Below are 52255 nucleotides of genomic sequence, written 5' to 3'. Positions count from 1 at the left end.
TCACACCGCCGGCACCCTGTCGTCAAACGGCGTCAGTCTGCATGGCCACCGCCACCCGGACAGCCACGGCGGCGACACTGGAACCCCGAAATGAGCGACTACCTCGGCCTCAACCCGCACACCGGCCGCGCCATCGGCGACGGCGACCACATCCGCCAGTGCATCGGCCGCATCCTGACCACGCCGCTAGGTTCGCGCGTCGAGCGCCGACGCGTGGGCTCGCTGCTGCCGGAGCTGATCGACCAGCCGCTAAACGGCAAAACCCGCATGCAAGCCATGGCCGCCAGCGTCATGGCGCTGGCCGAGCAAGAGCCGCGCATCGAGCTGACCCGCGTCATGCTGGAAGTGGGCGCCGGCGAGCAAGCCGGCGCGCTGGCGATATCGGTGCACGGCCGGCGGCGCGGCAGCGGCCAGCCGCTGGAACACGTCATCGCGCTGAGGGGCTGACATGAGCGCTATCAATCTGTCCGCCCTGCCGCCGCCGGATGTTGTCGAGACACTGGATTTTGAAGCCGTCCTGGCCGACATCTGTGCCACCCTGCTGCGCATCGCGCCGGCCGACATGCGCGCCGGTATCGCCGCCGCGCTGAAAAGCGAGCTGGAGCCTATCCAGATGCTGGCCCAGGTCGCCGCCTATCGCGAATTGCTGCTGCGCCAGCGGGTCAACGAAGCCGCCCGCGCCACGATGCTGGCGTATGCCGAGAAAACCGATCTGGATAATCGGGCCGCCGATTACGGCGTCACCCGCCTGTTGGTCCGCCCGGCCGATCCAAACGCCATCCCGCCCGTGGAAGCGGAATATGAAAAAGACGAGCGGCTGCGCTACCGCTGCCAGATGGCGATGGAAGGGCTGGCCGCTGCCGGCCCGCGCGGCGCGTACCGGTTCCATGCATTGAGCGCGTCCGCCGATGTGGCGGATGTCGCTATCGAGACCCCGGCCGGCGGGCGGGTCCGGGTGTGGGTGCTGGCGCAAGCGGGCCGCGCCGGCCAGCCGCTGCTGGACACCGTCGCCGCGGCACTCAATGCCGAAACCATTCGCCCGCTGTGCGACACCGTGGAGGTGGCGGCCGCGACCCCGCTGGCGTTCTCCATTCAGGCATCCATCGTCTATCAGCCGGGCGGCGAGGCTGTCAGCGGCGGACTGGAGGGCGCGCGCGCCAGGCTGACCAAGATGTTGGCCGATCGCCGCGCCATAGGCGGCAGCGTGCCGCGCTCCGCCATAGACGCCGCGCTGCATGTGTCGGGCGTTGACCGCGTCGCCATTATCTCGCCGGCGTCGGACGTGTTGTGCGCGCCAGGGCAATACCCGGACTGCACCGCGGCGGAGGTGTTCGCATCATGAGTCGCCACTTGTTGCCGCCCAACGTCACGCCGCTGGAGCAGGCGCTGGCCGACGTCATGGCGCCGACGGTGGACCCGTCTGTCATCGCCACGATTGCCGACAGCGCGCGCTGTCCCGCCGCTCTGCTGCCCTGGCTGGCCTGGGAGCGCAGCGTCGAGCAATTCGACGCCGCACGCACCGAGGAGCAGCAGCGCGCGCTGATTCGTTCGTCGCTGGTGGTGCATCGCCAGAAGGGGGCGATTTCCGCTGTTCGCCAAGTGTTCCGCGACCTGGGCCTGGGCGAGGTTCAGATCGATGAAGGAACGGGCGGCTATTGCTATGACGGCGCAGTGGCATTTGATGGGTTTGTCAGCTACGGCGACCCGGAAGGCTGGGCCGAATACCGCGTTCGCATCGACAAGTTATTGAGCGTTGCACAAGCCGCCGCGGCTCGCGCGCTACTGGCGGATGTTGCGCCGGCGCGTTGCGTGCTGTGGGGGCTCGACTTTTCGGGGGCGGAGCTGATTTACAACGATATGGCCGCATTCGACGGCAAATACACCTATGGAGTGGCCTGATGGCGAATCTCGCAGATCCAAAAGCGCCGGGATTCCCGGCTGTCTATCAACTGGAGCTGACCGACAGGGTCAAGGCCGGCGCCGGCGGCATCGCCAACCGCCAGGCCGAGCAGTTGGTCGAGCGCACCGCGTTCCTTAAAAAACAGATCGACGACATCGTATCCGGCGCCCTGGTGGCCGAATACGCCGACCGTCTCAAGACCCCGCGCAACATCGGCATGACAGGCGATGGCAACTGGGCGGTGACGTTTGACGGCAACGGCAACGTCTCAGGCGCGCTGACGCTGGCAAACAGCGGAGTCACTGCCGGCAGCTATGGCATCGTGTCTGTCGACGCGAAAGGCCGCGTCACCGCAGGCCGGCAGATGAACGCCGGCGACGTGCCGGCGCTGGATTGGTCAAAGATCAATACCGGCAAGCCGACCACGCTGGACGGCTACGGCATCGCCGATGCTGTACCGCTAGATAGCGCCGGCCGCGCAACTGCAAATTCGTTCCGAGCGGAAAAAGGCTTGCCGTCAGGTGACAATGCGTCTGTCGGGTTCGCGTTTGGGCCAGATGGCGATACTGGCATGTTTACAGACGCCTCAGGCACCAATGCCAAGACCGGCAGCAAAACAATCAATCTACGGGTCGACTCTAAAGATGTGCTGATCGCAGACGTAACGGGCGGATTGTGGGCTCAGGGTTATGGCTGGCTGCATGAGAAATTCGCCATAAAAGCGACGACACTGGCCGGCTATGGCATCACCGACGCCCAGCCTTCCAGCCCGGATCTGACCGCGCTGGCCAATCTGAAAGGCGCGCCCGGCCTCTACGTCAACACAGGCCAAGGTTCGGCCGTTGTGCGCACGCTGGCCGCCGGCCAGGGCATCACCGTTAGCAACGGCGACGGCAAAGCGGGCAATCCCACCGTAGCCCTGGGTAATAGCGGCGTGGCCGCCGGCAGTTACGGCATCGTCACTGTCGATGCAATGGGCCGCGTCACCGCCGGCCGGCAGCTGGGCGCCGGCGACGTGCCGGCGCTGGACTGGAACAAGATCACGTCTGGCAAGCCGACCACGCTGGACGGTTACGGCATCACCGACGCCCAGCTGGCCAGCCCGGACCTGACTGCACTGGCCAATCTGAAGGGCTCGCCAGGCCTCTACGTCAACACCGGGCTAGGATCGGCCGTTGTGCGCGCGCTGGCCGCCGGCCAGGGCGTCACCGTCAGCAACGGCGACGGCAAGGCCGGCAATCCCACCGTGGCCCTGGGCAACAGCGGCGTGGCGGCTGGCAGTTACGGCGTCGTCACCGTTGACGCCATGGGCCGCGTCACCGCCGGACGGCAAATGGGCGCCGGCGACGTGCCGCCGCATGACTGGAGCAAGATCGCCACCGGCAAGCCCAGCACGCTGGCCGGTTATGGCATCACCGATGCATATACTGCGCCGGAGGTGGACGAGAAAATTAACGGCTTTAGTCCGCAGCTGAATGCTTCATTCAAAGCGGCGGGCACTCTAAATCAATACGTGCCTGTTGTTTTCAATCTGAATAATGCGGGTATGCCATTAATTATTCAGCGCCCCGATGTGCATGTTGATCGAAAATGGCTGGCGCACGGCTATGTCATGATCCGAGGCATTGGGTATGGCTTTGGCGCTGGCGGGAATGGCATTTTTGCGGATGTTGCAACTAGCGGCTGGGTGAATGCGGATAATGGCGGCGAGCGGGTTAGTTTTGTCGGCCAGATTCAAGATGCTTGGGACTCAAGTCGAATTGTGGTTTGGCTGCGTGGCGGGACGACATATTTAAGCAACCTCGCCCCCGATAGTAACGCCACCTCTTTTACTAACGGCAATAAGCAAAAATTTGACGCGATTCCCATCGCCGCCCCGTGTGGGTTGCCAAAAGGGCAGTATCAAACATTTGACCAGAGCAGCCCGATTACTGCGTCATCGCCGAGGCTGAGGCCAACTCCGGCGGGGCAACTCGTTGTTACATTCTCAGAATCACCGCCTGACGGCGCGCTGGTTTGCAACGGTGCGGCAATTTCTCGCGCAGCATATTCAGCCCTGTTTGACGCAATCGGAACCCGGTATGGTGCTGGCGATGGTAAATCCACATTTAACGTGCCGAATATCCCGGACGGGTGGGCGCTGCTGTCTGCTGGCGGCAGCGCGGTCGGCTCTGTGACCGCCGGCGACATCAAATCACACTCTCACACTGCAACCGCCGTGGCGGATCAGCAGGGCAATCATTCCCACAGTGTTAATGATCCGGGGCATAGCCATGGAGTAGACGTCAACGCGTTCGGCATTAACGGGGGTGGGGTCGGGGCGGGTATTTGCCGGCCGGGCTATGGCGGGCCGCTGCCCATTACAACGGCTGGAGCCGGAACCGGCATCAGCGTCGCCGCTGCAGGCGGACATAGCCATAACGTCGGCGTCACCGTCCAAGCGGCGGGCAGCAATAACAACTATGCGGCAGGTATGCGACTGCTGATCTGCATCACGTATTGAAAGGAGCGGATAGGTATGGACGACGTGCAACCTGAAGGTCAGCCCAGCTTCCAGCTGGTCAGTGGCTTCCACCCCGATACTCGGCAATACATCGGCCAAGTGCCGGCGTGGATGAGTCCGCTTGAGCGCTGTTATCCGTTGCCGGCCTGCGCCACCCACTTGCCTGCGCCGGACGGACCAGCGCCGGAGCGCCACGCCTGGCGACTCAAAGATACGCGCGACGCGTGGGAGTGCGTGCCGGACTACCGGCGAATTCAGCTGTACAGCACGGAAAGCGGTCAGCTGCTGCCGGCGCTAGCGTTTGGCGAAGCGCCGCCCCAGGGCAGCACTGAATTGCTGCCGCCGTGGCCGGGTGAGCATCAATCTCGGGGCTGGGACGCTATCGCGCAGCGGTGGGTAATTCGTCCCGACTGGCGCGGCGTTCCGCTGTGGCGGACGGTAGATGCTATGCCGGTCTCGGCTGCGTTGGGACAAACGCCTGCGGATTTGCATGCCACCGAGCTGGCGCCGCCCCGTTTCCCTGTCTGGACGGGGGATCATTGGGAAATTGACGAGGCAGCCAGGGCTGCGGCAGAGCGTCCTGCGGTGTTTGCGGATCAGAAGGGGCAGGCTCAGACCGGGGGCGAATAAGTTGGCCGCTCGCGCCAGAATTGGAATGACAAAGCCCCGCTGCTGCGGGGCTTGTTCATTGGGGTAGACGCTACGCCGCCAGGCCGATCCGGTTGACCTCGTACCGGATCGCCGCCGCGGCAGATGCGGAGATGAACCCGATTGACGGGTCATCGTGATGGCTGGCCAGCGTATGGCCCAGCGAGTTCAAACAGACATAGAGGTTTTCCAGCGTTTCGCGCGGAGATTGGCCGATCAGGGGATTCAATTCGATTGCGTCGGTGCGGGTGCGGGTGTTCATATTTTTTAGCCTTATATGCGGTGCGGATAAAATTCAATCCGGGTGCAATGTTGCTACCAAATGTAAACGAGGCAAATTGGCTTAATCGCCAATGCGCTGCATAAGATCCGGCAGGAAAATATGCGCAACCAGTAGCCTGCTATCAGTTTTTTCATCTGTACCGATACGCTTAACGCCAAGTTTTTCAAGGGAATTTTCAATATGAGCCCGCACGGTGCGCGGAGTTATCCCCAATTTCTGCGAAATGCTTTTGTGGGACAGGCCGCCGGCGATAAGTAGAACTACTGACGCCTCGCGGTCACTCAACTGTCCCAAATGCCGGGCCGTGGACTGCTCCCGCAGTTCCGCCCGCCCCAGCAGCGCGCGCAGATCGTCAGCCAGGCCGGCGCGCAGATGCCATGGCAGATCTTGTTTTGCAATTTTGGCGATCATGTCTAACACCGTCAGCATATCGCCCCCGTCAGCCTCGGCCAGGAATTGCTGGACGAGGGCGGCGGCGGGAAATGGCATGCTGAAGGCTACGTATAAATACGGACAATTCCATGCTAGGTTGTGGCGTTGCCTGATACAACAAGCACAACGGGACTTAACAAAATAGCTGCGGCAGCATGTCCGGGAACTCACTTGGAGACCGAGACATGCAGGATTTCCATCACGGCGTGCGGGTTGTCGAAATCAACAACGGCACCCGCCCCATTCGTACCATCTCCACCGCCATCATCGGCATGGTCTGCACCGCGGACGATGCCGATGCCGAGGCGTTCCCTCTCGACACGCCGGTATTGCTCACCGACGTGGATGCGGCCATCGGCAAAGCCGGCAGCAAAGGCACGCTGAAGCAAAGCCTCACCGCCATTTCCGCCAACGCCCGCCCGCTGGTGGTGGTGGTGCGCGTCAAGACCGGCAAGGACGATGCCGAACAAACCGGGCTCACAATCGGCACCACCACGGCCGCGGGGCGGTACACCGGCCTGCAGGCGCTGCTGACCGCCCAGCAGCGGCTGAGCGTGAAGCCGCGCATCCTGGTCGCGCCGGGTCTGGATAGCCTGCCCGTCGCCACCGCCCTGGCCAGCCTGGCCGCCAAGCTGCGCGCGTTCGCCTATGTCGGCGCCGCGGGCTGCAAGACCCGCGAGGAAGTGGCAGCCTACCGCCAGAACTTCGGCCAGCGCGAGCTGATGGTCATCTGGCCGCAGTTCATCGCGTGGGATAGCGCCGCCGGCGCTAGCGTCGTGGTCCCGGCCACCGCCTACGCCGCGGGCCTGCGCGCCGCGCTGGACGAGTCGGTGGGCTGGCACAAGACCTTGTCGAACGTCGTTGTGCAGGGCGTCACCGGCATCAGCGCGGATGTGTTCTGGGATCTGCAAAACCCCGCCACCGACGCCGGCTATCTCAATGAAAAGGGCGTCACTACCCTGATCCGCCGCGACGGCTTCCGCTTCTGGGGCAACCGCACTTGCTCGGATGATCCACTGTTCGCGTTCGAGAGCGCCACCCGCACCGCCCAGGTGCTGGCCGATACCATGGCCGAGGCCCATATGTGGGCGATGGACAAGCCGCTGACGCCGGTGTTGGCGCGCGAGATTCTGGATGGTCTCAACGCCAAGGGGCGCAGCCTGGTGAAGGAAGGGTATCTGCTGGGCTACGGCGCCTGGCTCCCGGCGGACTTGAACGGCAAGGACACGCTCAAGGACGGCCAGCTGAAGATTGCTTACAAGTACACGCCGGTCCCGCCGCTGGAAAACCTGCAATTCCGCCAGTCCATCACCGATGAATTCCTGATCGACTTCGCCGCCCAGGTCGCCGCTTAACAACAGGAGCCCGATATGTCCGCACTGCCGCGCACCCTGCGCAAATTCAACCTATTCATCGATGGCGTCGGCTTCGCGGCCGAGTGCCTGGAAGTCAAGCTGCCGAAGATCGCCATGAAAACCGAGGAATACTCGGGCGCCGGCATGATCGGATCGGTCGCATTGCTCAAAGCAATCGAAAAGCTGGAGATGGAGCACACCTACAACGGCCCCATCCCGGAAATCATCGCCACCTTCGGCGCGGAAAAGCACGATGCCACCCGCCTGCGCTGGATGGGCAGCTACTCCAACGAGGCCACCGGCCAGGCCCACGCCGTGGAAATCACCGTCGGCGGCCGTAACAACGAGCTGGATCAAGGCGACGCCAAGGCCGGCGAAAACGGCTCGTTCAAGGTGAAGACCGACATCACCTATTACCGCCAGGTCATGGACGGCAAAGAGCTGCTTGAAATCGACATCGTCAACGACGTGTTCCGCGTCATGGGCGTGGATCGTCTGGAGCAACACCGCCGCAACGTCGGCATGTTCTAACCCATACCCGCCCGCCGCCCGGCGGGCTCTCCCCTACTACAGGAAACCATCATGAGCAAAACCACCAACGAAAACGCCATCGCGCTGGAAGCCCCGATCAAGCGCGGCGAGACCCTGATCGAATCCATCGAGCTGCGCCGCCCCGGCGCTGGCGAGCTGCGCGGCCTGAAGCTGGCCGACGTGCTGCAACTGGACGTAGACGCCGCCATCAAGCTGCTGCCGCGCATCACCTCGCCGGCGCTGATCGCCGAGGAGGTGGCGCGGATGGACCCGGCCGACCTGCTGGAATGCGCGTCCAAGGTGGCTGGTTTTTTGTTGAAGAAATCGGCGCTGGAGGACAGCCAATCCCCGGCAGCGTAGACGACGCCATCGCCGATATCGCCACCATTTTTCATTGGCCGCCCAGCGCATTTGCCGGCATGTCCCTGACCGAGCTGGCGGACTGGCGCGAAGCGGCCCGCCTCCGATCAGGTAACGCCGACAATGAGTAAGCTGAAGCTGGAAGTGATTCTGGCGGCCGTGGACAAAATGACCCGGCCGCTCAAGCAAGCCATGGCCGGCAACAAGGAGCTGGCGCGCGCCGTGAAGGAAAGCCGCGACCAGCTCAAGCAGCTGCAGGCCACGCAAGGCAGCATCGACGCCTTCCGCAAACTCACCAAGGAAAGCAAGGACACCGGCCAGGCGCTGCAAGGCGCCAAGCAACGGCTGGAGGATGTCCGCCGGCAGATGGAGCAGGCCGGCGGCGCCAGCATCAAACTATCCCGTGAGTACGGCAACGCCGAGCGCGCCGTCGAAAAGCTCACCCTCGCCCACCGCAAGCGCCTTGACGCCGCCCGCGCCGCCGCCGGCGCGCTGCAGCGCGACGGCATCGACACCCGCCAGTTATCCGCAGCGGAAACCACCCTCGCCGCCCGCATTCAGGAAACTAACCGCGCGCTGGAATCGCGCCAGGGCAGGCTTGACGCCGTCGCCCGACGCCAGCGCCTGCTCAACGAATCCCAGCAACGTTACAGCCACCAGTTGGAAATGCGCGACAAGCTGGCCGGCGGCAGCGCCGTCACCGTCGCCACCGGGGCCGCCATTGGCGCGCCGGCATTCAAGATGGCTGCCGACTTCAGCAGTTTTGAAAACGCCATGCTGGGCGTCGCGCGCCAGGTGGACGGCGCCCGCGACGATAACGGCAAGCTGACCGCCACCTATTACGAAATGGGCGACGCCATCAAGGCGATGGCGACGCAGATCCCCATGGCCACCGCCGACATTGCGGCGCTGGTGGAAGGCGGTGCGCGGATGGGCGTAAAGGGCAAGGAAAATCTGCTGGAGTTCGCCCGCGTGGCGGCGCTGGCGGCGACGGCGTTTGACCTGCCGGCGGACCGGCTATCCGAGGACATGGGCAAGATCGCCAACGTCTACAAAGTGCCGATCAAGAACATCAGCGAGTTGGGCGATGTCATCAACTACTTGGACGACAACGCTCAATCCAAGGGCGCCGACATCATCGAGGTAATGAAGCGCGTTGCCGGCAACGTCGGCAGCATGGACTACAAGCAGGCGGCGGCCCTGGGCAGTACTTTTCTATCACTGGGCGCGTCGGCAGAAGTGGCCGGCACGGCCACCATCGCCATGGTTCGAGAGTTGCAAATTGCCGCAAAGCAACCCAAGCGTTTCCAGCGCGGGCTAAAAGAGTTGGGTCTCAACGCCAAGCAGATCGAAGCGCAGATGGCGAACGATACGACGGGCACCATTCTCAAGGTAATGGAAGCTGTCAAGAAGCTGCCCAAGGTCAAGCAAATGGGCGTGATGGTGGATCTGTTCGGCAAGGAATATGGCGACGACGCCGCCAAGCTGGCCGACAACCTGGACGAGTACCGCAAGCAGCTGAATCTGGTCAACGATGCCAAGGCCAAGGGCAGCATGCAGCGCGAAGGCGACGCCAGCAAGGACACCTTGACGGCGCAGTGGCAATTGACCAAAAACCGGCTGTTCAACCAGTCGTCAGAAATGGGCAAGGCGCTGCGCCAGCCGTTGATGGATCTGATGAAGGGCGCGGCGGATGTGCTGCAGGGCATATACCGCTGGACCAAGGCCAACCCGGAGCTGGCGGCAACGCTGGTCAAGACCGCCGCGGCCGTGTCCGTGGTGCTGGCCGTGGCCGGAACGTTGGGCCTGGCCATCGCCGCCGTCCTCGGCCCTATCGCCCTGGCCCGCCTCAGCCTGTCTACCCTGGGCATCCGCGCCGGCGGCGTGGTGGAAAAGCTGGTCGATCTGCGCAAGACCAGCGCCAGCGCCGGCCTGTCGCTGGGCAGCCGGCTGTCTGCCGGCGCGGCCGCAGCCAAGCGCGCCGGGCAGAGCCTGGCCCAAACCTGGGCGGCATCCAGCCCGCGCGAGCCGTTGAAGCGGCTGGGGGAATGGGTCAAGGGGCTGAAAACCACGCTGCCGGCCGCCATCCGCGCCGCCAGCGCGCGCAGCGTGGAACTGGCGCGCAGCCTGGGCGCCGGCATGGTCGGCAAGCTCACTGCCGGCAAGGACGCAGTCAAGCGCTACACCGTCGAGCTGTGGCGCGCGGTCGCCGCCCAGCTGGCGCTGGCGCGCGCCGGCGCGCAGTCCAAGTTCGGCGCGGTGACGCAGTACGTCAAAACCCGCGGCGTGAAGGGCATGGCGCTGGATGGGCTGAAAGGCGGCGGCCGGCTGCTGAAGGGCGGCATTGTCGGCGCGGCCTCGGGCGTCGTCAGCGCCATCATGGGCATTGGCCAGGCGCTGCTGTTCGTCGCCCGCCTGGCCATGGCCAACCCCATCGGCCTGATCATCGGTTTGGCCGCCATGCTGATCATCAAGTATTGGGAACCGATCAAAGCCTGGTTCAGCGGCTTCTGGCAGGGGCTGAAAGAAGGGCTCGCGCCGCTGGGGGCAATCTTCAGCCAGGTGTTCGCCGCTATCGGCCCGGCCCTGGAGCCGCTGCGCCCGGTGTGGGATTGGCTGGTCGGCGCGTTCAAAAGCGCATGGGAATGGGTGTCCAACCTGCTGGGGCCAGTGAACGCCAGCAAGGAAAGCCTGGACGCCGCCGCCAAGAGCGGCAAGGGCTTCGGCCAGTGGCTGGCAAGCCTGATCGTCATCGGCGCGGAGCTGGCCGCCAAGTTCATCACCGTGGGCCTGGACATCATGTCCGGCATCGTGTCCGGCATCAAAAAGGGCATCGTGTGGGTCAAGGATGCAATCCTGGGCGTCGGTGACATGTTGCCGGAATGGCTGCGCAAGAAACTGGACATCCATTCCCCGTCCCGCGTGTTCGCCACCATTGGCGGCTTCACCATGGCCGGCCTGGAGCAGGGTATCGACAAGGGCCAGGCCGGGCCTCTGGCCAGCCTGCGCGAAACCGCCAAGCGGCTGACGGCCGCCGGCGCCGGCATCGCGCTGACCGCCGGCCCGGCGCTGGCCGGTCAGCTGGACACGCGCCCGCCGCTGTCCGCCCGCGCGCCGACCGCGGCGGCGCTGCCGCCGATCAACATCACAATCAACGCAGCGCCGGGCATGAACGAGCAGCAGCTCGCCGCCCTGGTACAGCGCCAGGTGGCTCAGGAGCTGGCCAAGGCCACCAGCCAGGCGTCCGCCGCGCGCCGTTCCCGCTTTGGAGATCTCGACTAATGCTAGGCATGCCGATGATGGCCCTGGGCCTGTTCGTGTTCGTGCTGGACACCCTTCCCTATCAGGATTTCAAACAGAAATACGCCTGGCGCTGGCCGAGCAATAGCCGCGTCGGCCGCCGGCCGGCGTATCAGTTCCTCGGCCCGGACGAAGAGTCCATCACCCTGTCCGGCCGGCTGATGCCGGAGCTGACCGGCGGCGAAAACGCGCTGACGCTGATGCGGTTGATGGCCGATCAGGGCCGCGCCTGGCCGCTGATCGAGGGCACCGGCACCATCTACGGCTATTTCGTGGTGGAGTCGCTGGACATCAGCCGGCAGGAGTTTTTCAGCGATGGCGCCGCCCGCTGCATCGATTTCACCCTGTCGCTGAAGCGCGTGGATGACAATCTGCTGGATCTGCTGGGCACGCTCACCCGCGACATCCTGGAGCTGGCCGCATGAGCTTGATCGACAGCGCCACCGACACTCTGGGCGGCATATCAGACATGCTGGGCGGCGTGGCGGACAGGATCGCCGGCGAGATCGCCCAGCCGCGGCAGCCCGCCTGCCGCCTGGTGCTGGCCGGCCAAGACATCACCCGCAACATTCTGCCGCGGCTGATCAGCCTCACGCTGACCGATAACCGGGGATTCGAGGCCGACCAGCTGGATGTCGTGCTGGACGACGCCGATGGCCGGCTGGACATCCCGGAACGCGGCGTCACCGTCACCCTGGCGCTGGGCTGGACCGGCGGCGCGCTGGTGGATAAGGGTTCGTACGTCGTGGACGAGGTGGAGCATACCGGTACGCCGGACACGCTCACCCTGCGCGCCCGCGCCACCGATCTGCGCGCCGGCATCGCCACCAAGCGCGAGAAAAGCTGGCACAAAACCACGGTCGGCGGCATCGTCTCGGCCATCGCCAAGGCCAACGGCCTGACGCCGGCCATTCCCGCCTGGCTGGCCGCCAAACCCATCGACCACATCGACCAGACCAGCGAGAGCGACGCCAATCTGCTCACCCGGCTGGCCGAGCGCTACGACGCCGTCGCCACCGTCAAGCATGGGCGGCTGCTGTTCTGCAAAGCCGGCGACGCCGAAACCGTCACCGGCAAGCCCTTCCCGTCCTGCCTGATCACCCGCGCCGCCGGCGACAATCACCGCTTCCGGGTGGCCGACCGCGACGCCTACACCGCCGTCAAGGCATACTGGCATGACGTGAGCGGCGCGAAAAAGGGCGAGGTCATCGTCGACAAGAACACCCGGTTTGAACGCCGCGCCACCGTTACCAAGCTGGGCCGCAAGTCCAAGCGCACAAAGCTGACCGCCATTCAGCAAAAAGGCATCGAGCCCAGCAGTGAAAACATCAAAGTCTTGCGCCATGTCTACGTCAGCGAGGCCACTGCCACCCAGGGCGCAAAGGCGGCCTGGCAGAAGCTGCAGCGCGGCGTCGCAGAATTCAGCATCACCCTGGCTGAGGGCCGGCCGGAGCTGTTTCCGGAACTGCCCGCCCAGGTGCAAGGGTTCAAGCCCATCATCGACGCCACCGGCTGGGTGCTGAAGAAGGTAACGCACCAGCTGGGCGATGGTGGCTATACCACTTCGCTGGAGTTAGAAGCTAGGCTGGAGGATGTGGCGACATAAAGTGTGCAATTACACAACTTACTTTGCTCGCCGCTGCCGGCTCACACCACGCGCCACACCATTAACAAAGGCTATTTAACCCAACTTACTGACTTGATATGTTCTCATGAAATTTTTTATTATTCTGGGGCTAGCATCAAATGCATGAGTGATTGCGAGGACGGAATAGACATTGCACGTTCTACACTCATAGCAGCCGTCTTTTCATCTGAGCTATCGCCGCTCCTGCCCTTTATTACGATTTCATTTTTAATGTCATGCACTACAGCTTCACATACACGCATGCCAGTCCACCATGCTTTGTCTGCAAGAGCCGCGCTTAAATTATTTTGCTGCTCATCATTAAGAGAGAGTCTACCTTGTAGTCTTATGCTCGAGATTTCACTGTTGATTTTATTCAGAAAATCCTTTTTACATTTCGGCATTTCGGATTGGGCGGTAATTTGGCCCATCGCAAAGCTTCGTAGCGTTGCAATACTATCTTCATTTAGAGTTGATAGACTTTTCAGCGTTTTTTGCATGACCTCACAAGCTGCATCGGACAGCCCAGTTAATTCAGGCTGGGCAATATCATTCGAATACGCTTTGGCAGCCAACCGTGTGGTTAGCTCTTTAACCGCAGCGCTATCGCTATCCTGGCCAGATAGAGCCGACACCATATCGGCGACTTCCGCGCCTGTGGCGAGCCCATTTAAATAGGCAAGGCCAAAACCCAATACTTTAATTTGAATAGCGGGTACGCTTTGGAGCGCTGCTGCGGTACCTCCAACGATGATGCTTCCAACTCCTATGACGCGAGACTTATGGCTAGCAGTATCTTTGATTGCCTCACTCAATTCGTGGACACTTTCTGGCGAAGTTGTGGCTACTGCATATACAGTCTTTGCTGAGCCAATTAAAAAGTTCGCACCATCACTACACGCAGCAAGCGCTGTTGCCTTTGCATCATCCCTTGTGATCTCATCTTGACCGGTGGCGACTTTCATCATACCGACTCCCACCTCGGCACCAAAGAGAATGCTGCCCATTCTCTCTTGAATTTTTTCCAGTGGCACCGTTGGGTTTTCGAACATTTCGAAAGCAATTCCCATCAACGTTTCGCCCTTATGCTCAATCCCCCTCAAGGCATCCTGAACCACATTCGCATCGTCAGGTACAGAAATATTCCTCTTCACATCATTAAAAATATCATCGCCAGACTTTAGGAAAGGCTGCTGAGGCGCATTGGTAGCACTTTGGACTTTTGGCATATCTTCGTGTTTAAAGACAGTACCGGCACCCGCGCCCAAAATATATGGCCCCGCTTTCTTCGCACCTGCTTTTGCAGCGGCTCTTACCGCACCTCCTATAGTACGCCCAATCATAATCATTCACTCCGATTGTTTTTAATTCTGATTCATTTTTTCATGGAAAGAATGGTAATAAAAATCACATAAAATTCCAATTTTTCTTGCATCATTAAAATAAGCACTGGCTTGAATATTGCTGCTTATTGATTAAACATTTCCTTGAGTCGCAACCAAAACAACCGTATTATTTCAGCCAGATTGCTTGGATTATCCAAGCAGGAAGTATCTATTAAGGCTTTTAGCTGGTAGCCATGCTCGCCCGGCCCAATCGTCAACTGATTGGTTTCAACAAATGGCATTGGATTCAACAATACCCTCAATACCGATTGCGCATTTTGCATCAGCCAATTTTCATCTGTATTTTCCAAATTCGACCATAGCCACAATCTGTCATTTGCTACCGTGATCATCACATCTTGTGTATCCATAATCTTGATGGCGATAGTGCTATGATGGTCAAAATCATTCAATTTTTCTTCTGGCACATCCAGCATGGATAATGCAGAACGTACTGTTTCAGCCATATTGACTGTTACATTGGCAGAAAATGAGAGTGTATTGGTAAAGCGCATGCATGCTCCTTTTAAAAATGATGTAACACAGCATATTTACGATAGCTGTGCACTGAGGAGTCAACTAATCCATTTTTTGGCATTGATTCTAAGATGGGTGGCAAATAAAAGCTTTCAAAAAACGCTCATATTCTGCCCCTCTCACTTTGCCGTGGCTTTGTTGCACAGATCCGCCTACGCCAGGTAAAGCAGCTGGCTGTCCGCTTTGGCGTCAGCCCGGCAACGTTCATTGACTGACCGACAGCGAGGCATCGCAATGCTGTACCCGATTGCCATTGAGCCCGGCGACGACACACACGCCTTCGGCGTTATCGTGCCGGACCTGCCAGGTTGCTACTCCGCCGGCGACACACTGGAAGAAGCCATGCGAAACGTCCGCGAGGCGATAGACTTTCATCTGGAGTGGATCAGCCAGGAAGGGAGATGTGTCCCGGCTGCGAGCCAAATGCAAGAGCATGCCGACAAGCCGGAGTTCCAGGGCTTTGTATGGGCAGTGGTCAAGGTGGACGGTGCCAGCGGCAAGAGCCAGGCCACCATCCCGCACGCCGTCATGCAGGCAGTGGTGAACGGCGCAACGCCGGTCAAGGCCTGGCGCGAATACTTGAACTTCAGTCAGGCCGACGTCGCGGGCCGGCTGGGCGTCAGCCAGTCCGCCTATAGCCGGCAGGAAGACAGCGACAAGCTGCGCAAGAGCAGCCTGGAGAAGATCGCCGGTGCCCTGAGCCTGACGCTGGAGCAGCTGGACTTCTAATCCACCGCGGCGGTGGATAACCCTGTGCGCAACTGCCGCCAGGGCAAAAAAAAGCGCCTCTTGCTGGAGGCGCTTTTTCTTTAGGGAACGCTGTAGGTAGCTTGTAGTAGCAACAACGGTTCGCGGTAAACATTGGACTACGTAAGCTTAGCCCAACCATACGTCTCTATGGGTTCTCAATAATTAATTGATCATTGGGTATCTCAAGTTTTTTCATTTTCTTTTCATTTAAAAATGAAACAACAGTTGTCTTTCCAAAGCCTTTAAACAACACAGCTACTCCATCAAAAACCGTATATCCTTCAGGCCCAACTACTTTCTTTGATATTAAAGACACTGGGAGTAGCGATGAATATGGCTTCCTAACATAAATCACAGGACTTTCAATCCTTACATTTGCAGCCCTCATCGCAGCATCAAGCAACTGGCCGGATACACCGCCTGCAAACAAAGGGAGAAAATATATAATCAGAATATTTAAATTCTGCACTCTCTTAAGAGAGTCATAATCGCCAATCTTTGAAATACTTTCCTTTTCTTCCGTATAAACCAGCGCCCCATTTATTTTTTCTATTTTCTTTATTTTTTCAGAATTTGAAATATAGCAAGAGTAAAAAAAATATAGAGCAATAGACAAGAGTGGCAAGCTCCAATAAAGAGTAGATTCTTTTCTTCCCAAGCCATATATAATCAAAACTGAAAATAGTGCATAAATCACTGAAACCCATGCAAAAGGTGCAAAATCATGCACAGGTACTATTTTTTTCTTTTTAAAAAGATTAACAAACCAAATAATAGATTTGAAAAAAGGGCGAGTAACAGGTGACGTAGCGATGCCCAGCGATACTAAACTGGCAATGAAGAACGTGTAAATAACTCCAAAGTATGCCGCTGCCACCAGAAACAACAACCCATCTCCAATAGACAAATCTTGAGGGAAGTGATTTATCTTTAAAGAATACAAAATAACGCAAGCTCCGCCAATAAAAATACCAAGCTTTGAAGCAAGAGTTACTATCTTAGTTACTGAATCAACATATTTTTCAACAGAAGAAAAAAACATATTAATATCCGCAGAGATATCCAATTAAGAAATGACTCGCATGAGAATAACACATTACTCACAATACAAGCAGGAATTAAATTTCAAGCAATTAAATACCGGCATGGATACAACTATAAAAACTTAAAATCATCATCTGGCAACTCACCCGTCTGTAGCAAAGCATCAAGTGCCTCAGTGTTCAAAATCCAGACTCCCCTCTCTCTTGCCTGCTCCACTTTAGAAGGCCCAGCGTTCGGCCCGCCACAAAGGTATGACAAAGACTGCGTAACTGACTTAACAACCGTCATGCCGTTACTACTTGCCAACGCTTCAAGCCGATCTCTCTCGATTTGACTGTATCCAGTGAATAGAATTTGAGGGCCCCTATGTGAAACCCTCTTTGGTTTTGGTGGTGGTGGAGCCTCTGAATCGGGATCTGCCAACATTACTTTGCTATTGCCATAGTATTCAACTACTCGATCTTTACGGAAAGTACGAAGCCCTGCAGAGGTGGTAGCGATAAGATAACGGCCTTGCTCTTTCCAGTTGCTCAGCTCATATTTCTCTTCTACCCCATCAGCCTTTCGGTATAGAAATGACAGGTTAATTACGGCTGGACTGCTACTGGCTTGCTTACCGTCTTCATCTTGGGAGCCTCCGTGATCCAATTCAGCTGCCGCACGCATCTTGGCAATACGTACTGCTGACTCATTCTGGATGGGATTAAGTCTTGAAAGATTGCCATCTTGCAACGTTTTTACCAGCATATGTTGCTGACAGCGGAAGTATCCAGCTAGGCGATTGCCATCAAACCGTTTCATGACAACCACACCATGAAAACCTTTCATGGCTGATTCGACTTGCAGTGTCACCCCATAATCATGGCGGTTCATCACATCACCATCTGAAAAAGCATAATTCGGTACTTCAGTCTGAGTCCAGTATGGCGCTACCACAGTGGGAGTATTTAAATCTAGTGCAGAATAAAACCATCGACCAAGTAGGAATGACCATCCTTCGATGTATCCTTCTGCATCAATAGAAGGAGGGGGAACCTCTACTCTTCTTGTCCTCCAAAGGGGCTCAATAGCCGGCAAGGCTCCAGTCTTCAAGAAGGATATAAATGCATCCGTGCTTTGCACGATAACAGAATGATCTTTCTCTGCCTGATGGCCTTTCTCAAATTTCCGCGTTTTTAACTTGTTGATTTTTGTGCGCTCAGGAGAGAGCGAAGAAGGGCAAAAATAATAGGTTAGATTTTTTGTTGCCCCAACGCGCAAAAGGAAACCGGGTTTGCAACTTCTGGGGTTTGGTTTGCCTTGCCCAGAATAGATGGCGAAACCTGCATTCCGCACTTGGGAAAGCAGTTCTTGATATGCCTCGGGGTTTGTATCTTCAGCGAGGCCATCAATTTGAATCTCTATCAAGCGCTGCTGTGCTGAAGGCAATGGCGGTGCGACAACAAAGGGACTGGATAGCAAGCCCTCACCTCCACTGAGGTATGTAGCTGCATCCTTACGGAAGAACATTTCCTCGCCATCATGCACGCCGGAAAAGTAGTAGCCGAACTCACGCCACTGGGGAAGCGAGAAGCGCATCTGAATGCCAGGTGCGACGGGGTAAAGAAATTCGAGGACTTCGCGAGATCTATTCATGGGGCATCACCAGAAAATTTCCGGCAATTTTATGCCCCGCTTAGTGAGTCACAAACGTAAATGCATCACAAAGAGTGGGAAAAATAGCGATGCCTGTACTTTATGACAGGTCATTCGCCGTATAGCTTTCAACGAATGCAGTAGCACCGGCCAGCCAAGCACGACGAGTTTTGTCATCAAGTTGATTGAGACGGGCCAGCAAGCTGCTGTCTTCGCTGGAGAGGGTGGACTCCCCTTTGATACCTGTCACAACGTACAGAATGTCAAATCCAACAGAATGAAGCCTAGCAAGGGCTTCGGCATTGGGAGAGCGGTCCCTTTCCCAAGTCTGATATGTGGAAAACCCAACATCAGCGGCCTTTGCGGCATCCGATTGAGTTAAGCCAAGTCTTATGCGCTCATCACGCAAGCGTGTCCCGATATTCACAATAGTAGGCTTTTTGGTTGTCATTCCCATGATAGTAGTTATCATGACGCCATGACTCACTATGGTAGGCATAGTAACTCAAATGACACACATTCCGAAGCGTAAACGTCGTTCCTCTGGCCCTGCCAGGGTTGCCAGGGGTTCCGCAACGGTGCGAGTGCAGATGTATCTGACCGTAGAAGAGAGTCGGAAGCTCAATGACATTTGCCAAGAGCTCAACGTCTCCAGAAGCAATCAATCAGGAGCTTTCTTTCGTGTCGGTCTAGACAATTTCAGATCGCAGTTCAACAGCCCGACAGAAGATACCTCAAACGAATTGGGCTCATAACCACCGAACCAGCCGCCACTTGGTGGAAAGGAGCAGCAAATGGACAGACTGAGAACCGCATTTCAGACGATGTGCAAGGCCATGCCGGGCCGCTGGGCCGCCATGGCAGCGGCAATGGGCCTGACAAAGGACGGTCTGGAAAACCGCGTGTATGAGCGCAAGGGCCAGTCGGTTAGCGTGCATGAGGCATGGCAGATGCAGGAATTCAGCGGCATCCCGGCATTCGCGGAGGCGGTGGCGGCGGATAGCGGCGGCGTGTTCGTGCCGCTGCCGAACATCGACAAGGTAGACGATGCGGAAATCCAGCGCGTCTACATGGAGCTGGTGGACGAAGTGGGCCGCCTAGCTCGCGAGTGGCGCGAAGCCACCCGTGACGGGGAAGTCGACAAGCGGGAGCGCCAGCGCCTGGAGGCTATTCGCGATGCCATTTGCGCCAAGGTGACGCAGATGAACCACCTTACTTTTCAAGTGTTCTGCCGGAGCTAATCACCATGGCCTTTATCTGCCCGCATTGCAAGCAAGTCGCCTACACCCGCACTAGCCGCTATTTGTCCGACCTGACCCAGGAGGAGTACTTCCAGTGCTCCAACATCGCCTGCGGCCATAATTTCACCTCCTTCCGCACCGTGCGCGAAACGCTCAGCCCGTCGGCGCTGCCGCAAGCTGGCATCTACATTCCGATGGCGACCAAGCAGCGGCTTGCCGAAGTGCAGCTCCTGATTCGCAGCCAGAAAACCGGTATGGAAAACCAGCTTGAACTGCCCGGCCTGACCGCCTAAGCCCTACCCCTCCCCCTCTCATTGAAAAATCGCACCGCGCAGTGCGAGGGGGCTTTTTACGCCCAAAAAACGCAGCACCACCAAGGAGAACGCCATGCACCAGTCTGCCCAAGTCCAACGCCAGGCCACCGCGCCGCGCATCCGCAAGATGCGCTACGTGCGCTTTGCCAGCGGCTGCGGCTGCTACTCCTGCGGCCATCTGCCGGCCGAGCGCCGCCGCAACCGCGCCGCCGCCCTCTCCGGCCTGGTGCTGGTTCTGGTGATCATCGCCCAATTCATCCCGCTGCACTGATCGGAAAGGCCAAGCCATGGAAGCCCGCCGCCCCCACTCCATGAATCGAGATATCGCGCTCCAGATGGTGCGCGGCATTGCCGCCAACGCAGAGGCAGCAAAAAGTGCCGCAGTTTTGCCGCCCTCGGCCTTGCCGGTGGATGAGCGCCGCTTCCCCGCGCAAGGCGTGCCGCTGGTGGCGGTGGATGTGCTGCAGGCCAAGGTATTGGGAGGCGTGCGTAAGGACGCGCTGGCTGACATTCAGGACGCAATCAAGTCGATGGCGGCAACGGAGCGCGCAGTAAATCAGCTCATCACATTGCACGGCTTGGAGTTCCGCGCTTTGTCGCTGCCTCAGGCTGGGATGCTGTGGCATGCCATCGAAACCATGCTGGCGGAAAGCCGCGTGGCCAAGGCCAGGCTGGAGCGCGGCGGGCTGCCGCAGAGCGTCGAGCTTGAGAGGCAAGCGCCCAAGGCAGAGGCGGAGGAGCGCGCGGCATGACTTGGCAAACCCGCCTCCCGCTGCTGGACCGCTTCCCGCGCCACCTGGGCCGAGCCATCGGCCGCGAGTGGCGCCGGCGGCGCGGCCGGCCGCTCGACATCCTGCCCTGGCAAGATGACGCGCGTCAGCAGGAAGCGGACGCCTGGCTACGCGACCTGACCGGGATCATGCCGCGCAACGCGCTGCCGCTGGGCGCGTGCGAAATGGAGCTGGTGGAGTTTGCGAAACAGCGCGCCTTCGAGGCTGACCAGCTGATCGGCCGCGGCTCAACCTTGGAGCAGCTGCAGCAATATTGCGCCTCATTCGGCGTGCAGCCGCCGAACGGCAAGACCATTGAGGGCATCATGCGCCGGGTGGCGTGCGATCTGTGGTGGCGCCGCGCGCTGCGCAGGACCAATGCCCGTTACAGCGAACAGCTGTCCATCGGCCTGGGCCTGGTGCATCGCCGCCATGGTCTGTACGCCAGCCACGACGCCGTCACCCGCCGCCGCGAGCAGAAGCGCCGCAATCGCGGCTTGCTGGAGGCGATGGCCGCCATCAACGAGTTGGGCCAGGAGTACACGCTGCAGCAGCTGGCGGAGCTGAGCGTAAGCAATCCCACTATTCGCCGCGCCGAGCTGATGGTCCGCATTGCCGGCTTCGAGCATATCGCCGTGGGCCTGGAGTACGCCGGCGAGTTCATCACCATCACCGCCCCCAGCAAATACCACCCGCGCCACGCCAAGAGCGGCAAGCGCAACGCCAAATTCTGCGGCGCAACGCCGATTGATACCCGCAACTACCTGGGTCGGGTGTGGTCACGCATTACCGCCGCCATGGCCCGCGCCGGCATCGCGCCGTTTGGCTTCCGCGTGGCGGAACCGCACCACGACGGCACGCCGCACATGCACGCGCTGCTGTTCATGGCCAAGGACAAGGTCAAGCAATTCCGCGCCATCGTCGCCCGCTACGCCGTGCGCGAAGACCGCGCCGAGCTGGGGCTGAACTACCTGCAGACCAAGGGCGAAGCGAAGGCCGCCGCGCGCCAACTGCGCGCCGCCGGCGCCAAGGGCAAGTTGGCCGACATCGCCGCCAAGATCGGCAACGAGGCGGATTTCTGGAGCCAGCCGCCGCGCTGGGTGTGGAAGGGCATCCGGGCGCGTGTGGCGTTCGAGGCCATCGACTGGAAGCGCGGCACGGCCGCCGGCTACATCGCCAAGTACATCGCGAAAAACGTGGATGGAGCCAAGCACAACGGCGACAGTGTGGGCGTTGACTTGGAGGCGCTGGACCACGCCGGCCAGGCTGGCCAGGACGACGGCGCCAGCGTGGACCAATCCGCCGCTACTGATGCCACCGTTACAGCCATCCGCGTGGATGCATGGGCCAGTCATTGGGGCATCCGCCAGTTCCAGCAGGTGGGCGGGCCGCCGGTGGGCGTGTGGCGCGAGCTGCGCCGCTGGGACTATCAAGCCGCCGACGCCGAGGACGTGCTGATGCATGCCGCCATCGCCGCCGACACCGGCAATTGGGGCCGCTTCGTTCACCTGATGGGCGGCCACGCCATCAAGCGCGCCGCCATGCCGCTGGGCGTGGCCCGTGACAGCGTGCCGGCGGAGAACCGCTACGGCGAGGATGGCCAGCCCCAGGTGCGCGGCGTGGTGGAGCGCGACAGCGGCCAATTCGCACAAACGCGCGTTCACGAATGGCGCATCGGCCGCAAAGCAGACGATGTTCAGGGCGGCAGCGCCGCCCCTTGGACTCGTGTCAATAACTCTACGTTTTTGGAAGTGCCGCCGTCGGAGCTTCGCCCGGAGTGGGAATTCAGCCCGATAGACCGCGTGCTGGCCGAGAGCGCCGACGACGACAGCGAGCTGTTGACCGTCGAGCAGCTGGCCGCGCGCCGGGAATACGAGGCGAACCAACGCTATCTGCGCCTGTTCCCGGAGTTCGTCCACCAGTGGGCGCAGCAGGGCATCGAAGCCCACGAACTCGCCGCCGAGCGCCAGCGCGAAGCCAGCCTGGCCAAGGTGCGCGAACACAAGGCAAACAGTCGGCTGGCCGCAAACATCGGCATGACGCACCGCGCCGGCATCGCCGTGATTTCCGATATCCGCGCCCAGGCAGAGGCCGCCCGCGCCGAACGCGCCGCGCGCCCTGCCCGCTCCAACAGCGCCGAGCGCTGGGGCGGCCCAGGTATCGCCGTTTCCCAGCAGCTCGCCCAGGCCACCGCCAGGGCGCGGCAATGGATCAACCAAGCAAGCCGCGCGTGAGCGGCGAGGAGGAAGCATGAATGGACAAGACCGAACCGAACTTTTAACGGAATTGCTTTCGGATCTTGAGGAGGTAAAAGCCGAACGCACCAGCTGCGCAGTGGTTGTTTGCAGATTTCTGATGGAAGGCGAATTAGAGCTGGCCCGCCGTGCGCTGACCAAGCACTTTGAACCTGCGGAACAGCGGTATAGCGAGCTGGTAGCGCGAATGACCAAGCTGACTTTGAAGAAAAATACCAACGAACAGGAGCAACCGCGATGAACACCGCCGCAATCGAAGTGCAAACCAACCTCTACACCCGACTGATGATGGCCGCCACCGGCCGCTATCGCGCCGAGCTGGACGCCGTGAACAGCCAGCTGCGCAACATCGAGCGCGCCGAGCGCATGGCCCGCCGCCTGTGCGACGTCGAGCTGAGCGCAAGCGCCGAGACGCCGGATAACAGCTATATCCCCTACGTCGTCCTGCGCCTGTCCATCGAGCTGATGCGATTCCAGCACCACGCCTTGGCGCTGGCCAGCGGCGCGCTGGAGCGCCAGCTCATCCCGAACGGCCGCGACGCCCAGGGCCGCGACCGCTTCCAGATCCTGGCCGCCGAAGGCGAAGGCATCAACCTGGAACTGGTGGTGGAAGCCATCTGATCAACCCGCCGCACCGCGGCCATAGGCGAGCGGCCAGCCCATCCGACCAATTGGGCGCCGTCCTCTGAAAACCGGCCAGGCCGCTCGCCTATGGCCGCCAGCAACAGCGAGAACAACATGAGAACGAAATCCGAAATTGCACCGAAGAAAGAAAAGCCGGCCCGCCCCTGGGACGGCAAAGGCCCAATCAAGGGGGACCGCTACTTGCGCCGCGATGTGGTGCTGGAGCGCATAGGAGTCACCAAGACGACCCTTTACACTTGGATAGGAGCTGGCGACTTCCCCCCTTCCATCGCTCTTGGCGGTGGCTCTGTGGGCTTTTTGGAATCGCATTTAGAGATATGGATTGCCTGGCGCTTTACTTGCGCCGGTCTGAGCGAGGATGCAGCATAGTACTAAGACTCTATTTTAGCCCCTGCGGCCACCCGAGACTTGAGCGCAGGAGTAACAAAAGCCATCCGTTTGGATGGCTTTTTTCATCACCTACCCCAACATTTCGTACCTCTTACGTCACAAAAACAAAGGGGGTACAAGTGGGGTACGCTAAAATCGAAAAATGATAATTCTTTATTTATCAGCAAGATGCAATAAAATTCAACACACTGCTGACGCAGGAAGAACTGGTGACTGGCCTCGCCGCCGACCAGCAAGGCTGATTCCCAAACGGCGGCGCAAGCCGCCGTTTTCACGACCAGTCCGGTTTCAGCACCATCAGGAAATACACCGCCAGCATCGCGCAAAAGGCCGGATAGCCCAGGCACTCCCAGATCCGGGCGAAACGCCAGTAGCGCATCGGCAGGGTTTGGCCGGCCTCCGCCGCGTCGCGGGCCATTCCCGCCATCCGTATCGGCAGCCACACCACCGGCAACCAGCACGCGCCGGCGAACAGAAACAAGCCGATCGCCCAAGCCAGCCAGGACATGGACAGCGGCCAGCCGGCCCGCTGCGCCAGCCATAGCCCTGACAAAGGCTGGAAAACCACTGCCGGCGTGGTGAACCACCAATCAGCCCGCACCACCAGCCTCGCCACTTCGGCCTGCGCCGCCACCTTGCCGCCGCGATTGGCGAAGAACATGTAGAAAGCCGAGCCGAAACCGGCGCCCACCATCAGCGTGGCCGACAGGATATGCAAGGTTTTGACGATCAGATAAACATTCATGGTGTTTCTTCCCGATTTGCGCCCAGCCACAGCAACATCGCCAGAATGGGCAGGTTTTTCACCAGCGGCGCGAACGGATGCAGCCAGTTCTCCGGCAAGGCAACCGCCACCACCGCGCTGTAAAACAGCACCACCAAGGCCTGCAGCCGCCATGCCCAGGCGCCGGGCCGCCAGGCTATCCATGCCGCGAACGACACATCCAGCGCGCAGGATGCGAGAAACAACGGCCCCTGCGCAGCCTGCGGCAGCCCCAGCCGCGCCAGCATGGCGATCGACTCGTTCCAGGCCGTCAGCGGCGGCTGCACGCCGCTCCACAGCCACAAAGCGGCCAACGACAGTTCCACCATCCGTCGCGTGACTTTCATATCGCCTCCCCGAACTGCCTGAACGACAACGGCGAGCGGCCGAGCAGCGCGGCGAAAGCGGCCGGGTCGGCGGTCGAGCCTTGGCGCAGCATGCGCAGGCTATCTCGGTCCAGCAGACTGCCCGGCATGCGGCCGCTGCAAGAGGCCAGGCCATCTGCCAGCCAGACGGGCAGAGCATGGACCCGCGCTATCGGCCCCATGCCCTGCAGGCTGCGCAGCCGTCGCAGATAATCGGCCAGCGTCGTCTCCTCCGCGCCGACGAAATCCACCGCGCCGCGCATCCTGCCATCGATCAGCCGATGCAAGCCTTCTGCCACGTCAACCGCCGCCACCGGCTGGATCGGTTGCCGGCCGCCATCGGGCAAAAACCAGCGCGGCAGCCGCGCCAAGCGCATCAGCAGGCGGCTGCTGGCGCCGTCCGCGCCATACACCAGCGAAGGCCGGGCGACAACGGCATCCAGCCCGCCATCCAGCAGCGCCGCATCGCCCCTGCCTTTGCTGGCCAGAAACAGCGTGGCGGCATCCGGCGCGGCGCCCAAGGCAGACAACTGCACCCAGCGCCGGACGCCGTGTTTTTTCGCCAGCCCGGCCAGACGCAGCGGACCGTGATGGTGAACCGCCTCCAATCCGCCGGAGCGCCCTTGCCGAAATACCCCAGCCAGATTGGCGACCGCCTCCGTCCCGTCAAGCCAGACGGCCCAATCCCGATCCGGGCGCGCCAGGTCCAATTCGGCGCGGGACGGCGTCAGCAACTGATGGCCAGCGCCGATCAGCCTTGCAGCCAGCTGCCGGCCTATGAATCCGCTGGCGCCCAACAGCAGTATTCTCATTGCGGGACTCCAGCAATCAGCGCAGGCTTTGCCCCTTCAGGCCGGCTGAACGCCACCTGGCGCCACACCAGCCGCGCCAGCACCAATAGCTGCCCCACCACGCCTATCAGTGCCCATTTCAAGGTTTCTCGAATATCCAGCCACAGGGACGCCGACGCCTGTTCTGGCGCCAGCAGCAACACCGTCAACAATGGCGTGGCCAAAACCAGCAACAGAAAAGTCCGGCTCCAGAACTGCGCGCCCTCGCCGCTCTCGCACAGGGCTAGCGTGACTTGCCGCAAAGGATCAGCCAGCAAAAACCAGCACAGCAAGCTGCACAGCGCCGGCACCAGAATCATGATGATGACGAATCCACTCATGGCGACATCCTTTATTTCTGAAAATTCTGTCAAAACAGAAATTAATGGTCAAAAAAAAACGCTCATACCTCTGCCAAGCATCGGCAAAAACCTTTATTGCTTGCCGCTTCGCCAGCTCACCGCCCGGCTCACTCACCTGCCTCCGTCTTGCTCCGGCCCAGCAGCTTCTGGATGCCGGCCCCCATCTTGAGCACCTTGCTCAGCGTGGATGTGGACAAGCGCAGCATTTCGCGCGTCCAGGCGGTCAAGGTATCCATGAACTGCCAGGTATTCTTGATCCGTTGCTGAGCCAATGGGCTTTCCAGGGAGAAGTCAGGGCTATCCATGCATTCGCGCAACACCTGCAAGGTAGGCTCGATCTCGCGCCGCTGGCGTTCTGCGACGATGATGCGGAACAACTCCCACACGTCGCCGGAGGTTTCGAAGTGGTCGCGCCGGTCGCCCAGCACATGGACATTGCGTATCAGTTGCCAGCCTTGCAGTTCTTTCAGGCTGTTGCTGACATTGGAGCGAGCGACATTCAGCGTCTCCGCCAGCTCCTCAGCGCACATCGCGCGGCCGCTGATGAACAGCAGCGCGTGAATCTGAGCCACGGTGCGATTGACGCCCCAGCGGGTGCCCATTTCGCCCCAGTGCAGTACGAATCGTTGGCTTACAGGTGTCAGTTCCATGACTAGCAAGATATTGATTTCCGAAATTTCTGTCAATAGAGAAATTCACAACCCTAAAAAGGCATGGCTGCCGCCATGCCCTGTCCGCTACCTGGCAAGCGCCGGCGGTTTCGGCGACGCGGCCAGAGGCTCTCTGAGCAGGCGCATCTTCAGGTTGGCCAGGTAATCGGCCCTGCATTGCCGCAAGATGTAATCGCGGTAGTTCTTCTGCTTCAGATCCTGCCAGGCTTGCAGGCGTGCTTGCCGCGAACGCTCCTCCGCTTCCAGCGCCATGCTCTCGTCCACCGGCAAGCTGGCGTCTGTCAGCAATGTGTAGCCGTATCGCTCCATATAGGAGCGGCAGGCGGTTTCGATGATCTCGATTTCGCGCATCGACAGTTGCTGCCTGAACTTGTCGGCATGGGCGATGATGGGCGGGAAGTGATTGGACGACCACAACGCCGAGCGCTGAGCGATCTGCGCCGCTTCGGCCGAGCCGCGGATATCCAGCATCTGCGGCATGAAGGCGATGCCGAAGAAATCGCACACCTGGCGCAGCGTCATCTGCTGGTCGGTCAGGAAGTCCTCGTAGCGTATGGTCAACACCTTGTCCGGATATTCGGCCAACAGCCTGTCGGCCGCCTGGTAGGCCGCCAGCCAGGTCCGCACATTGAGGATGGTGTCGAAATCGTGGATGATGGCGCGGTTGATCGACGCCACCTGGGCGCGCGGATCGCGCACGACGTTGAGAAAGCGCATTTGCGGCAGCAGCTCCAGCAGCTCGGCGGCGTAATGGACGCTGTCCAGCGACTTGTCCATCACCACGCGGGCTTGATGGCGCTCGCCCACCCGCAGCAGCAGCTCCCAGACCACCTTGTGCACGCTGCGCGTCTGGCCGGACAACACTTCGAAGATCTCCACCGGATCAAACACCACGTCCGGCCACTTCACCATGCTGACCGCTTGCAGGCCCACCACGTCCACCACCAGCTGGAAGTAATTGCGGTCATCGGACAAATCGCCGTACAAAGGCAGCAGCGGCATGAAATCGACGATGTGCAATGGGTAGGGCGAATAGAAATCCGAGTTGAAATTGAGCCGCAGCCGCAATGCGTGGCTGCCGCAGCGCCTCAACGGAATCATCAGCGCCGGCAGCGGCCGATCTCTGTCAGATATGATAGTCATGGCCGACCTCCCCCATCGCCGCCGGGCTGCAACAATGCAGCGCCATACCGAACAACTGGCTCACGCATTCATCCACGCTCAGCGCGCTGGTGTCCAACGCCAATGCCGGCTGCTCCGGCGCTTCGTAAGGCGCGGAGACGCCGGTAAAATGCGCGATCTGCCCGGAACGCGCCTTGGCATACAGCCCCTTGCAATCGCGGCCCTCGCACACCGCCAGCGGCGTGCTGATGTAAACCTCGGCGAAGCGGCGCTCGCCGACAATGTCGCGCGCCATTTCGCGGTCGCTGCGCAGCGGAGAGATGCAGGAGCAGATCACGATCAGGCCGGCGTCGTTCATCAGCCGCGCCACCTCGGCCGCCCGACGCAGGTTTTCCCGGCGGTCCTCCTCGGTAAAACCCAGGTTGCGGTTGATGCCGTGGCGCAGATTGTCCCCGTCCAGCACCACCGCGGAGAAACCGCCGCCCACCAGCCTCGCCTCCAGATCGTAGGCGATGGTGGATTTGCCCGCGCCGCTCAGCCCGGTCAGCCAGATAGTCATCGACGCATGGCCAAACAAGCGCTGCCGGTCCACCAGGCGGATCCGTCCGCCGGTGCGAAAAACATTGGCGGGCACGCCCGCCTGAATGGAAACCTCTCCCATCTGCTGCCTCCCTCGGTGATCGCGCGCGCTCCACGAGAGGACTCGATCCCACGATAATCACATATCGGATAATGTGGTCATAGCGCCTAACCGAGGTGGGAATCCAGTACAAAGCACTGGCCTAGTATTTGCACGGATAATTCAGTGCATATTCAAGATCAGCCAGTCATTCCATTTAATTAGCTTGCAGATTCCTGCAGCCATCCCGCTCAATAGCCGGCTTGCCCTCTCGCTGGCCAAGGCGAGGCAAAACTGGAAACAGCTCCAGAAGCTGAATGCGCGTGAGGCACCCAAACATTCTGAAGCTATTTTCATCGCCGCGGCGCTTAGAATTTGATGCCCGCGCTGATCATCGCCAGGCTGCGGTCCTGCAGCGTGTTGTAATCGCCGCCCGCCGTCTTCAGATACAGCAACTCGAACTGATAACGCTTCCGGTATTCCGCCTGCAGCCGCCACAACGCGCTGCGCCTGCCTTCCATGAACTGGCCATCGTGCGAATAGCCTTTGACGTCATAGGCCAGGGCCAGCGATGGCATCAGATCCAGGCCGGGCAGCGCGCCGTAATAGCGCTCCTCCAGCTTGGCGCGCCATCCCCAGGCGTTGGCGGTGACGAAACCATCCAGCGCGCAGCTTGGCCCCGTGCCGTTACAGGAGGGCGCGGCCGCGCTGGGGGCCTGGCCGAAGCCCACTCGGCCGTAACGCATCACGTAGGCGTCCGGCAAGCCGGACAGATGCTTGATGCCGGCTTCGGCCGACAGCTTGGCATCGCCGCCCAGCAACCGTCCCAGCGCTTTGGACGCGCCCAGCGTGAGCTGGCTGCTGCCGAAGGTATCGTAACCGCGCGCCAGATAGCCGGCCGGCGTGGCGGCCAGGTAGCCCAGCGGCCCGCTTCCGGCCAGCACCCCATACAGAAAATCGGAGCCGTTCCATGCCACCGGCTGGTTGGGGCGATAGGTAAGCTCGCTGTACACCCCGGTGCCGTCCGGCAAGCGGGTGCGGAAATTGACGCCATACATGTGGATATTGTCCGGATAGGCGCGCAGGAACTGGCCGGCGATCCCGGTGGGAGCCGCCCTGCCCTGATTCGCCGCCGCCGGCAGAAACACGCCGGGGCCGGTGCGTATCATCTGGTTGAAGCTCATCATGCTGGCCTGGTTGGAGTAGAACAGCCCCAGCAAGCCGATATTGTCGAACAGGTAGCTTAGGCTGAAACCAAACTGCCCGCCGTACGGCTTGTCGTCCGCCGCCCGCTGGATATAGTCCAGCGGGTTGGCCAGCGACTGCTGGTCGGTGGTGACGACATTGCGCCGGAACAGCTTGCTCAGCAGCGTGCCGTTCAAGGTCAGCGCATTGCAGCCCGGCTGGGCGTAATCGCTGCCGGAGTAGAAGGTTCCGCAAGCGGGATAGGCGTTGGGCTCGAATTTGAACTGGTAATAGCCGTCCACAGTCAGTTTGGACGTGGCCTTCAGCTTTGCGTAAAACGCCGGCGCGGGGATGTTGACCATTTCCGGGATGGTGCCGGAGCGGCCCAGCGCGTTGAAATCCATCGCATTCACCTGCTGGATGCCGCCCAGAATGGTGGTGGGCGTGATCCATGGGATCACCTGCTGCCCCAGCCTCAACAGCAGGGAGGCGTCGCCCAGGCTGTAATCGCCATACACGTAGGCGTCATCCAGCGCCACGCCGCTGAAGCGGCCCAGCTGGGTGAATTTGTCGTCGCTCAGCGCCGCGCCGGGCGCATAGCCGTTGGGCGAGTGCCCATGCGGCACCCCGTGGTGGATCAGGCCGTAGTCATGCCAGGCCTTGGCGCTGACGAACGCTCCGCCATCGCCCTTGCGCAGATCGCCTTGCGCGTATCCCTGCCAGGATTCGGATATCAGATCGCCGCGCCGGTAGTTGAGATCGCCGTCGTTCAACGTATCCATCGCATTGGCGTGGTTGGTAAAAACATCGTTGGGATTCTCTGTCCGGTAGACGTTTCCTATCGCCATCGCGCCCTTGGTCTCCAGCGTCCAGCTGCCCAGATCGAAACGGTATCCGTCTCCCAGGCCTGAAGGCAGCGTGCTGACCGTGATCTCGCCAGCGTGGCCGGCGCCGGCCAGCAGCATCAACAACAGCGACTCGCATCCGTGCATCCGCTTCATCTTATTGTCTCCTCGCGCTTATTGTCGCCGCGGCGCCGCCCCCCGGCGCCGCGCGGTCTCGCTAACGCAAATACGTTTCGGCAAGCCGCGCCCAGTAGCTGGCGCCAAGGCTGAGGATTTCGTCGTTGAAGTCATAGCCGGGGTTGTGGATCATGCAGCCGCCCTTGCTGCCGACGCCGTTACCCAACACCACATAGCAGCCGGGCACTTTCTCCAGCATCCAGGAAAAATCGTCGCCCCCCATCGCGCCGGCCGGCAGCGGCACGATGGCCTGCGGACCGACCATCGCCTCCGCCACTTCGCGCGCGAAGCGCGTTTCCTCTGGCGTATTGACCAGCACCCGGGTCACTGGCATCCATTCGATCTCGGCCGTCACCCCGAAGCTTTGCGCCTGCAGGCCGACCAGCTCCCGCAGCCGGCTTTCTATCTGCTGCTGGATCGCCGGGTTGTAAGTGCGCACCGTCAGCTCCAGCCGGGCGCAATCGGGAATCACATTGCTGGCGCTGCCCGCCTGCGCCGAGCCGATGGATACCACCGCGGGCTGATCCGGCGGCAGGTTGCGGGACACGATGGTCTGCAGCGACAGAATGATGGAGGCCATCGCCACGATGGGGTCGACGCAGGTGTGCGGCATGCCGCCGTGGCCGCCCTTGCCGGTCAGCTTGATGGTGACGATGTCGGCCGACGCCGCCAGCACTCCCGGCTGGACGATGAAGCTGCCCACCGGCAGCGTGGGCCCATTGTGCAGCGCGAACACCGCGTCGCAGGGAAAGCGCTCGAACAGCCCTTCGGCCATCATTCGCGCGGCGCCGCCCTGCCCTTCCTCAGCCGGCTGGAAAATCAGATTCAGCGTGCCGTCGAACTGCCGGGTCTCGGCCAGGTGGCGCGCCGCCGCCAGCAGAATGGCGGTATGGCCATCGTGACCGCAGGCGTGCATCTTGCCGGGCAGCTTGCTGGCGTACGGCAGGCCGGTGTCCTCGTGTATCGGCAGCGCGTCCATATCGGCGCGTATGCCCAGCCGGCGCTCGCCCGCGCCGCAGCGCAGCTGGCCGACCACGCCGGTGCCGCCGACGCCGGCGGTCACCTCGTAACCCCAGGCGCGCAGCGACTCCGCCACCAGCTTGCTGGTGGCCACCTCTTCGAAACCCAGTTCCGGATGCGCGTGGATGCTGTGCCGGATGGCGATGAACTGCTCTTCGCGTTGTTTGATCGCGGGGATGACCCCTGGCAGATTGGACATGTGTCGACTCCGTTTCCATGAGGTGGAGAAAACGGCGTCGGGCGAGGACAATCCTGGCGGGGCGCCGCTTTGACCTCAGTCTATGAAGGACGCGCCAAGGGATAAGGAGCTAGAACCGCCAATAAACAGGCAGATATCGCCAGCCCTTGGAAAGAGCCGCCTTGACGAATATCAAGGCGCTGGAAAAGCAAAAAGCATAGACATGACAAACATGACATGCGTTTGAACTTGATTTTACGAGCTGGTTTCGCCAAGGTTAAAGCGGATATCGCCAAGGCTGACCGACATGAACGCCTGCATAGACCTGCTTTGCCTGCCGAATTGCCTCAGCGGGACGCTGTTTTCCGCCATAGACGTGCTGCATGCGGCCAACAAACTGTGGCATCTTCACCACCCCAGGCGAAAAACGCCGCCGTTCAGCTGGCGGCTGCTCGACAGCGACGGCGAGGAGCTGCCTCTTCCTGCCTGGCTGCCGGCCTCTCCCGCCCGCCCGGCAGCCGCGCGCTGCGCGCTGCTGGTGCCCGGGCTGGACATGGACAGCGTGCCGCAATTGAAGCAGCAGCTGGATCGGGCCGACAAGGCGCTGCGGCTGATCGCCCTGCGCCATGCCGCCGGCGATGTCATCGCCACCAATTACAACGGCGCCGCGCTGCTGGCCCGCGCCGGCATCCTGGATGGCCGCAACGCCACCATCACCTGGCTGATCGCCGGCTGGTTCTCCAGCAGCCACCCAAGGGTGAAGCTGCTGATGGACAGGCCGGTCACGCAGGACGGCGGCGTGTTCTGCAGCGGCGCGCCGGCGGCGGCTACCGAGCTGGTGCTGGAACTGGTCCGCCATTTTGCCGGAGACGAACTGGCGCAGCGCTGTACCAACGGACTGTTGTACCTGCCGGCGCGTTTCGAGCAATCGGCGCAGACGCTGTCCGCGTTGAGCACGCCCACTCGGGACAGCGTGGTGTTCAAGGCGCGGCGCTGGCTGGAACAACACGTGGCCGAGCCCTACAGCCTGGGCAGGGTGGCTGAGGCCGCGGCGGTCAGCAGCCGCACCTTGTTGCGCCATTTCCGCGAGGTGGCCGACATGACGCCGCTGGACTACCTGCAGCAGCTGCGGGTGGAGCGCGCCAAACTGCTGCTGGAAGTCACCATGCTAGATCTGCCCGGCATCGTCGAGCAATGCGGCTACGACGATCCCTGCGCCTTCCGCCGCCTGTTCCGCCGCCTGACCGGACTGACGCCCGCCGCCTATCGCCGCGCCTACGCGCTGCGGGCTTCGCGGCGCAGGTGGCGCGCCGACGACGCGATGCCGCAGCCCGAGAGCCAGGCCTGCCAGGCTCGCGTCTGACCTCCCCGGGAAGCCCGTCCCCCAGGGCTTCCCATGCCACCCAGCTCAGGATCAAGGCGTCACGTGCATATAAGGCGTGGTGGTCAGCGTGGCCGAAATCGCGCAGCCGCCAGCCAAGGGCGCGGCCGACAGCGAGATCGTGGTCTCGCTGCCGCTGTCGGCTATCTGCCCGCCGACCAGGCTCGGACCGCACTGCCCGCCCAGAATGGGGGTGTTGACGTTGACCATCACCTGGTCGATCGTCAGTTGGCTGAGCGAGGTCACCTTGCCCACCCATGGCGCGGCCGCCGTGGCGCTGGCCTTGATCATCCTGCACACTGGAATACCCTTGAAGGCGGCGCTGGTGATCAGGATGTTGCCGGCGCCGTCCACCGTGCCGCTGAACACCGCGATGCAGTCGACATCCACGCCCGACTTGCTGACCACCGCCGGCCCCACCGCGGAGAACGGGATCGCCGCCCCTCCCGCCCCCGGCGGCGTAATGGTCGCCGCGCCGGCGGTGACAGACGCGCCCATGGCCAACGCGCACGCGCCAGCCGCCAGAATCCTGTTATGCATCTTGCTCATCGCGTAATCCAATCTTGTTTTGGTTTATGACGCGGCCCGCCTCTGCGAGCCGTCGCCGCAGCTTAAAATGACGAAAGCATCATCTTTTTTGATCGAGATCAGCCGCGCCTCGCCTTCGCGCGCGGGCCTGGTTCTAAGGATGGAAGCGGCGGATGGCTTGACATCCGGGCTGGACAATAGTCATGCTGCGGACATGAAAACCTTCCAATGCCATCGCCACCATCACGCCCTGTCCAAGGACGCCGCGTCGGTGCGCGCAGGCCGGGAGGGAAACGGTGGCTGATCCGTTCCACCCATCAGCCACCGCACAGACCGGCGCCGCAAGGCGCCTTTTTTATTTCCCGCGCGCTCCGCGCGAATCCTGAAAGGAAAGCATCATGACCATGATCCGAGGCACCCGCATCGTCAGCGGCCGCGAGGCCGCCATTCTTCGCCAGCTGGAAAACCGTTTCCGGAGCTGGCTTCATTGACGCTGGCGCGGAAGAAGCCATTCTTCCCGCTTTATGGGGGCAAGACACTTTCGTCGCCAAGGCCGGCGGCAGCGAAATACTCGAGCAGATGTGGGCTTTTCCGGACCGCAAAGGCCGTGCCTGCTGCCTGATACCGGAAGCCACCGCGCTGTTTCAGGAAAGAAGCCGGGCGTTTTTGAACGGCAGACGCGAGGCCGGATTTTTCTATGCCGCGCGCTGCTATCGCTACGAGCGGCCGCAAGCCGGCCGCTATCGGGAATTCACCCAGCTGGGCTATGAGTATCTGGGGCCTGATCCCGCCGCCGCGTTTGAGCGCAGCCTGACGCTGTGCCGCGGCTTTCTGGACAGCCTGGGTCTGCGCTACGAGCTGGACGGCATGGCCAAGCGCGGGCTCAGCTACTATCTGAACGGGGAAGGATTCGAGATGCGCGCGCCGGAGCTGGGCGCGCAGAAACAGCTCGCAGGCGGCGGCGCCTATCGGGAGGGCACCGGTTTCGGCATTGGACTGGAGAGGCTGGCGCTCGCGCTGGAAGCGCAAGGCATGCAGCCATGACGGCGTGAAAAAGGCCGGGCGCATGCCCGGCCTTGGCAAGGACGATCAGCCGCCGGTGCCGCCCACGGTCAGGCCGCCGTCTATGCGCAGCGTGGGCTGGCCAACGCCTACCGGCACGCTCTGGCCCTCCTTGCCGCACACGCCCACGCCCTGGTCCAGCGCCAAGTCGTTGCCTATCATCGACACGTAGTTCAACACCTCGGGGCCGCTGCCGATCAGCGTGGCGCCCTTGACCGGGTAGGTCAGCTTGCCGTTCTCGATGCGCCAGGCCTCCGACGCCGAGAACACGAACTTGCCGCTGGTGATGTCCACCTGCCCGCCGCCGAAATTCACCGCGTACAGGCCATCCTTGACCGAAGCGATGATTTCCTGCGGATCGCGCTCGCCGGCCAGCATATAGGTGTTGGTCATCCGCGGCATCGGGATGCTGGCATAGGATTCGCGGCGGCCGTTCCCAGTGGGCGCCACCTGCATCAGGCGCGAATTCATCGCGTCCTGCATATAGCCTTTGAGAATGCCGTCCTCGATCAGCACGGTGCGCTGAGTGGCGTTGCCCTCGTCGTCGATGGCCAGCGCGCCGCGGCGGCCGCCCATCACGCCGTCGTCCACCACCGTCACGCCCGGCGCGGCCACGCGTTCGCCCATCTTGCCGGAGAACGCCGAAGTGCCCTTGCGGTTGAAATCGCCCTCCAGGCCGTGGCCGATCGCCTCGTGCAGCAGCACGCCCGGCCAGCCCGGCCCCAGCACCACGGTCATCTGGCCGGCCGGCGCCGGACGGGAGTCCAGGTTCACCAGCGCCTGCTTGACCGCCTCGCGCACGTAGCGCTCCACCACGGCGTCGTCGAAATAGGCCAGATCGAAGCGGCCGCCGCCGCCGGCCGAGCCCTGCTCGCGCCGGCCGTTCTGTTCAGCGATCACCGACACCGACATCCGCACCAGCGGGCGCACGTCGGCGGCCCTCACGCCGTCATGGCGGGCGACGTAGACCACGTCGTATTCCATCGCCAAACCGGCCATCACCTGGATCACCCGCGGATCGATCGCCTTGGCCAGCTTTTCCACCTTTTCCAGCAACGCCACCTTGGCGGCGGCCTCCAGGCTGTGACAGGGGTCGATGGATGGATACAGCGACTTCGGCTTGCGCTTCTCCACCGCGCCGGCGCTGCCGTCGCCGCCGGCGTTGCCGATCGCGCGCACCGCCTCGGCCGCGCGGGTGAGCGCGTCCTGGTTGATCGCGTCGGAATAGGCGAAGGCGGTCTTGTCCCCGGCGACGGCGCGCACGCCGACGCCCTGGTCGATGCTGAAGCTGCCGGACTTGACGATGCCCTCCTCCAGGTGCCAGCCCTCATTGCGGGTGTACTGGAAGTAAAGATCGGCGTAGTCGATGGCGTGGTGGCGCATGTGCGCCAGCGTGCGCTCGAGCGCGGCCTCGTCCAGGCCGTAGGGTTTGAGCAGCAGTTCGTCTGCGGCGGTGAAAGCGTCTTGCATAGCGTTCTTTCAGCGTATGGCCCGGTGCGCCAGAGCCGGCAGGCGGCCCCGCACCGAGTGTATCAATTCGGGATCGATCTCGGCGGTGACCACCCCTTCGCCGTCCGACAGCTCGGCGAGGATGCGCCCCCACGGGTCAATGATCATCGAGTGGCCGTGCGTCCGTCGGCCGTTTTCATGCTCTCCGCCCTGGGCGGAGGCGATCAGGTAACACTGGTTTTCTATCGCCCGAGCCCGCAGCAGCGGCTCCCAGTGCGCTTCGCCGGTGGTGGCAGTGAACGCCGCCGGCAGGATCAACAGGTCGAACGGCGCCAGCATCCGGAACAGCTCCGGGAAGCGCAGGTCGTAGCAGATGCCGAAGGCGATGTCCGCCAGCGGCGTCTCCGCCTTGGTCGGCGTCGCGCCCGGACGTATGGTGTTGGACTCGCAGTAACTCTCGCCCTGGCCGGTGAAGCCGAACAGGTGGATCTTGTCGTAGCGCGCCGCTACCTCTCCCTGTGGATTGTAGAGCAGGCTGCTGTTAAGCACCTTGCCCTCATCCTCGCAAAGCAGCGGCACGGTGCCGCCCAGCAGCCACAGGCCATGGCGGCGCGCCATTTCCGACAACGCCTGCTGGATGGGGCCGTTGCCGAACGGTTCACGCAAGGCTACCTTGTCGGTCTCCTTCTCGCCCATCAGGCAAAAGTACTCCGGCAGCACCGCCAGGCTGGCGCCGCGCGCGGCGGCTTCGGCCAGCAGTTGATCGGCGCGGGCCAGGTTGGCTTCCAGGCCGCAGCCGGACACCATCTGCACGGTGGCGGCGACAAACTTTTGTTTCATGGTTTTTTCCCCTTGATCTGGACCGGATCGCCAACGTTCACCCGCTTCACCTGGGGATCCTGCAGCGAACCGCTCACCTCGTATTCAAGCGACAGTATCTTACCCACCGGGTCCTGCAAAACCTTCTGCGCGGCCAGGGTGGCGATGCCCACCACGGGATTGAGCAAGGCCGCGCCGGCCGCCAGCGCCACGCTCTCGGCCACGTGCGGCACCACCTTCACCTTCAGCGCCTGCGTTTCGCTGGCCAGGTCCACGCTGCCGGCGATATTGACCTCGGCGGACGGGCTCTTCATTTCCACCTTGTCGGAACGGAACACGCCGTCGCGCACGCTGGCCTTCCCCTGCAGAGTATCAAAGGCGAAGCCGTCGCTGAAGACATCGGTGAAATCCAGCCGTATCCGTCGCGGCAGCGATTGCAGGCTCAGCGCGCCCAATAGCCGCGCCGCGCCCGGGTCCACCTTGGCGAAGCGGCCGTTCTTGAAGTCCAGCTCCATCTGTCCGGACAAGTGGGCCGCGTCCAGATCGCTCAAGCCGCCCGGCCAGCTCAGTTGTCCCGCCAGCCGGCCCTGGCCATTGCGGAACACATCGCCCTGGCCAAAGCGGGCCAGCAGTTTGCCGGCATTGCTCACATCCAGCGAAAAGCGGCTGTCGACGCGCCCCGCGCCCTGCTCGTCCACCTGCATGCTGCCGGTCAGCGTGCCCTCAGGCGCGGCCAGCTTCAACGGGTCCATCCTCCACACGCTGCCGTCGCGGCGTGCCATCATGTCCAGTTGGCCGATGCTGCGGTTCTGCAGCAGCAGCTCTCCTATGTGCACCTTCATCGCCGGCAACTGCTGCTTCAGCGACGACGGCGCGGCCCCGCTTTCGGCGCGCAGCGGCCAATTCAACGCCAGCCGGCTCAGGTCGGCATGCAACTGGCCGCCGCCTTCCGCCAAGTAATCCACCTCGCCCACCGCTTCGCGCGAGCGCAATTGCGCGTTCCATTGCCCGCCCTGTCCGCGATGGGACACCCGGGCGCTGACCTGATGCAAGGTGAAACCGGCGGCGGACAGCTCCGGCGTATCCACATCGACCGTCAATGCCCCCCCCGCTTGCGCGCCGCTCTTGCCGCCCGCGTCCAGCTTGGCGGCCCACGGCAGCCAATCGTCCAGATTGATACGCGGCTGCAGCAGCCTCAGCGCCAGTCCGCTGGCGGGAAACTCTCCGGGCTGGCGCCCTATACCCAGCGCTCCGGCCTGCAACTCGCCGTCCCCGCCCAGGCGCAAGCGCCCGGTCAGCAAATCAGCCAGCTGAAATTCCAGCCGCATGGCGCCGGGGAAGCGCGCCGGCGCCGGTTTCAGCTGCAGTTGCAATGGCAGCGCCGCCGCCGCCGTCTTGCCGAAGGGCTTGGGCGCGTCCAGCGACAGTCCCTGCAGGCTGGACGTCAATTGCAGGCTCTCCAGTCCATCTCGAACCACGAACTGCCCGTCGAAGCGGGAACGGCCGCCGGCCAGCGGCGCGAGAGACGACAGATACTGCTGCAGCACCGCTCGGTTATCGGCGTCGCCGGCAATCTCGAAACGCATGCGCTTGTCGGCGCCGGTATGCGCCGCCAGTCGGAACGGACCGCCGAAAGCCTTCAGCTGCAAGCCCTTGCTGTCCACACCGCGTTCGGTGAAAGTCAGCCGCCCCTGCGCCGCGTCAAGCTCCGGCAGCGGCAAACCACCCAGCTTCAGCGAATTGCGCTGGAAATCCAGATCGCCACGCACGCGGGCGGAGTCGCTTCCGGCCAAGGGCACGTCCAGTTTCAGTTTCAACGCCGCCGGACCGCTGGCGCGAATGCGGCCGGTGAAGCCCCCCAGCCAGCCGTCCACCGGGCTCTTGGTGGTAAAGGCCAGCATGCGATCCAGCCGGTCCTCCACCGTACCCTCTATCTTCAGCCACGGCACATCCGCGCCCAGCTGGTCTATCGCCGCCGTCACCTCGCGCAGCGGCACGCCCACCGTCGTCGCGCTCTGCGCCAGCACCTGCATGCTCTCATTGTGGAAACGCAACTTGGCGTCGATATCGTCTATCGCCGGCCATCCTGGCTGGTACAGCAGCCTAGCCTTCTCGATATCCGCTTCTACCAGGAACTCTCCGCCCTTGCCACCGGCGAAAGGAAACTTGTCCAGATCGCCTGACAACTTCATCTTCAGATTGCGCGCCACGCCATCCTGCAAGCCTTGGCGCAGCCAGTGGGTCGTATGCTCCCCGACATGGTGGGGCAGATAGGCGGCGATCCGGGCCGCCTTGACCTGCTCGATGCCGGCGCTCAGGTCCACGCTGCCCGAACCTTCCCCTGCATGGTGGTAGCTGCCGCTCAACTCGCCGCTCAGATCCGCGTTGGCGAAGGTCACCTTGTGGAAATCGATGTCCAGCCGGCCTTGCTTCTGCTTCCACTCCACATCGGCGGACAGGCGGTCGAAAGGCAGAATCTGGGCGAATACCGCCGGATAATTGACTTCGGCCTTGCCGGTATCCAGCGCCAGCCGGCCGCCGGCTTCGCTGAACTCGATGCGCCCGGACACGCCGGACACGCCCGGCAAATCCGCGAACGGTTGCCAGCCCAGCGCCTCAAAACGGGTCTTTACCTTGAAACTGGAGGGCGCCTCGGCCGCGCCCTGCCAGGCCAGCGTCACATCATGCAGCGCGCCACGCGGCGAAAAGCGCGCGAACAGCGGGTTGGCGTCCACGCCCAACGCGTGGATCAGGGGCGTCAGATGGCCGACGTCGACATTGTCCAGCGTCAGCTCGCCGCCGCCTTTCACGCCAGGCTGCCACTGCCCCTTAATCGACGATTTGTCGAAAGCGAGCCCGGTGGCGCTGGCAAGGGTCAGGTCGCTGGCGACGATCTTGTAGCTGCCGCCGGACTGCCGGTCCAGCTGCAGCTTGCCCTGCAATTGCGGCAGCACCAACTCGCGCGCGCTAGGCGGCGTGTAGGCGGCATTGCGCACGCTGACGTCGGCCTGCAGGCTGCTGACGCTGCCATCGGAAAACGACATCTCCAGCGTGCCGTCGCCTTCGCCCCGGTGCAACACGCCCAGCTCCCGCATGTAACGCGACCAGACATCGGCGCGGGCGCCGTTGAGCGCCACCTTGACCGAACCCGACCACCGCTCCCAGCCGTTGATGTCGTCGCCGCGCCAGCTGGCGCTCAGCTGGAAGCCCTTGCCCAGCGTGGCCGCCGGCACGCCGGACAATTGCAGCCGGTGCCCCAGCAGATGGCGGTCCAGCATCAGCTGGCCGCGTTGCAGGTCCAGCCGCGGCAGGCCCAGCCTTTCATCCTGCCAGCTCAGCCGGGCGTTCAGGATTTCCAGCGATGGCTGGCGCAGCAGCCAGTTGCCCAGCGCATTGTCGCGGGACGGGCCGCTGGTGAGATCGAAACCATTCAGATAGATGACGCCGTCGGCGCCCCGCCGCAACTCCACCGACGGGCCATCCACCCGCATCGCCAGCCTCGGCTCCCAGGTCCACAGCGAGGTCCAGGACGGCTGCACCGTCACGCGGCTCAGCGTCAGCGCCTGGCCGGACACCGGATTGGCGATGGAGACGCCGGACAATTCGAACTGGGGAGCCACGTCCTGCCAGTGGCCGCTCAGGCGGCTGATGCTGACGCGGTGGCCGAGCGCGCCGGACAGGCTCTGCTCCAGCCGCGGGCGGTATTGATCGAGATTGGGCAGCAACCAGAACGTGAAGGCCGCGAACGCGGCGGACACCAGCGCGCAGGCCGTGAACAGCGACACGGCCAGCACCAGCAGGCTGCGCTTGACGACGCGCAGGACGTGGATATGGGACAACGGCGACGAGGGCTTTTTCAACTATGGCAAACCGTTACAATGGCGTTAGGAAAAACACGGCGCGAAACCGGCCGCAGCCGCCCCCGGCGCGGTGAGCCGCGCCAAGCCGTCCGGAGCTATTATGCCAGCAAACACGAGCGCTGCCATTGCCCGCAGTTGCGAGTTTTCCCAATATTTGCATCGCCTTCTGGCCGCGCGGCCGGAAGAGCGGAGCCGACTGGAGCAATGCCTTCGCCATCCCTTTGCCATTGAGGATATGCAGGCATTCGCAGACTGGCCGGCGCTGGATGCGCCCGAGGCGCTGGCGCCGGCCCTGCGCCGCCTGCGGCAAGCGGTGATGGCTCGGCTGATCTGCCGCGACCTGGAAGGCCTGGCCACGCTGGACGAAGTGGTCTCCACCGTCAGCCGGCTGGCGGAGTTCGCCATCCGCCAGGCGCTGGCCTGCGCCGCCGCGTCGTTGCCGCAATACGGCCGGCCCATCGGCGAGGACAGCGGCGAGCCGCAGCAATTGATCGTGGTCGGCATGGGCAAACTGGGCGGCGGCGAGCTCAACGCCAGCTCCGACATCGACCTGATCTTCATTTACCCGGAAGGCGGCGAAACCGACGGCGCCCGCAAGATCAGCAACCACGAGTATTTCACCCAGGTGGGCAAGCGGCTGATCGCGCTGCTCAACGACGCCACCGCCGACGGCCAGGTGTTCCGCGTCGACATGCGGCTGCGCCCCTACGGCGATTCCGGCCCGCTGGTGATGAGTTTCGCCGCCCTGGAGAATTACCTGCTCTCCCAGGGCCGGGAATGGGAGCGCTACGCCTGGATCAAGGCCAAGGCCATCACCGGCGACGCCGACGGACTGGCGCAGCTGGTCCGCCCCTTCGTCTACCGCAAGTATCTGGACTACAACGCCTACGGCGCGATGCGCGAACTGCACGCGCAGATCCGCCGCGAGGTGGCGCGGCGCGACATGGCCGACAACATCAAGCTGGGGCCCGGCGGCATCCGCGAGGCCGAGTTCATCGCCCAGGTATTCCAGCTGATACGCGGCGGCCGCGACCGCACGCTGCAGCTGCGCGGCACACGCGCCACGCTGGACAGGCTGGCGGCGCTGCGGCTGCTGGAGCCGGCCGCGGTGGCAGAGCTGCAGGAAGCCTACGCCTTCCTGCGCAATCTGGAGCACCGGCTGCAGTACCTGGACGACCAGCAGACTCAAACCCTGCCGGAGGCGCCGGAAACGCGCCGAAAGATCGCCGCCAGCATGGGCCACGCCGATTGGCCCGCCTTCATGGCCGCGCTGGACGAGATCAGGCGCAAGGTCAGCCGCCACTTCGAGCAGGTCTTCATCTTGCCCAGCGAAGACAGCGCCGACCATCCGCTGTCCGAACTGTGGCTGGACGTGGCCGAGCAGAATCCCGAAGCCCGGCTGGCCGGCCTCGGCTACGCCGATCCCGCCTCCGCCGCCCGCCAGCTCACCGGGCTGGCCCAGAGCCAGCGTTACCTGCAGATGCCGCTGGCCGGCCGCAAGAAGCTGGACGCGCTGATGCCGGCGCTGATCGAGGTGGCCGCGCGCTTTCCCAACGCCGACGATACGCTGTCCCGCATCATCGGCCTGATGGAGGCGATCAGCCGCCGCGCCTCCTATCTGGCGCTGCTGACCGAATATCCGCAAACGCTGCAGCGGCTGGCCTCGCTGTACTCGTCCAGCGCCTGGGTGTCCGCCTACCTCAGCCGCCACCCCATCTTGCTGGACGAACTGCTGGACGCGCGCGTGCTCTACGCCGCGCCGGAATGGCCGCAGCTCTCGGCCCAGCTGGAAGCGCAGCTCGCCCACGCCGACGGCGACGTCGAAGCCAAGATGGACGCGCTGCGCCATTTCCAGCACGCGCAGACCTTCCGGCTGGTGGCGCAGGACCTGGCCGGCATGTGGACGCTGGAGGCGCTGTCGGACGAATTGTCGCGGCTGGCCGACCTGGTGCTGGACGCCGCCCTGCGCCACGCCTGGCGCGACATCCCCTCGCGCCACTGCGAAACGCCGCGCTTCGCGGTGATAGGCTACGGCAAGCTGGGCGGCAAGGAGCTGGGCTACGCGTCCGATCTGGACATCATCTTCCTGTACGACGACGCGCACCCGGACGCCCCCGACCTGTACTCGCGGCTGGCGCGCAAGTTGTCCACCTGGCTGACCAGCGCCACCGCCGCCGGCGTGCTGTACGACATCGACCTGCGGCTGCGGCCCAACGGCGCCAGCGGCCTGTTGGTCAGCTCGATCTCCGCCTTCCGCCAATATCAGGAAAACCAGGCCTGGGCATGGGAGCACCAGGCGCTGACCCGCGCCCGTTTCGTCGCCGGCGACGCCGGCATCGGCGCGCAGTTCGAAGCCGAGCGCCACGCCATCCTCACCCTGGAACGCGATCCGGCCAAGCTGCGCGGCGAGGTGCTGGCGATGCGCCAGCGCATGCTGGATTCCCACCCGGCCCACGACGGCGACGTCAAGAACGCCCGCGGCGGCATCATCGACATCGAATTCATCGTCCAGTACCTGATTCTGGCCCACGCCAAGACCCTGCCCGCCCTCACCGGCAACACCGGCAACATCGCGCTGCTGGCGGTGGCGGCCGACGCCGGGCTGATAGACCGGCAGCTGGCCGAAGACGCGCGCGCCGCCTACCGGCTGTATCGCCGGCTGCAGCACGCCGCGCGCCTCAACGACAAGAAAGCGGTGGATGTCGACGAACCGCTGCGGGTGGCTTATGCGCGGGGCCGAGAGCTCTGGAGACAGGTTTTCGAGCAAGCGCTCGATTTTTCCTGATCCCGGGTTCACAAGTCCGCGGGCCGCGGTATACACTGGTCCATCAACACGGCTGCGGGCGCCCCGGCGCGACCCGCCGCCACACCAAGCACAACACAGGAGAAGACCGAGATGTCGATGGCTGATCGCGACGGATATATCTGGTATGACGGCAAACTGGTGGACTGGCGCGACGCCACCACTCACGTGCTGACCCACACCCTGCACTACGGCATGGGCGTGTTCGAAGGCGTGCGCGCCTATGAAACCCCGAAAGGCCCGGCGATCTTCCGTCTGCAGGACCATACCGAACGCCTGTTCCGCTCCGCCAAGATCCTGGGCATGGCCCTGCCGTTCAGCCCGGAACAGATCAGCCAGGCGCATCTGGACGTGGTCAAAGCCAACGACCTGAAGTCCTGCTATTTCCGTCCGATGGCCTTCTACGGCTCCGGCAAGCTGGGCGTGGCGCCGATGAAGAACGACGTGCAGGTGATCGTCGCCGCCTGGCCGTGGGGCGCCTACCTGGGCGAGGAAGGCCTGGAAAAAGGCATCCGCGTGAAGACCAGCTCCTTCACCCGCCACCACGTCAACATCACCATGTGCAAAGCCAAGGCCAACGGCAACTACATGAACTCCATCCTGGCCAACAACGAAGCCACCGCCGACGGCTACGACGAGGCGCTGCTGCTGGACGTTGACGGTTTCGTCGCCGAAGGCTCCGGCGAAAACATCTTCATCGTCCGCAAGGGCAAGCTTTATACTCCGGACCTGACCAGCGCGCTGGAAGGCATCACCCGCGACACCGTGGTGCAGATCGCCAAGGAAATGGGCCTGGAACTGATCGAGAAGCGCATCACCCGCGACGAAGTCTACAGCGCCGACGAAGCCTTCTTCACCGGCACCGCAGCCGAAGTGACCCCGATCCGCGAACTGGACCGCCGCCCGATCGGCGCCGGCAGCCGCGGCCCGATCACCGCCGAAATCCAGAAGCGCTACTTCAACATCGTCAAGGGCCTGGACGCCGAACACGAACACTGGCTCACATACGTGAAATAAAACGGGTAATATCCGCACTGCGCGCCAGCAGCGACCGGTCACAGCCGGCCTGCTGGCACATGCATTTCGGACACCCGCTTGCCGCAACAAGGAATGACCATGGCAGAACAGAAAGAAAATACCGAACGCTATATCGAAGTCACCCAGCACGACCTGCCGCTGCACTGCCCGATGCCGGACATGAAGGCATGGAACTCGCACCCGCGCGTCTATCTGCCGGTGCACAAGACCGGCGAAGCCCTCTGTCCGTACTGCGGCACCCAGTACAAGCTGGTCGGCCCCGTCGGCCACCATCACTGAGCCCGCAGCCGGCCTCGATGGCAAAGGGTGTGGCCAGGGCCACACCTTTTTTGCTTGCCGCCGCCAAACCCAAGCCGCGCTGAACCGGACAGGCGGCTTGGGTTTGGAACCGGAAATACCGCATGAAGAAGAAAATCCTGGTCATCGGCCCCTCCTGGGTCGGTGACAGCGTAATGGCCCAGCCGCTGTACCGCCGCCTGCATCAGCGCCATCCCGGGCTGGAGCTGCATGTGTTCGCGCCGGCCTGGACCTTGCCGCTGCTGGCGCGGATGCCGGAAGTGGCCCAGTCCCATCTCAACCCCTTCGGCCACGGCGCGCTGCGTCTGGTCGAACGCTGGAAAGTGGCCCGCCACCTGGCGCGCGAGCGCTTCGACCAGGTCATCGTGCTGCCCAACTCGCTGAAATCGGCGTTGATTCCGTTGTTCGCCGGCGTCCCGCTGCGCACAGGCTTTCTCGGCGAATCGCGCTACGGCCTGCTCAACGACGCCCGCGAACTGGACGAGCAAGAGCTGCCGATGATGGTGGAGCGCTTCTGCGCGCTGGCCGAAGACCGCAATCAGCCGCTGCCGCGCCCCATTCCCAATCCGCAGCTGATCGCCACCCCATCCGTCCAACGCCAAGCCGCTGCCAAGCTGGGCCTGGATGTTTCGCTGCCCATCGCCGCCTTCTGCCCCGGCGCGGAATACGGTCCGGCCAAGCGCTGGCCCGCCCGCCATTTCGCCGAGCTGGCCAAGCGCTTCCAGGCCGCCGGCTGCGCGGTGTGGCTGTTCGGCTCAGCCAAGGACAAGCAGATCGGGGACGACATCGCGCGGCTGGCTGGCGGCGCCGCCGTCAACTTGTGCGGGGCCACCGGCCTGGACGAAGCGATAGACCTGATGGGGCTGGCCAAGCTGGCCGTCTGCAATGATTCCGGCCTGATGCACGTGGCCGCCGCGTTGGACAAGCCGCTGGTGGCGCTGTACGGCTCCTCCAGCCCCGACTTCACCCCGCCGCTGTCGCAGCGGGCGGAGATCGTGTCGCTGAATCTGGACTGCAGCCCCTGTTTCGAGCGCAGCTGCCCATACGGCCATACCGACTGCCTGGAAAAAATGCAGCCGGAACTGGTGTGGCAGGCTGCGCAGCGCCTGCTCCCCTCCCTTGTCCCCCTCGCACAGGACTGACATGAGCGCCGTGGAATCCACCCGACCTCCCGAGGAAAACAGCCGGCGCATGGAGCTGATCCGCGCCGCCGCCATCCTGTTCCGCGACCAGGGCTATGAACGCACCACGGTGCGCGACCTGGGCAACGCCGTCGGCATGCAGTCCGGCAGCCTGTTCTACCATTTCCGCACCAAGGAGGAGATTCTGGTGGCGGTGATGGCGCTGGGCATCGCCAGCACCACCGAGCAACTGGCCGCCGCCCTCGCCGCGGCAGCCGACACGCGCGACAAGCTGGCCGCGCTGTTCCGCGTGCATCTTCATTCGCTGCTGGGCGACAACCAAGCCGCGCTGGAGGTCATGCTGTACGAATGGCGCAGCGTCTCGGAATCGGCCAAGCCCGGCCTGGTCGTGTTGCGAGACCGCTACGAAACGCTATGGCAACAGGTGCTGGACGAAGCCGCGGACGCCGGCTTGGTCAAGCGAGACACCCGGCTGCTGCGCCGCACGCTGCTCGGCAGCCTGCACTGGACCGTTCAATGGTATCGGCGCGACGGCGAGCTCGACGTGGATGCACTGGCCCATCGCATGTTGCAACTGGTACTGTTCGACTAGACAGGAAAAAACCTTATCAAAATCAGAAAAATGTTCTAATATCAGCGATATAGGAACATTGGGACCCTAGCCATGGCAAATATCGCGAGCGTAGGCTACCCCGCCGCGCAAACGCTCTATGCCGGGCAAAATACCCGGCAGGTGCAGACATCGCTGGAAAACGGCCAAACCGCCGTTCAGAAAGCCACCAGCGAGCCTCAAACCCAGACCGCAGTCCGGCAGAATCCGGACTCCGCCCGGGTTGAGCAACAGCTGCAGCAACAATTGACCAGCAGCCGGGCGCAGCAGGCCGCTCAACAGGCTTCCGCCCAGCAAACAACCGCGCAAGCCGCCGCCGCCGCGCCTGCGAGCAAAGCCACACTGGCCACCGCGCCGCAGCCTGCCGCCGCAGCCGCAGCCGCGCCTGCCGTAAACGGCAATCCGCCCGCCTCCGCAGCGGGAGGCGCCGGCAACAACGCCGCCGCCAATGGCAATGCAACGACCCAGGCTCCGGCGGCAACGCGCAACACGGCCCAGGCATCAACTACAAAGCAGCAGCAAACGCCGCCGACACCCGCTCAAACCGCGACCGAACCCGCGGCGCAAGCCACCCGCCCCGTCGAGCAGGCTCAACGGCGCAACAGCAGCGGCCAGTTGGCGGTGTCCCAATACCAGACTAACCAGTCCTTGCTGCAACCGAGCATCTCCAGCACCAATATTTCCACCAAGGCCTGACCACCCGCCGCCGGAAACCCCAACAGCAAAGCCCCGCAACAGCGGGGCTTTCGCTTGCCGGCGGCATCCACGCAGAAGCAGGCCGGCAACGCATCGATAACCATGCCTTTCCAGCCCGGCGCCCAACGGAGCCGATAAACCTTCTTGTGATTGCTCAACCGGCCATGGCTCCGCCAGAGCGCCGGGCGGCTCGCTGACATGCCGCGCGATCATCGCGCGGCCATGGATCGCGCCCCACACTGCTGACCAAGGCGACGGCCCCGCATGGGGTCTAACCACCAGAAAGCCGTCCCATCGCGATCCGCTTGCGCCACCCGCGCCGGCTTTGAGCCTAGCCTTGCCGGGCGTTGTCCAGACTCGCCCTCATCGCTTCAGCGCTGGCGTCCCGCCCCGGACTTGCGCCTCATCGGTTCGCGCCCTCCCCGCCCCTTGCGCTTCTGGGCGTTCTGCGCCTGCAGCAGCGCATCGATGCGTTCGGACGTGCTCTGCATCAATAGCTGCGCCATTTCGCCGTCAGGAAAAGTCTCCGGCATGCGGTAGCCCAGCCAGGCATAGGCGGCATACAGCTTGCAGCTGTCTTCCAGATATTGCAGCTCATTGCGGCCGCCCGTTCCCATCATCCGCAGCAGCGGCGCGGTCTTGCTTCGCGCGCGCTGCTCGGCCCAGTCGTGCAGCGCGTTGTCCAGCATCGGAATCTTGGTCGATACCGGGCACAGGCTGAAAGTGAAGCGATCTGCCAGGCTCAGCGGCAGGCTGTCCAGCCATTCGGCCTTCTCCATCTGCTCGGACAGGTTGGCCGGCAGGAAGAATTCATCGTGCACATTGATGTGCTTGGCGAACAGGCCCAGCAGAGGCTTGAGCTTGGTCTCTCCGGTTGCCTGGGAAATGGCTTCCAGATATTTGAGGCTGGGCGCGACGAAGAAGCCGTTGTTCGGCAGCGGTTCCGCCTTCTGCCGCAGCAACGCGCCGATGGTCTTGTGGGTGAGGCCGTCGAAGCCGGCGACATAGCCGGTTTCATGCTTGCCGAAGCGGCCCGCGCGGCCGGCGATCTGCTTGGCAAGCGGCGCGGCGACGATGCCTTCCGCGTAGCCGTCCCACTTGCTGGCGGTGGTGAAGATGATGCGCCGGGCCGGGGTGTTCAGGCCCATGCCGATGGCATCGGTGGCCACCACCACCTGGGTCTCGCCGGCGACGAAGCGCTCGGCCTGCGCCTGGCGCACCTCGGGCGACAGGTTGCCGTAGATGGCCGAGACGGTCAGTCCCTGCTCGATCACCTTGTCGCGCCAGTTCAGCACCTCGCGCCGGGAAAAGGCGATCAGCACATCGCCCGGCTGCAGGTTTTTCAGCGACAGCAACGGCGCCTTGTCCATCTGCAGCGCGGTCTTGCGCTCCAGCGTGCGCACTTCCAGCGTGCCGCCGACCCGCGCGACCAGCGATTCGATCGCCTCCCGCGACTCCGGCGCGCCGACCAGATAAATGGTCTGCGCCGGCACGCCGCACACGGCGGCGGTCCAGGCCGCGCCGCGGTCCGGATCGTCCAGCAGCTGGATCTCGTCGATCACCGCCACCTCCACCTGCCGCTCAGGGTTCAGCATTTCCACCGTGCTGGCGACGTGGGTGGCCTCCGGGTGCAGCTTGCGCTGCTCGCCGGTGATCAGGCTGACGGCGACGCCGGCCTCCTGCAGGCGGGTATAGTTCTCCAGCGCCAAGAGACGCAAGGGTGCGAGATAAACGCCGCTCTTGGCTTTCTGCAGATGCTCCATCGCCGCGTGGGTCTTGCCGGAGTTGGTCGGTCCCAGCACCGCGATGAAATGGCGCTGCATCGCGTAGGCGGTGGCGAACGACTCCGGATAGCGCGACAGGTTGACCGCGTCGCGGGTCTTGGCGGCGGCCTTGTCGGCGCTCTGCCGGCTGCGGGCCGCTGCCACCCGGTCCAGCGCGATGTTGCAACGCACTTTGGCGCGCTCGTACTTGGCCATGAAGGCGCTGAGCGCGCGCAGCGGGTCGATGCCGTCCACCGCGAACACTTCGCGCGCGCAGGCGGCGAGCTGGCCTTCCAGCTTCAGCCGCGCGGCGTCGTTCCAGCGCTCCTTCACCAGCGCCAGCTTGGCCGCTCCGTCCAGCTTGCGCCATTTGCCGCTCTTGCCGAGGAAGCCCTCGTCCGGCACCAGATGGTAGGGAATGCGATGGCCATCCAGCTCGAGCTCGCCATGCACCGATACCGCATGGCTGCCCTCGGTGGTGACGATGGTGGCGTTGTGGTCGGCCAGGTAATCGTCCAGCTGGATTTCGGGCGGCAATGCTTCAAGGGTGTCGGTCATGTCGGCTTTCGTTACGGTGCTAAAGGCGGGCGATGATAAAGCAGCCGGCGGCGGCGCGCCAGCATGGAGCGACTCTATCAAAATCCGCCATCGCCGACGACAAGGCAAGTTACAAAACAAACGAGCCGCAGGAATGCCCTGCGGCTCGTCGGCCGGCGCGACAAGCGCTTAGATCAGCTCCACCGCCAGCGCGGTCGCCTCGCCGCCGCCTATGCACAGGCTGGCCACGCCGCGCTTGCCGCCGCACCGCTTCAGCGCCGACAGCAGCGAGATCACGATGCGGGCGCCGGACGCGCCGATGGGATGGCCCAGCGCGCAGGCGCCGCCATGCACGTTCACCTTGTCGTGCGGCAGCTTCAGGTCGTGCATCGCCGCCATCGTCACCACGGCGAAGGCTTCGTTGATCTCGTACAGATCCACCTCGCCGGCCTTCCAACCGGTCTTGGCCAGCAGCTTTTCAATGGCGTGCACCGGGGCGGTGGTGAACCAGCCCGGCTCATGGGCGTGGCTGCTGTGGCCGGCGATGCGGGCGATCGGCGTCAGGCCTCGCTTGGCCGCCTCGGCCGCCGTCATCAACACCAGCGCGGCGCCGCCGTCGGAGATGGAGCTGGAGTTGGCCGGCGTCACCGTGCCGTCCTTCTTGAATGCCGGCTTCAGGGTGGAAATCTTGTCCAGATTCGCCTTCAGCGGCTGCTCGTCGGTATCCACCACCGTATCGCCGCCTCGCCCCGGCACCGTCACCGCCGCGATTTCATCCTTGAACAAGCCGCCCTTGATCGCCTGCTGGGCGCGGGTCAGCGAGGCGATGGCGAATTCGTCCTGGTCTTGGCGGCTGAAACCGTATTTCTCCGCGCACTGCTCGGCGAACACGCCCATCAGCGTGCCCTTCTGATAGGCGTCTTCCAGGCCATCCAGGAACATGTGGTCCTTGATCTCGCCGTGGCCCAGGCGCAGGCCCCCGCGCGCCTTCGGCATCAGATAGGGCGCGTTGCTCATGCTCTCCATGCCGCCGGCCACCACCACGCCGCCGTTGCCGGCCAACAGCTGGTCATGCGCCATCATCAGCGCCTTCATGCCGGAGCCGCACATCTTGTTGACGGTGGTGCACGGCGTGGCCTGCGGCAAGCCGCCGCCCAAAGCCGCCTGGCGCGCCGGCGCCTGGCCCTGGCCTGCCGGCAGCACGCAGCCCATGATCACTTCGTCCACGTCGCCGGCGGCGACGCCGGCGCGCTCCACCGCCGCGCGGATCGCGGCCGCGCCCAGCTGGCTGGCGGTCAAACCGGACAGCGCGCCCTGGAAGCCGCCCATGGCGGTGCGCGCCATGCCCACGATCACGATTTCCTGTTGTTGCATCACAACTCCTTTGCTTGGTTGTGGCCGTTGGCGCGCTTGCCCAGCGATTTCTCGCACTGGCCGCGCAACTGGCCGATTTCGGTCAGCACCACCTTGATGTCTTCCATCTGCGCCAGCAGTTGCTGCTCCTTGCGCGCCAGGATGCGGATGAATTCCTGCAGCTGCGGCGCGTCGTCGTGCGCCGCGTCGTACAGCGCGAACAGCTCGCGTATCTCCTGCAAGGACAAGCCGATGCGCTTGCCGCGCAGGATCAGCATCAGCCGCACGCGATCGCGCCGGTTGTAGATGCGGCGCTGCCCCGCCCGCTCCGGCTCCAACAAGCACTGATCCTCGTAGAAGCGGATGGCGCGGGTGGTGATGTCGAACTCCTGCGCGAGTTCGGTGATGTTGAAAACCTGTTCGCCCATGCGTCTGTCCCTTTATCTTCCGGCTGCGGCCACGCGCGCCACAGTCGGGTGCTTTTGCGTTCATTGTCTGTTGACGTTGACGTAAACGTCAAGTTATCGTGATCGAAAGTAGAGCAAACAGTCCAGGAGAAGCAGATGAGCCAGAAAATCGGCGTGGTGGGCGCGGGCACGATGGGCAACGGCATTGCCCAGGTTTTCGCGATGAAGGGTTTCGACGTGGTATTGGCCGACGTCAACGACGCGGCCCTGGTCAAGGGCGTGGCCAACATCAACATCAGCCTGCAGCGGATGGCGAAAAAAGAGCTTATCGCCGAAGCCAACATCCCCGGCATCGTCGCCCACATCCGCGCCACCACCCAGCTAGCCGATCTGGCCGGCTGCGACGTGGTGGTGGAAGCCGCCACCGAGAACGCAGAGATCAAGGAGAAGATCTTCCGCGAACTGGAC

The 52255-nt window shown here is 62.8% G+C and carries 53 protein-coding genes (1 of these 53 cut by a window edge); 30 read left to right on the top strand and 23 right to left on the bottom strand.

The window, feature by feature from the left end:
• Window positions 1–90 precede the first annotated feature (90 nt).
• From ACY3GB_RS00790 to ACY3GB_RS00770, 5 genes are read left to right on the top strand one after another with little or no spacing between them, the layout of a single operon-like run.
• A complete protein-coding gene (locus ACY3GB_RS00790; RefSeq protein ID WP_463087019.1) occupies window positions 91–447 on the top strand; it encodes a GPW/gp25 family protein in 357 nt (118 codons plus the stop codon).
• Window position 448: 1 nt separating this feature from the next.
• Window positions 449–1342, top strand: a complete 894-nt coding sequence (locus ACY3GB_RS00785) for a baseplate assembly protein (protein WP_463087018.1) — start codon at window positions 449–451, stop codon at window positions 1340–1342.
• 8 nt (window positions 1343–1350) lie between these two features.
• Window positions 1351–1899 carry a phage tail protein I gene (locus tag ACY3GB_RS00780; RefSeq protein WP_463087017.1) on the top strand — a complete coding sequence of 183 codons (549 nt, stop codon included), beginning with the start codon at window positions 1351–1353 and terminating at the stop codon, window positions 1897–1899.
• On the top strand, window positions 1899–4403 hold the full coding sequence (locus ACY3GB_RS00775; RefSeq protein ID WP_463087016.1) for a phage tail protein: 2505 nt from the start codon (window positions 1899–1901) through the stop codon (window positions 4401–4403). Before ACY3GB_RS00780 ends, ACY3GB_RS00775 begins: the two co-directional genes overlap by 1 nt.
• Window positions 4404–4418: 15 nt before the next feature.
• Entirely contained in the window at window positions 4419–5033 is a 615-nt protein-coding gene (locus ACY3GB_RS00770) for a hypothetical protein (protein WP_463087015.1), read from the top strand.
• Window positions 5034–5103: 70 nt separating this feature from the next.
• On the opposite strand, the gene ACY3GB_RS00765 is transcribed toward ACY3GB_RS00770, so the two are convergent.
• Both ACY3GB_RS00765 and ACY3GB_RS00760 read right to left on the bottom strand, forming a co-directional pair.
• Complete coding sequence (locus ACY3GB_RS00765; RefSeq protein ID WP_463087014.1) at window positions 5104–5313, bottom strand: hypothetical protein; 210 nt, start codon at window positions 5311–5313, stop codon at window positions 5104–5106.
• Between the two features lie 81 nt (window positions 5314–5394).
• On the bottom strand, window positions 5395–5823 hold the full coding sequence (locus ACY3GB_RS00760) for a LuxR C-terminal-related transcriptional regulator (protein WP_463087013.1): 429 nt from the start codon (window positions 5821–5823) through the stop codon (window positions 5395–5397).
• Between the two features lie 128 nt (window positions 5824–5951).
• On the opposite strand from ACY3GB_RS00760, the gene ACY3GB_RS00755 reads away from it, so the two are divergent.
• Genes ACY3GB_RS00755 through ACY3GB_RS00725 form a run of 7 tightly spaced genes read left to right on the top strand, consistent with a single transcriptional unit; the run spans window position 5952 to window position 12918 of the window.
• Complete coding sequence (locus ACY3GB_RS00755; RefSeq protein WP_463087012.1) at window positions 5952–7121, top strand: phage tail sheath protein; 1170 nt, start codon at window positions 5952–5954, stop codon at window positions 7119–7121.
• Between the two features lie 15 nt (window positions 7122–7136).
• On the top strand, window positions 7137–7652 hold the full coding sequence (locus tag ACY3GB_RS00750) for a phage major tail tube protein (protein WP_463087011.1): 516 nt from the start codon (window positions 7137–7139) through the stop codon (window positions 7650–7652).
• 51 nt (window positions 7653–7703) lie between these two features.
• Window positions 7704–8012, top strand: a complete 309-nt coding sequence (locus ACY3GB_RS00745) for a phage tail assembly protein (protein ID WP_463087010.1) — start codon at window positions 7704–7706, stop codon at window positions 8010–8012.
• Window positions 7940–8143, top strand: coding sequence for a GpE family phage tail protein (locus tag ACY3GB_RS00740; RefSeq protein ID WP_463087009.1), 204 nt, complete (start codon window positions 7940–7942; stop codon window positions 8141–8143). The genes ACY3GB_RS00745 and ACY3GB_RS00740 overlap by 73 nt, the downstream gene beginning before the upstream one ends.
• Window positions 8136–11294: a phage tail tape measure protein gene (locus ACY3GB_RS00735; protein ID WP_463087008.1), complete on the top strand. Its 3159-nt coding sequence runs from the start codon at window positions 8136–8138 to the stop codon at window positions 11292–11294. Before ACY3GB_RS00740 ends, ACY3GB_RS00735 begins: the two co-directional genes overlap by 8 nt.
• Window positions 11294–11737: a phage tail protein gene (locus ACY3GB_RS00730; protein WP_463087007.1), complete on the top strand. Its 444-nt coding sequence runs from the start codon at window positions 11294–11296 to the stop codon at window positions 11735–11737. Before ACY3GB_RS00735 ends, ACY3GB_RS00730 begins: the two co-directional genes overlap by 1 nt.
• Window positions 11734–12918 (top strand): phage late control D family protein, encoded by a 1185-nt coding sequence (locus ACY3GB_RS00725; protein WP_463087006.1) that lies wholly within the window; start codon window positions 11734–11736, stop codon window positions 12916–12918. Before ACY3GB_RS00730 ends, ACY3GB_RS00725 begins: the two co-directional genes overlap by 4 nt.
• 119 nt (window positions 12919–13037) lie before the next feature.
• Here ACY3GB_RS00725 and ACY3GB_RS00720 read toward each other — a convergent pair whose 3' ends face one another.
• Together ACY3GB_RS00720 and ACY3GB_RS00715 are read right to left on the bottom strand one after the other, a co-directional pair.
• A complete protein-coding gene (locus ACY3GB_RS00720; protein WP_463087005.1) occupies window positions 13038–14282 on the bottom strand; it encodes a hypothetical protein in 1245 nt (414 codons plus the stop codon).
• Between the two features lie 125 nt (window positions 14283–14407).
• The gene (locus ACY3GB_RS00715) at window positions 14408–14839 is read right to left on the bottom strand and encodes an InvB/SpaK family type III secretion system chaperone (protein ID WP_463087004.1); all 432 of its coding nucleotides are present in this window, start codon (window positions 14837–14839) and stop codon (window positions 14408–14410) included.
• 256 nt (window positions 14840–15095) lie between these two features.
• Between ACY3GB_RS00715 and ACY3GB_RS00710 the strand changes: the two genes are divergently transcribed.
• Entirely contained in the window at window positions 15096–15590 is a 495-nt protein-coding gene (locus ACY3GB_RS00710; RefSeq protein ID WP_463087003.1) for a type II toxin-antitoxin system HicB family antitoxin, read from the top strand.
• Window positions 15591–15756: 166 nt separating this feature from the next.
• Here the strand turns inward: ACY3GB_RS00710 and ACY3GB_RS00705 are convergent, their stop codons facing one another.
• The 3 genes from ACY3GB_RS00705 to ACY3GB_RS00695 form a co-directional block, all read right to left on the bottom strand.
• Entirely contained in the window at window positions 15757–16653 is an 897-nt protein-coding gene (locus ACY3GB_RS00705) for a hypothetical protein (RefSeq protein WP_463087002.1), read from the bottom strand.
• A 113-nt stretch (window positions 16654–16766) separates the two neighbouring features.
• On the bottom strand, window positions 16767–18290 hold the full coding sequence (locus ACY3GB_RS00700) for a BRCT domain-containing protein (protein WP_463087001.1): 1524 nt from the start codon (window positions 18288–18290) through the stop codon (window positions 16767–16769).
• A gap of 100 nt (window positions 18291–18390) precedes the next feature.
• Window positions 18391–18747, bottom strand: coding sequence for a helix-turn-helix domain-containing protein (locus tag ACY3GB_RS00695; protein ID WP_463087000.1), 357 nt, complete (start codon window positions 18745–18747; stop codon window positions 18391–18393).
• A gap of 337 nt (window positions 18748–19084) precedes the next feature.
• On the opposite strand from ACY3GB_RS00695, the gene ACY3GB_RS00690 reads away from it, so the two are divergent.
• From ACY3GB_RS00690 to ACY3GB_RS00655, 8 genes are all read left to right on the top strand, one after another.
• Entirely contained in the window at window positions 19085–19531 is a 447-nt protein-coding gene (locus ACY3GB_RS00690) for a YmfL family putative regulatory protein (protein WP_463086999.1), read from the top strand.
• A gap of 5 nt (window positions 19532–19536) precedes the next feature.
• Window positions 19537–19824 carry an Ogr/Delta-like zinc finger protein gene (locus tag ACY3GB_RS00685; RefSeq protein WP_463086998.1) on the top strand — a complete coding sequence of 96 codons (288 nt, stop codon included), beginning with the start codon at window positions 19537–19539 and terminating at the stop codon, window positions 19822–19824.
• A gap of 94 nt (window positions 19825–19918) precedes the next feature.
• On the top strand, window positions 19919–20116 hold the full coding sequence (locus ACY3GB_RS00680; RefSeq protein ID WP_463086997.1) for a hypothetical protein: 198 nt from the start codon (window positions 19919–19921) through the stop codon (window positions 20114–20116).
• Window positions 20117–20132: 16 nt separating this feature from the next.
• Window positions 20133–20597 (top strand): hypothetical protein, encoded by a 465-nt coding sequence (locus tag ACY3GB_RS00675; protein ID WP_463086996.1) that lies wholly within the window; start codon window positions 20133–20135, stop codon window positions 20595–20597.
• Window positions 20594–22849: a replication endonuclease gene (locus ACY3GB_RS00670; protein ID WP_463086995.1), complete on the top strand. Its 2256-nt coding sequence runs from the start codon at window positions 20594–20596 to the stop codon at window positions 22847–22849. Before ACY3GB_RS00675 ends, ACY3GB_RS00670 begins: the two co-directional genes overlap by 4 nt.
• 16 nt (window positions 22850–22865) lie before the next feature.
• On the top strand, window positions 22866–23111 hold the full coding sequence (locus ACY3GB_RS00665; RefSeq protein WP_463086994.1) for a hypothetical protein: 246 nt from the start codon (window positions 22866–22868) through the stop codon (window positions 23109–23111).
• Window positions 23108–23491 carry a hypothetical protein gene (locus tag ACY3GB_RS00660; RefSeq protein WP_463086993.1) on the top strand — a complete coding sequence of 128 codons (384 nt, stop codon included), beginning with the start codon at window positions 23108–23110 and terminating at the stop codon, window positions 23489–23491. Before ACY3GB_RS00665 ends, ACY3GB_RS00660 begins: the two co-directional genes overlap by 4 nt.
• A gap of 117 nt (window positions 23492–23608) precedes the next feature.
• The gene (locus ACY3GB_RS00655; RefSeq protein ID WP_463086992.1) at window positions 23609–23884 is read left to right on the top strand and encodes a helix-turn-helix transcriptional regulator; all 276 of its coding nucleotides are present in this window, start codon (window positions 23609–23611) and stop codon (window positions 23882–23884) included.
• A 292-nt stretch (window positions 23885–24176) separates the two neighbouring features.
• Here the strand turns inward: ACY3GB_RS00655 and ACY3GB_RS00650 are convergent, their stop codons facing one another.
• From ACY3GB_RS00650 to ACY3GB_RS00610, 9 genes are all read right to left on the bottom strand, one after another.
• The gene (locus tag ACY3GB_RS00650; RefSeq protein ID WP_463086991.1) at window positions 24177–24650 is read right to left on the bottom strand and encodes a DUF2269 family protein; all 474 of its coding nucleotides are present in this window, start codon (window positions 24648–24650) and stop codon (window positions 24177–24179) included.
• Window positions 24647–25015: a DoxX-like family protein gene (locus tag ACY3GB_RS00645; protein WP_463086990.1), complete on the bottom strand. Its 369-nt coding sequence runs from the start codon at window positions 25013–25015 to the stop codon at window positions 24647–24649. Before ACY3GB_RS00645 ends, ACY3GB_RS00650 begins: the two co-directional genes overlap by 4 nt.
• Complete coding sequence (locus ACY3GB_RS00640) at window positions 25012–25845, bottom strand: complex I NDUFA9 subunit family protein (RefSeq protein WP_463086989.1); 834 nt, start codon at window positions 25843–25845, stop codon at window positions 25012–25014. The genes ACY3GB_RS00645 and ACY3GB_RS00640 overlap by 4 nt, the downstream gene beginning before the upstream one ends.
• Entirely contained in the window at window positions 25842–26204 is a 363-nt protein-coding gene (locus ACY3GB_RS00635; protein ID WP_463086988.1) for a hypothetical protein, read from the bottom strand. Before ACY3GB_RS00635 ends, ACY3GB_RS00640 begins: the two co-directional genes overlap by 4 nt.
• Before the next feature lie 128 nt (window positions 26205–26332).
• The gene (locus tag ACY3GB_RS00630; protein ID WP_463090906.1) at window positions 26333–26875 is read right to left on the bottom strand and encodes a GbsR/MarR family transcriptional regulator; all 543 of its coding nucleotides are present in this window, start codon (window positions 26873–26875) and stop codon (window positions 26333–26335) included.
• Window positions 26876–26962: 87 nt separating this feature from the next.
• Window positions 26963–28039 carry a sulfotransferase family protein gene (locus tag ACY3GB_RS00625; protein ID WP_463086987.1) on the bottom strand — a complete coding sequence of 359 codons (1077 nt, stop codon included), beginning with the start codon at window positions 28037–28039 and terminating at the stop codon, window positions 26963–26965.
• Window positions 28023–28679, bottom strand: a complete 657-nt coding sequence (cysC, locus tag ACY3GB_RS00620; protein ID WP_463086986.1) for an adenylyl-sulfate kinase — start codon at window positions 28677–28679, stop codon at window positions 28023–28025. Before cysC ends, ACY3GB_RS00625 begins: the two co-directional genes overlap by 17 nt.
• A gap of 326 nt (window positions 28680–29005) precedes the next feature.
• Complete coding sequence (locus ACY3GB_RS00615) at window positions 29006–30823, bottom strand: DUF1302 domain-containing protein (RefSeq protein WP_463086985.1); 1818 nt, start codon at window positions 30821–30823, stop codon at window positions 29006–29008.
• A 61-nt stretch (window positions 30824–30884) separates the two neighbouring features.
• Window positions 30885–32063 (bottom strand): M20 aminoacylase family protein, encoded by a 1179-nt coding sequence (locus tag ACY3GB_RS00610; RefSeq protein ID WP_463086984.1) that lies wholly within the window; start codon window positions 32061–32063, stop codon window positions 30885–30887.
• Between the two features lie 286 nt (window positions 32064–32349).
• Here ACY3GB_RS00610 and ACY3GB_RS00605 point away from each other — a divergent pair, with 286 nt between their 5' ends.
• Window positions 32350–33405 carry a GlxA family transcriptional regulator gene (locus ACY3GB_RS00605; RefSeq protein ID WP_463086983.1) on the top strand — a complete coding sequence of 352 codons (1056 nt, stop codon included), beginning with the start codon at window positions 32350–32352 and terminating at the stop codon, window positions 33403–33405.
• 51 nt (window positions 33406–33456) lie between these two features.
• Here ACY3GB_RS00605 and ACY3GB_RS00600 read toward each other — a convergent pair whose 3' ends face one another.
• Window positions 33457–33972 carry a hypothetical protein gene (locus ACY3GB_RS00600; protein WP_463086982.1) on the bottom strand — a complete coding sequence of 172 codons (516 nt, stop codon included), beginning with the start codon at window positions 33970–33972 and terminating at the stop codon, window positions 33457–33459.
• Between the two features lie 465 nt (window positions 33973–34437).
• Between ACY3GB_RS00600 and ACY3GB_RS00595 the strand changes: the two genes are divergently transcribed.
• The gene (locus ACY3GB_RS00595; RefSeq protein WP_463090905.1) at window positions 34438–34995 is read left to right on the top strand and encodes an ATP phosphoribosyltransferase regulatory subunit; all 558 of its coding nucleotides are present in this window, start codon (window positions 34438–34440) and stop codon (window positions 34993–34995) included.
• Between the two features lie 45 nt (window positions 34996–35040).
• Here the strand turns inward: ACY3GB_RS00595 and tldD are convergent, their stop codons facing one another.
• The 3 genes from tldD to ACY3GB_RS00580 are packed head-to-tail and all read right to left on the bottom strand — an operon-like array spanning window position 35041 to window position 41141.
• Window positions 35041–36483, bottom strand: coding sequence for a metalloprotease TldD (gene tldD / locus ACY3GB_RS00590; RefSeq protein ID WP_104947047.1), 1443 nt, complete (start codon window positions 36481–36483; stop codon window positions 35041–35043).
• A gap of 9 nt (window positions 36484–36492) precedes the next feature.
• Window positions 36493–37302 (bottom strand): carbon-nitrogen hydrolase family protein, encoded by an 810-nt coding sequence (locus ACY3GB_RS00585; RefSeq protein ID WP_463086981.1) that lies wholly within the window; start codon window positions 37300–37302, stop codon window positions 36493–36495.
• Entirely contained in the window at window positions 37299–41141 is a 3843-nt protein-coding gene (locus tag ACY3GB_RS00580; protein ID WP_463086980.1) for a YhdP family protein, read from the bottom strand. Before ACY3GB_RS00580 ends, ACY3GB_RS00585 begins: the two co-directional genes overlap by 4 nt.
• Before the next feature lie 100 nt (window positions 41142–41241).
• Here ACY3GB_RS00580 and glnE point away from each other — a divergent pair, with 100 nt between their 5' ends.
• From glnE to ACY3GB_RS00550, 6 genes are all read left to right on the top strand, one after another.
• A complete protein-coding gene (gene glnE, locus ACY3GB_RS00575; RefSeq protein ID WP_463086979.1) occupies window positions 41242–43926 on the top strand; it encodes a bifunctional [glutamate--ammonia ligase]-adenylyl-L-tyrosine phosphorylase/[glutamate--ammonia-ligase] adenylyltransferase in 2685 nt (894 codons plus the stop codon).
• A 111-nt stretch (window positions 43927–44037) separates the two neighbouring features.
• Entirely contained in the window at window positions 44038–44961 is a 924-nt protein-coding gene (locus tag ACY3GB_RS00570; RefSeq protein WP_046155762.1) for a branched-chain amino acid transaminase, read from the top strand.
• Window positions 44962–45060: 99 nt separating this feature from the next.
• Window positions 45061–45261: a zinc-finger domain-containing protein gene (locus ACY3GB_RS00565; RefSeq protein WP_463086978.1), complete on the top strand. Its 201-nt coding sequence runs from the start codon at window positions 45061–45063 to the stop codon at window positions 45259–45261.
• A gap of 122 nt (window positions 45262–45383) precedes the next feature.
• Window positions 45384–46421, top strand: a complete 1038-nt coding sequence (waaF, locus tag ACY3GB_RS00560; protein WP_463086977.1) for a lipopolysaccharide heptosyltransferase II — start codon at window positions 45384–45386, stop codon at window positions 46419–46421.
• A 1-nt stretch (window position 46422) separates the two neighbouring features.
• Window positions 46423–47013 (top strand): TetR/AcrR family transcriptional regulator, encoded by a 591-nt coding sequence (locus ACY3GB_RS00555; protein ID WP_463086976.1) that lies wholly within the window; start codon window positions 46423–46425, stop codon window positions 47011–47013.
• A 72-nt stretch (window positions 47014–47085) separates the two neighbouring features.
• Window positions 47086–47727: a hypothetical protein gene (locus ACY3GB_RS00550; protein WP_463086975.1), complete on the top strand. Its 642-nt coding sequence runs from the start codon at window positions 47086–47088 to the stop codon at window positions 47725–47727.
• Window positions 47728–48098: 371 nt separating this feature from the next.
• Here ACY3GB_RS00550 and ACY3GB_RS00545 read toward each other — a convergent pair whose 3' ends face one another.
• The 3 genes from ACY3GB_RS00545 to ACY3GB_RS00535 form a co-directional block, all read right to left on the bottom strand.
• Window positions 48099–50048, bottom strand: coding sequence for a helicase-related protein (locus ACY3GB_RS00545; RefSeq protein WP_463086974.1), 1950 nt, complete (start codon window positions 50046–50048; stop codon window positions 48099–48101).
• A gap of 168 nt (window positions 50049–50216) precedes the next feature.
• Window positions 50217–51401 (bottom strand): acetyl-CoA C-acyltransferase, encoded by a 1185-nt coding sequence (locus ACY3GB_RS00540; RefSeq protein WP_463086973.1) that lies wholly within the window; start codon window positions 51399–51401, stop codon window positions 50217–50219.
• The gene (locus tag ACY3GB_RS00535; protein WP_463086972.1) at window positions 51401–51808 is read right to left on the bottom strand and encodes a MerR family transcriptional regulator; all 408 of its coding nucleotides are present in this window, start codon (window positions 51806–51808) and stop codon (window positions 51401–51403) included. Before ACY3GB_RS00535 ends, ACY3GB_RS00540 begins: the two co-directional genes overlap by 1 nt.
• A gap of 135 nt (window positions 51809–51943) precedes the next feature.
• Here ACY3GB_RS00535 and ACY3GB_RS00530 point away from each other — a divergent pair, with 135 nt between their 5' ends.
• A protein-coding gene (locus ACY3GB_RS00530) for a 3-hydroxybutyryl-CoA dehydrogenase (protein WP_463086971.1) crosses the window boundary here: on the top strand, window positions 51944–52255 show its beginning. The gene runs 537 nt beyond the window's last position; 312 of the gene's 849 nt are visible here — the first part of the coding sequence; it begins with the start codon at window positions 51944–51946; its stop codon lies off the right edge, out of view.

The sequence above is a fragment of the Chromobacterium sp. Ag138 genome (assembly GCF_055181315.1).
The sequence above is the reverse complement of the archived record's forward strand: the minus strand, read 5'-3'. Positions and strand labels throughout refer to the sequence as shown.

What these genes read in the sequence shown, in the direction of transcription:
- ACY3GB_RS00775 (WP_463087016.1), top strand. Translation starts at nt 1,899, where the DNA reads ATGGCGAATCTCGCAGATCCAAAAGCGCCGGGATTCCCGGCTGTCTAT.
- ACY3GB_RS00670 (WP_463086995.1), top strand. Translation starts at nt 20,594, where the DNA reads ATGACTTGGCAAACCCGCCTCCCGCTGCTGGACCGCTTCCCGCGCCAC.
- ACY3GB_RS00770 (WP_463087015.1), top strand. Translation starts at nt 4,419, where the DNA reads ATGGACGACGTGCAACCTGAAGGTCAGCCCAGCTTCCAGCTGGTCAGT.
- ACY3GB_RS00740 (WP_463087009.1), top strand. Translation starts at nt 7,940, where the DNA reads ATGCGCGTCCAAGGTGGCTGGTTTTTTGTTGAAGAAATCGGCGCTGGA.
- ACY3GB_RS00615 (WP_463086985.1), bottom strand. Translation starts at nt 30,823, where the DNA reads ATGAAGCGGATGCACGGATGCGAGTCGCTGTTGTTGATGCTGCTGGCC.
- ACY3GB_RS00765 (WP_463087014.1), bottom strand. Translation starts at nt 5,313, where the DNA reads ATGAACACCCGCACCCGCACCGACGCAATCGAATTGAATCCCCTGATC.
- ACY3GB_RS00790 (WP_463087019.1), top strand. Translation starts at nt 91, where the DNA reads ATGAGCGACTACCTCGGCCTCAACCCGCACACCGGCCGCGCCATCGGC.
- ACY3GB_RS00755 (WP_463087012.1), top strand. Translation starts at nt 5,952, where the DNA reads ATGCAGGATTTCCATCACGGCGTGCGGGTTGTCGAAATCAACAACGGC.
- ACY3GB_RS00700 (WP_463087001.1), bottom strand. Translation starts at nt 18,290, where the DNA reads ATGAATAGATCTCGCGAAGTCCTCGAATTTCTTTACCCCGTCGCACCT.
- ACY3GB_RS00540 (WP_463086973.1), bottom strand. Translation starts at nt 51,401, where the DNA reads ATGCAACAACAGGAAATCGTGATCGTGGGCATGGCGCGCACCGCCATG.
- cysC (WP_463086986.1), bottom strand. Translation starts at nt 28,679, where the DNA reads ATGGGAGAGGTTTCCATTCAGGCGGGCGTGCCCGCCAATGTTTTTCGC.
- ACY3GB_RS00545 (WP_463086974.1), bottom strand. Translation starts at nt 50,048, where the DNA reads ATGACCGACACCCTTGAAGCATTGCCGCCCGAAATCCAGCTGGACGAT.
- ACY3GB_RS00535 (WP_463086972.1), bottom strand. Translation starts at nt 51,808, where the DNA reads ATGGGCGAACAGGTTTTCAACATCACCGAACTCGCGCAGGAGTTCGAC.
- ACY3GB_RS00570 (WP_046155762.1), top strand. Translation starts at nt 44,038, where the DNA reads ATGTCGATGGCTGATCGCGACGGATATATCTGGTATGACGGCAAACTG.
- ACY3GB_RS00600 (WP_463086982.1), bottom strand. Translation starts at nt 33,972, where the DNA reads ATGAGCAAGATGCATAACAGGATTCTGGCGGCTGGCGCGTGCGCGTTG.
- ACY3GB_RS00695 (WP_463087000.1), bottom strand. Translation starts at nt 18,747, where the DNA reads ATGGGAATGACAACCAAAAAGCCTACTATTGTGAATATCGGGACACGC.
- ACY3GB_RS00565 (WP_463086978.1), top strand. Translation starts at nt 45,061, where the DNA reads ATGGCAGAACAGAAAGAAAATACCGAACGCTATATCGAAGTCACCCAG.
- ACY3GB_RS00630 (WP_463090906.1), bottom strand. Translation starts at nt 26,875, where the DNA reads ATGGAACTGACACCTGTAAGCCAACGATTCGTACTGCACTGGGGCGAA.
- ACY3GB_RS00605 (WP_463086983.1), top strand. Translation starts at nt 32,350, where the DNA reads ATGAACGCCTGCATAGACCTGCTTTGCCTGCCGAATTGCCTCAGCGGG.
- ACY3GB_RS00690 (WP_463086999.1), top strand. Translation starts at nt 19,085, where the DNA reads ATGGACAGACTGAGAACCGCATTTCAGACGATGTGCAAGGCCATGCCG.
- ACY3GB_RS00640 (WP_463086989.1), bottom strand. Translation starts at nt 25,845, where the DNA reads ATGAGAATACTGCTGTTGGGCGCCAGCGGATTCATAGGCCGGCAGCTG.
- ACY3GB_RS00705 (WP_463087002.1), bottom strand. Translation starts at nt 16,653, where the DNA reads ATGTTTTTTTCTTCTGTTGAAAAATATGTTGATTCAGTAACTAAGATA.
- ACY3GB_RS00660 (WP_463086993.1), top strand. Translation starts at nt 23,108, where the DNA reads ATGAACACCGCCGCAATCGAAGTGCAAACCAACCTCTACACCCGACTG.
- ACY3GB_RS00710 (WP_463087003.1), top strand. Translation starts at nt 15,096, where the DNA reads ATGCTGTACCCGATTGCCATTGAGCCCGGCGACGACACACACGCCTTC.
- waaF (WP_463086977.1), top strand. Translation starts at nt 45,384, where the DNA reads ATGAAGAAGAAAATCCTGGTCATCGGCCCCTCCTGGGTCGGTGACAGC.
- ACY3GB_RS00585 (WP_463086981.1), bottom strand. Translation starts at nt 37,302, where the DNA reads ATGAAACAAAAGTTTGTCGCCGCCACCGTGCAGATGGTGTCCGGCTGC.
- ACY3GB_RS00555 (WP_463086976.1), top strand. Translation starts at nt 46,423, where the DNA reads ATGAGCGCCGTGGAATCCACCCGACCTCCCGAGGAAAACAGCCGGCGC.
- ACY3GB_RS00720 (WP_463087005.1), bottom strand. Translation starts at nt 14,282, where the DNA reads ATGATTGGGCGTACTATAGGAGGTGCGGTAAGAGCCGCTGCAAAAGCA.
- ACY3GB_RS00655 (WP_463086992.1), top strand. Translation starts at nt 23,609, where the DNA reads ATGAGAACGAAATCCGAAATTGCACCGAAGAAAGAAAAGCCGGCCCGC.
- ACY3GB_RS00725 (WP_463087006.1), top strand. Translation starts at nt 11,734, where the DNA reads ATGAGCTTGATCGACAGCGCCACCGACACTCTGGGCGGCATATCAGAC.
- glnE (WP_463086979.1), top strand. Translation starts at nt 41,242, where the DNA reads ATGCCAGCAAACACGAGCGCTGCCATTGCCCGCAGTTGCGAGTTTTCC.
- ACY3GB_RS00625 (WP_463086987.1), bottom strand. Translation starts at nt 28,039, where the DNA reads ATGACTATCATATCTGACAGAGATCGGCCGCTGCCGGCGCTGATGATT.
- tldD (WP_104947047.1), bottom strand. Translation starts at nt 36,483, where the DNA reads ATGCAAGACGCTTTCACCGCCGCAGACGAACTGCTGCTCAAACCCTAC.
- ACY3GB_RS00650 (WP_463086991.1), bottom strand. Translation starts at nt 24,650, where the DNA reads ATGAATGTTTATCTGATCGTCAAAACCTTGCATATCCTGTCGGCCACG.
- ACY3GB_RS00665 (WP_463086994.1), top strand. Translation starts at nt 22,866, where the DNA reads ATGAATGGACAAGACCGAACCGAACTTTTAACGGAATTGCTTTCGGAT.
- ACY3GB_RS00785 (WP_463087018.1), top strand. Translation starts at nt 449, where the DNA reads ATGAGCGCTATCAATCTGTCCGCCCTGCCGCCGCCGGATGTTGTCGAG.
- ACY3GB_RS00735 (WP_463087008.1), top strand. Translation starts at nt 8,136, where the DNA reads ATGAGTAAGCTGAAGCTGGAAGTGATTCTGGCGGCCGTGGACAAAATG.
- ACY3GB_RS00715 (WP_463087004.1), bottom strand. Translation starts at nt 14,839, where the DNA reads ATGCGCTTTACCAATACACTCTCATTTTCTGCCAATGTAACAGTCAAT.
- ACY3GB_RS00635 (WP_463086988.1), bottom strand. Translation starts at nt 26,204, where the DNA reads ATGAGTGGATTCGTCATCATCATGATTCTGGTGCCGGCGCTGTGCAGC.
- ACY3GB_RS00750 (WP_463087011.1), top strand. Translation starts at nt 7,137, where the DNA reads ATGTCCGCACTGCCGCGCACCCTGCGCAAATTCAACCTATTCATCGAT.
- ACY3GB_RS00645 (WP_463086990.1), bottom strand. Translation starts at nt 25,015, where the DNA reads ATGAAAGTCACGCGACGGATGGTGGAACTGTCGTTGGCCGCTTTGTGG.
- ACY3GB_RS00730 (WP_463087007.1), top strand. Translation starts at nt 11,294, where the DNA reads ATGCTAGGCATGCCGATGATGGCCCTGGGCCTGTTCGTGTTCGTGCTG.
- ACY3GB_RS00675 (WP_463086996.1), top strand. Translation starts at nt 20,133, where the DNA reads ATGGAAGCCCGCCGCCCCCACTCCATGAATCGAGATATCGCGCTCCAG.
- ACY3GB_RS00745 (WP_463087010.1), top strand. Translation starts at nt 7,704, where the DNA reads ATGAGCAAAACCACCAACGAAAACGCCATCGCGCTGGAAGCCCCGATC.
- ACY3GB_RS00760 (WP_463087013.1), bottom strand. Translation starts at nt 5,823, where the DNA reads ATGCCATTTCCCGCCGCCGCCCTCGTCCAGCAATTCCTGGCCGAGGCT.
- ACY3GB_RS00685 (WP_463086998.1), top strand. Translation starts at nt 19,537, where the DNA reads ATGGCCTTTATCTGCCCGCATTGCAAGCAAGTCGCCTACACCCGCACT.
- ACY3GB_RS00610 (WP_463086984.1), bottom strand. Translation starts at nt 32,063, where the DNA reads ATGTCCAATCTGCCAGGGGTCATCCCCGCGATCAAACAACGCGAAGAG.
- ACY3GB_RS00550 (WP_463086975.1), top strand. Translation starts at nt 47,086, where the DNA reads ATGGCAAATATCGCGAGCGTAGGCTACCCCGCCGCGCAAACGCTCTAT.
- ACY3GB_RS00680 (WP_463086997.1), top strand. Translation starts at nt 19,919, where the DNA reads ATGCACCAGTCTGCCCAAGTCCAACGCCAGGCCACCGCGCCGCGCATC.